General features: G+C 28.8%; 44 protein-coding genes. 14 read left to right on the plus strand and 30 right to left on the minus strand.

Annotated features, from left to right (window positions below; genetic code table 11):
* The first annotated feature begins 251 nt into the window (after window positions 1-251).
* The 8 genes from spoIVB (at window position 252) to EK368_RS08900 (ending at window position 11,249) form a co-directional block, all read left to right on the plus strand.
* Window positions 252-1,571, plus strand: coding sequence for a SpoIVB peptidase (gene spoIVB, locus EK368_RS08870; protein WP_129598578.1), 1,320 nt, complete (start codon window positions 252-254; stop codon window positions 1,569-1,571).
* Window positions 1,572-1,778: 207 nt separating this feature from the next.
* A complete protein-coding gene (spo0A, locus tag EK368_RS08875; protein ID WP_129598579.1) occupies window positions 1,779-2,579 on the plus strand; it encodes a sporulation transcription factor Spo0A in 801 nt (266 codons plus the stop codon).
* A gap of 225 nt (window positions 2,580-2,804) precedes the next feature.
* Entirely contained in the window at window positions 2,805-6,068 is a 3,264-nt protein-coding gene (gene hsdR, locus EK368_RS08880) for a type I restriction-modification system endonuclease (RefSeq protein ID WP_129598580.1), read from the plus strand.
* Between the two features lie 2 nt (window positions 6,069-6,070).
* Window positions 6,071-7,483: a class I SAM-dependent DNA methyltransferase gene (locus EK368_RS08885; RefSeq protein WP_129598582.1), complete on the plus strand. Its 1,413-nt coding sequence runs from the start codon at window positions 6,071-6,073 to the stop codon at window positions 7,481-7,483.
* Between the two features lie 15 nt (window positions 7,484-7,498).
* Window positions 7,499-8,935: a restriction endonuclease subunit S gene (locus tag EK368_RS08890; RefSeq protein ID WP_129598584.1), complete on the plus strand. Its 1,437-nt coding sequence runs from the start codon at window positions 7,499-7,501 to the stop codon at window positions 8,933-8,935.
* A 234-nt stretch (window positions 8,936-9,169) separates the two neighbouring features.
* On the plus strand, window positions 9,170-9,340 hold the full coding sequence (locus EK368_RS14895; RefSeq protein ID WP_165000394.1) for a hypothetical protein: 171 nt from the start codon (window positions 9,170-9,172) through the stop codon (window positions 9,338-9,340).
* A gap of 128 nt (window positions 9,341-9,468) precedes the next feature.
* Window positions 9,469-10,353, plus strand: coding sequence for a tyrosine-type recombinase/integrase (locus EK368_RS08895; RefSeq protein WP_129598586.1), 885 nt, complete (start codon window positions 9,469-9,471; stop codon window positions 10,351-10,353).
* A 350-nt stretch (window positions 10,354-10,703) separates the two neighbouring features.
* Window positions 10,704-11,249, plus strand: a complete 546-nt coding sequence (locus EK368_RS08900) for a site-specific integrase (RefSeq protein WP_129598588.1) — start codon at window positions 10,704-10,706, stop codon at window positions 11,247-11,249.
* 253 nt (window positions 11,250-11,502) lie between these two features.
* Here EK368_RS08900 and EK368_RS08905 read toward each other — a convergent pair whose 3' ends face one another.
* The 6 genes from EK368_RS08905 to EK368_RS08925 all read right to left on the minus strand — a co-directional run bounded on the left by EK368_RS08905 (window position 11,503) and on the right by EK368_RS08925 (window position 18,185).
* The gene (locus EK368_RS08905; protein WP_165000395.1) at window positions 11,503-12,810 is read right to left on the minus strand and encodes an FtsW/RodA/SpoVE family cell cycle protein; all 1,308 of its coding nucleotides are present in this window, start codon (window positions 12,808-12,810) and stop codon (window positions 11,503-11,505) included.
* Window positions 12,798-13,142 (minus strand): PadR family transcriptional regulator, encoded by a 345-nt coding sequence (locus EK368_RS08910; RefSeq protein WP_129598594.1) that lies wholly within the window; start codon window positions 13,140-13,142, stop codon window positions 12,798-12,800. Before EK368_RS08910 ends, EK368_RS08905 begins: the two co-directional genes overlap by 13 nt.
* A gap of 889 nt (window positions 13,143-14,031) precedes the next feature.
* Window positions 14,032-15,939 carry an endonuclease MutS2 gene (locus EK368_RS08915; protein WP_129598597.1) on the minus strand — a complete coding sequence of 636 codons (1,908 nt, stop codon included), beginning with the start codon at window positions 15,937-15,939 and terminating at the stop codon, window positions 14,032-14,034.
* Window positions 15,932-16,252, minus strand: a complete 321-nt coding sequence (locus EK368_RS08920) for a CD3324 family protein (RefSeq protein WP_129598600.1) — start codon at window positions 16,250-16,252, stop codon at window positions 15,932-15,934. Before EK368_RS08920 ends, EK368_RS08915 begins: the two co-directional genes overlap by 8 nt.
* A 400-nt stretch (window positions 16,253-16,652) precedes the next feature.
* Window positions 16,653-16,829: a hypothetical protein gene (locus EK368_RS14900; RefSeq protein ID WP_165000396.1), complete on the minus strand. Its 177-nt coding sequence runs from the start codon at window positions 16,827-16,829 to the stop codon at window positions 16,653-16,655.
* 201 nt (window positions 16,830-17,030) lie between these two features.
* Window positions 17,031-18,185 (minus strand): DUF362 domain-containing protein, encoded by a 1,155-nt coding sequence (locus EK368_RS08925; protein WP_129598603.1) that lies wholly within the window; start codon window positions 18,183-18,185, stop codon window positions 17,031-17,033.
* Window positions 18,186-18,857: 672 nt separating this feature from the next.
* Between EK368_RS08925 and EK368_RS08930 the strand changes: the two genes are divergently transcribed.
* Window positions 18,858-19,535 (plus strand): class I SAM-dependent methyltransferase, encoded by a 678-nt coding sequence (locus tag EK368_RS08930; protein ID WP_243109393.1) that lies wholly within the window; start codon window positions 18,858-18,860, stop codon window positions 19,533-19,535.
* 47 nt (window positions 19,536-19,582) lie between these two features.
* Entirely contained in the window at window positions 19,583-20,902 is a 1,320-nt protein-coding gene (locus tag EK368_RS08935) for a YjiH family protein (protein WP_129598606.1), read from the plus strand.
* A 145-nt stretch (window positions 20,903-21,047) separates the two neighbouring features.
* Here the strand turns inward: EK368_RS08935 and EK368_RS08940 are convergent, their stop codons facing one another.
* The 7 genes from EK368_RS08940 to EK368_RS08970 all read right to left on the minus strand — a co-directional run bounded on the left by EK368_RS08940 (window position 21,048) and on the right by EK368_RS08970 (window position 27,631).
* Window positions 21,048-21,575, minus strand: coding sequence for a hypothetical protein (locus EK368_RS08940; RefSeq protein ID WP_129598609.1), 528 nt, complete (start codon window positions 21,573-21,575; stop codon window positions 21,048-21,050).
* A gap of 125 nt (window positions 21,576-21,700) precedes the next feature.
* Entirely contained in the window at window positions 21,701-22,018 is a 318-nt protein-coding gene (locus tag EK368_RS08945) for a DUF5713 family protein (RefSeq protein WP_129598612.1), read from the minus strand.
* Between the two features lie 23 nt (window positions 22,019-22,041).
* Complete coding sequence (locus tag EK368_RS08950) at window positions 22,042-23,577, minus strand: STM4011 family radical SAM protein (RefSeq protein WP_129598615.1); 1,536 nt, start codon at window positions 23,575-23,577, stop codon at window positions 22,042-22,044.
* A complete protein-coding gene (locus EK368_RS08955) occupies window positions 23,546-24,850 on the minus strand; it encodes an STM4012 family radical SAM protein (protein ID WP_129598618.1) in 1,305 nt (434 codons plus the stop codon). The genes EK368_RS08950 and EK368_RS08955 overlap by 32 nt, the downstream gene beginning before the upstream one ends.
* Entirely contained in the window at window positions 24,843-25,718 is an 876-nt protein-coding gene (locus tag EK368_RS08960) for an STM4013/SEN3800 family hydrolase (RefSeq protein ID WP_129598620.1), read from the minus strand. Before EK368_RS08960 ends, EK368_RS08955 begins: the two co-directional genes overlap by 8 nt.
* A gap of 27 nt (window positions 25,719-25,745) precedes the next feature.
* Window positions 25,746-26,762 carry an STM4014 family protein gene (locus EK368_RS08965; RefSeq protein WP_129598623.1) on the minus strand — a complete coding sequence of 339 codons (1,017 nt, stop codon included), beginning with the start codon at window positions 26,760-26,762 and terminating at the stop codon, window positions 25,746-25,748.
* Window positions 26,763-26,770: 8 nt separating this feature from the next.
* A complete protein-coding gene (locus tag EK368_RS08970) occupies window positions 26,771-27,631 on the minus strand; it encodes an STM4015 family protein (protein WP_129598626.1) in 861 nt (286 codons plus the stop codon).
* A 185-nt stretch (window positions 27,632-27,816) separates the two neighbouring features.
* On the opposite strand from EK368_RS08970, the gene EK368_RS08975 reads away from it, so the two are divergent.
* Entirely contained in the window at window positions 27,817-28,029 is a 213-nt protein-coding gene (locus EK368_RS08975; RefSeq protein WP_129598629.1) for a transcriptional regulator, read from the plus strand.
* A 69-nt stretch (window positions 28,030-28,098) separates the two neighbouring features.
* Here the strand turns inward: EK368_RS08975 and EK368_RS08980 are convergent, their stop codons facing one another.
* The 10 genes from EK368_RS08980 to EK368_RS09025 all read right to left on the minus strand — a co-directional run bounded on the left by EK368_RS08980 (window position 28,099) and on the right by EK368_RS09025 (window position 38,591).
* Window positions 28,099-29,856 carry a choline/carnitine O-acyltransferase gene (locus EK368_RS08980; RefSeq protein WP_165000397.1) on the minus strand — a complete coding sequence of 586 codons (1,758 nt, stop codon included), beginning with the start codon at window positions 29,854-29,856 and terminating at the stop codon, window positions 28,099-28,101.
* Between the two features lie 29 nt (window positions 29,857-29,885).
* Window positions 29,886-30,380 (minus strand): shikimate kinase, encoded by a 495-nt coding sequence (locus tag EK368_RS08985; protein ID WP_129598634.1) that lies wholly within the window; start codon window positions 30,378-30,380, stop codon window positions 29,886-29,888.
* On the minus strand, window positions 30,377-31,183 hold the full coding sequence (gene aroE / locus EK368_RS08990; RefSeq protein WP_129598636.1) for a shikimate dehydrogenase: 807 nt from the start codon (window positions 31,181-31,183) through the stop codon (window positions 30,377-30,379). Before aroE ends, EK368_RS08985 begins: the two co-directional genes overlap by 4 nt.
* 10 nt (window positions 31,184-31,193) lie before the next feature.
* On the minus strand, window positions 31,194-32,054 hold the full coding sequence (gene pheA / locus EK368_RS08995) for a prephenate dehydratase (protein ID WP_129598639.1): 861 nt from the start codon (window positions 32,052-32,054) through the stop codon (window positions 31,194-31,196).
* Window positions 32,042-33,142, minus strand: coding sequence for a chorismate synthase (gene aroC / locus EK368_RS09000; protein WP_129598641.1), 1,101 nt, complete (start codon window positions 33,140-33,142; stop codon window positions 32,042-32,044). Before aroC ends, pheA begins: the two co-directional genes overlap by 13 nt.
* A complete protein-coding gene (gene aroA, locus EK368_RS09005) occupies window positions 33,120-34,421 on the minus strand; it encodes a 3-phosphoshikimate 1-carboxyvinyltransferase (RefSeq protein ID WP_129598644.1) in 1,302 nt (433 codons plus the stop codon). The genes aroC and aroA overlap by 23 nt, the downstream gene beginning before the upstream one ends.
* A gap of 28 nt (window positions 34,422-34,449) precedes the next feature.
* Entirely contained in the window at window positions 34,450-35,511 is a 1,062-nt protein-coding gene (gene aroB, locus EK368_RS09010; RefSeq protein ID WP_129598647.1) for a 3-dehydroquinate synthase, read from the minus strand.
* Between the two features lie 2 nt (window positions 35,512-35,513).
* A complete protein-coding gene (locus EK368_RS09015; protein WP_341472786.1) occupies window positions 35,514-36,368 on the minus strand; it encodes a prephenate dehydrogenase in 855 nt (284 codons plus the stop codon).
* 4 nt (window positions 36,369-36,372) lie between these two features.
* On the minus strand, window positions 36,373-37,386 hold the full coding sequence (gene aroF, locus EK368_RS09020; RefSeq protein ID WP_129598650.1) for a 3-deoxy-7-phosphoheptulonate synthase: 1,014 nt from the start codon (window positions 37,384-37,386) through the stop codon (window positions 36,373-36,375).
* Between the two features lie 395 nt (window positions 37,387-37,781).
* On the minus strand, window positions 37,782-38,591 hold the full coding sequence (locus tag EK368_RS09025; RefSeq protein ID WP_129598652.1) for a MerR family transcriptional regulator: 810 nt from the start codon (window positions 38,589-38,591) through the stop codon (window positions 37,782-37,784).
* 88 nt (window positions 38,592-38,679) lie between these two features.
* Here EK368_RS09025 and EK368_RS09030 point away from each other — a divergent pair, with 88 nt between their 5' ends.
* Window positions 38,680-40,038, plus strand: a complete 1,359-nt coding sequence (locus EK368_RS09030; protein WP_129598655.1) for an MATE family efflux transporter — start codon at window positions 38,680-38,682, stop codon at window positions 40,036-40,038.
* A 105-nt stretch (window positions 40,039-40,143) separates the two neighbouring features.
* Here the strand turns inward: EK368_RS09030 and EK368_RS09035 are convergent, their stop codons facing one another.
* Together EK368_RS09035 and EK368_RS09040 are read right to left on the minus strand one after the other, a co-directional pair.
* Window positions 40,144-41,565, minus strand: a complete 1,422-nt coding sequence (locus EK368_RS09035; protein WP_129598657.1) for an MATE family efflux transporter — start codon at window positions 41,563-41,565, stop codon at window positions 40,144-40,146.
* Window positions 41,566-41,773: 208 nt separating this feature from the next.
* Window positions 41,774-43,378 carry a peptide chain release factor 3 gene (locus EK368_RS09040; RefSeq protein WP_129598660.1) on the minus strand — a complete coding sequence of 535 codons (1,605 nt, stop codon included), beginning with the start codon at window positions 43,376-43,378 and terminating at the stop codon, window positions 41,774-41,776.
* 184 nt (window positions 43,379-43,562) lie between these two features.
* Here EK368_RS09040 and EK368_RS09045 point away from each other — a divergent pair, with 184 nt between their 5' ends.
* Window positions 43,563-44,696, plus strand: coding sequence for a tyrosine-type recombinase/integrase (locus tag EK368_RS09045; protein WP_129598662.1), 1,134 nt, complete (start codon window positions 43,563-43,565; stop codon window positions 44,694-44,696).
* Between the two features lie 93 nt (window positions 44,697-44,789).
* Here EK368_RS09045 and EK368_RS09050 read toward each other — a convergent pair whose 3' ends face one another.
* Window positions 44,790-45,089 carry a LysM peptidoglycan-binding domain-containing protein gene (locus EK368_RS09050; RefSeq protein WP_165000398.1) on the minus strand — a complete coding sequence of 100 codons (300 nt, stop codon included), beginning with the start codon at window positions 45,087-45,089 and terminating at the stop codon, window positions 44,790-44,792.
* Between the two features lie 253 nt (window positions 45,090-45,342).
* Between EK368_RS09050 and lexA the strand changes: the two genes are divergently transcribed.
* Window positions 45,343-45,951, plus strand: a complete 609-nt coding sequence (lexA, locus tag EK368_RS09055) for a transcriptional repressor LexA (protein ID WP_129598667.1) — start codon at window positions 45,343-45,345, stop codon at window positions 45,949-45,951.
* Between the two features lie 178 nt (window positions 45,952-46,129).
* Here the strand turns inward: lexA and EK368_RS09060 are convergent, their stop codons facing one another.
* The 4 genes from EK368_RS09060 to EK368_RS09075 form a co-directional block, all read right to left on the minus strand.
* Window positions 46,130-48,142, minus strand: a complete 2,013-nt coding sequence (locus EK368_RS09060; protein ID WP_129598669.1) for a methyl-accepting chemotaxis protein — start codon at window positions 48,140-48,142, stop codon at window positions 46,130-46,132.
* Between the two features lie 774 nt (window positions 48,143-48,916).
* Complete coding sequence (locus tag EK368_RS09065; protein WP_129598672.1) at window positions 48,917-49,207, minus strand: hypothetical protein; 291 nt, start codon at window positions 49,205-49,207, stop codon at window positions 48,917-48,919.
* Between the two features lie 47 nt (window positions 49,208-49,254).
* The gene (locus EK368_RS09070) at window positions 49,255-49,776 is read right to left on the minus strand and encodes a hypothetical protein (protein WP_129598674.1); all 522 of its coding nucleotides are present in this window, start codon (window positions 49,774-49,776) and stop codon (window positions 49,255-49,257) included.
* Window positions 49,763-50,048 (minus strand): RHS repeat-associated core domain-containing protein (locus EK368_RS09075; protein WP_165000399.1); only part of this gene is annotated, 286 nt, incomplete at its 5' end. The genes EK368_RS09075 and EK368_RS09070, both read right to left, overlap by 14 nt.

A 50,048-nucleotide genomic window follows, 5' to 3' on the forward strand; every position in this document is an offset into this window, starting at 1 on the left:
CTTTATTTTTTTGCAAAAAATTAAATGTTGGAGTTATTCACCCCAACATTTATTATAGAACCTAAATTAAAAAGGTAGATTTTATTGTTTTTGAAATATTATCCAAGCTATTGATTTAAACGTATATGAGTAGATTACAATTTTTATGAAGAATAAACCTTTTAAAATTAGGCTAAATTAATTATATATCATAAACACTCTTTTTGAAGGAAAAAAGCAGCTCACTGGGGAAAATAGGAGTGTGATAATGATTGTTTAGAAATAAGTCTAATCGTATTTTTTTAATATTTTTTGTAGTAATAGTATTGGTTAGTTTCTATTCCTTAAGCTTTGAAAAAATGATCAACGTTCCAGAGGAGATTAAAATTTTTGAGGATGAAAAACAATCTTTTAATGTTAGATTTCCTTTTAAAGTTGATCATACTAAAATAGATACAAATATTTTAAAATTATCTCCTAAAACTGACAATGACGAAAAAATGTTGTACTTGAATCCTGTAAATATAGGGAAAACAAATATTCAAGTAAAGCTATTGGGAATTATACCTTTTGGAAGTGTAAAGGTAGACGTAGTACCAAAAACAAAAATGATTCCTGGTGGTCAATCAGTAGGAGTAAGATTAAACACAAAAGGCGTTTTGGTCGTTGGATTAGAAAAAATTAAAGGAATAGATAGTAAGTATCATAATCCTGCACAAGAAGCTGGAATTACTGTAGGAGATAGTATTCTTCAAATCAATCATATACAAATAAAAGATGCTGATCATGTAACTAAAATAATCAATGAAAATAAAAATAATCAATTGAATTTAAAAGTAAAACGCAGAAATGAAGTATTTCATGTAGATATTATGCCCATTCAATCTGTAGAGGATGAAGAATATAAAATAGGTGTGTGGGTAAGAGACAAAACTGCTGGAATTGGAACTTTAACTTTCTATCATCCTGCCACAAATAAATTTGGTGCTTTAGGACATGCTATTACAGATGTAGATACGGGTTTATTATTAACAGTAGACAATGGACAAATTGTTAAATCTAAAGTTGCTTCTATAGAACAAGGTAAAAAAGGTAAACCTGGAGAGATAAAAGGAATTTTTTATGAAACCAGTAATCCTATTGGAAACTTAAAGAAAAATACCAATTTTGGTATCTATGGAGAAGCATATGATCCTTTGATCCATGAACTTTATCAAGAACCTATAGATATTGGATATCAATATCAAGTTAAAGAAGGAAAAGCAACTATTTTAACTACTATTGATAATAATCAAGTAGAGGCTTTTGAAATTTATATTGAAAAAGTGAATAGACAACGTACTCCAAATACTAAAAGTATGGTAATAAAAGTAACAGATCCTAGGTTACTCAAAAAAAGCGGAGGAATTGTACAAGGCATGAGTGGTAGTCCTATTATACAAAATAATAAACTTATAGGAGCGGTAACTCATGTATTTGTGAATGATCCATCTAAAGGCTATGGTTTATTTATTGAATGGATGATGCAAGAAGGAGGAATAGATTTACTTGAGAATAATCAAATTGCAAATGATTATAGTTTAGCAAAATAAAAGATGCTCGTTAGAGCATCTTCTATTTTTAATAAGATAATAATTTATTTAAAAAATGGGCAATTCCAATAATAATATGGTAATTATTAGAAAAAAATAAAAAAATATAGTAATCTTTTCCAAAATAGAAGGAAATATATTCCCGTTGTCGAATAAGTTTTAATAGAATAAATTTTAAAGTGTAAAAATGTTTAGGGGGGTAACTCAGTGAAGAATATTAGTGTTTTAATTGCAGATGATAATAAGGATTTTTGTGATATTCTAAGTGAATATCTAGAAAAACAAAATGATTTGGAAGTAGTAGGTATTGCTAAAGATGGATTAGAAGCAGTTGATCTTGTATCTAAAGAATTACCTGATGTATTAGTATTAGACATTATTATGCCACATCTTGATGGATTAGGGGTATTAGAAAGATTATATTCTATGAATTTGGAAAAAACACCTAAAATTATTGTCTTATCAGCTGTAGGACAAGATAAAATTACACAAAGAGCTATTAATTTAGGAGCAGATTACTATGTAGTAAAACCTTTTGATTTTGAAATTTTCATCAAAAGAATTCGTCAATTATCTGGAAATGTACAATTTGTTCCAGAAAAGAAAAATGAGTTTAAGAACTTATTAATTAACACATCAAATACTAATATATCCCAAAGCTTAGAAGCAAAAATTACAAATATTATTCATGAAATAGGTGTTCCTGCACATATCAAAGGATACTTATACTTAAGAGAAGCTATTTCTATGGTAGTAGAAAATATAGAAATGTTAAGTGCAGTAACTAAAGAATTATATCCATCTATTGCGAAAAAATTTAATACAACTCCTAGCAGAGTAGAAAGAGCTATAAGACATGCAATAGAAGTTGCTTGGAGTAGAGGAAAAGTAGATACGATTAATAATTTATTTGGCTATACTGTACATAATGATAAAGGAAAACCAACTAATAGCGAATTTATAGCGATGGTTGCTGATAAATTAAGAATTGAAAGAACTGCTGTGTAAATAATAATATTAAAGATGTGTAGATTTTATTAAATGATTATAAAAAATCTATTAAACACCTCCTATGTATTGGATGATTTCCAATATTTATGAAGGTGTTTATTTTTATGAAAAAAACTCTAAAAGAAATTACTTTTAAACTTTATAATCACCAAAATATATCAATATAGAGTATAATAAAAATATGTTATATTATAGGAATATTTGTAAATAGGGGGATACATTATGAGTAATTTTGTTTTTTTAAAAGAAAGGTGGCCTATACTTGAAAATTTAGGGAGATTGGCAGAAAGAAATCTTTATATAGATTCAAATACTACATTTATCAAGTGTGGTATATTTGGTGAAATTATAGTTCAGTTTATGTTTTCTATGGAAGATATTGATGCTAGTTTAGTAGGGCAGGATAATAATCATAACAATAGAATTAAGTTACTAAAAAAGGAAGAGTTCATTCCAGAGGATATTGACAATATACTTCATATATTGAGAATAAAGAGAAATAGTGCAGCTCATAATGGTTATGAAGATGTTGAAAAGGCAAAAATCCAATTAGAGCTAACATTTAAATTGGTCGTTTGGTTTATGCAAACTTATGGAGATTGGAGTTTTGAGCCTAATGATTTTAAAATACCACAAGAAAATGAATATACTGAAAATATTCATGATATAGCAAAAGAATATGAAGAAAAATACAAAGCTTTAGAATCAGAACTAAATGCTTTAAAAGCTCAGGAAAAGAATCGAGAGGAAATACAAAAACGTAAAGAACAAGGAAAAAAAGCCAGCAGAAATATTGAATTAAGTGAAGCTGAAACAAGAAGAATCATAGATGCTCAACTTCAAGGAGCTGGATGGGAAGCAGATACTATTCACCTTAGACATTCAAAGGGGACAAGACCACAAAAGGGAAGAAATTTAGCGATTGCTGAATGGCCAACATATTCAAAGGAAAAAGGCAATGGAGCAGTAGATTATGCTTTATTTATTGGTGAAAAGCTAGTAGGATTTATAGAAGCTAAAAAATATTCAAAAGATGTAGCAGGAACTATGATTGAATCTAAAGTTTATGTCAAAGGAGTAAAAGAAGACCATGAGGAGTATGTAGTTTCTAATTGGAATGAATATAAAGTACCATTTTTATTTGCTGCTAATGGTAGAAAATATATAAAAGAAATTGAAGATAAAAGTGGCGTACATTTTTTAGATTGTAGAAATCCCAAAAATAATACAAAGGTACTTCAAGGATGGTATTCACCAGAGAAGCTAGATGCTATGCTACATGAAAATGTAGAAGATGCAAACAAAACTTTAGATGAATTAAGCTTTGAATTTTTACAATCTGAAAATAGTATAGGACTTAGATATTATCAAGTAGATGCTATAAAAGCAATAGAAAAGGCCATTATAGAAGGAAAACAAAAAGCATTAATAACAATGGCTACAGGAACAGGAAAAACAAGAACGGTTTTAGGTTTAATTTACAGACTACTAAAAACAAAAAGGTATAGAAGAATTCTTTTCTTAGTAGATAGAACTTCCCTAGGTAATCAAGCTTTAGACACATTTAAAGAGGTTAAAATAGAAGATTTGAAAACTTTAAATCAAATTTATAACATCAATAGCCTTGATGAAAAGCTTATTGATAAAGAAACTAAAATTCATATAGCCACAGTACAAGCTATGGTAAAAAGAATTATGTACAATGAAGATGAAATCAATGTACCTTCTGTTGGAAATTATGACTGTATTATAGTTGATGAAGCTCATAGGGGTTATACTTTAGATAAAGAAATGAGTGATACAGAAGTTGAATGGAGAGATAGTAAAGATTTTTTAAGCAAGTATAAGAAGGTCATAGAATATTTTGATGCTTTCAAGGTTGCACTCACAGCTACTCCAGCACTTCATACTACAATGATATTTGGAAACCCTGTATATAATTATAGCTATAGAGATGCTGTTATTGATGGATATCTTGTAGATCATGAACCTCCTCATCTTATAGAAACAGAATTGACTCGAGATGGAGTTCATTATCATAAGGGAGATAAAGTAGCAAAATATAATAAATTTACAGGTGAGCTTATTAATGGAGCAGAATTAGAGGATGATGTAGATTTTGAAATAGATCAATTTAATAAAAAAATAATTATTGAATCTCATACAAAAGCTGCATTAGAAGAGGTTGCAAAATATATAGATCCTGAAAATGATGAAGGAAAAACTTTAATATTTGCAGCAAGTGATACTCATGCTGATATGATCGTTAGGTTGTTAAAAGATATTTTTAGAGAAACTATAGGTGGAGTAGATGATGATTCCATTCTTAAAATAACAGGAGCAATAAAAGATACAGATCTTGCTATTAAAAAGTTTAAGAATGAAAAATATCCCAATGTTGCAGTTACAGTTGATTTATTATCTACAGGAATTGATGTCCCTAAAATTGATAAAATAGTATTTTTAAGAAGAGTAAAATCAAGAATACTTTATGAGCAAATGTTAGGTAGAGCAACAAGACTATGTGATAGTATTGATAAAACCCATTTTGAAATATTTGACTGTGTAACACTTTATGAAGCTCTTAAAGATATGACAAATATGAAACCTGTTGCAGCTAATGCCAACACATCCTTTAAAATATTAAAAGAAACACTAGAAAGAACAGATAATACCGAAGAAAAAGAAGTAGTTGTAAAAAAGATAATCGCAAAGCTTCAAAGAAAAAAGAAACTCATAGATGAAAAAGAAAAATTAATATTTAAAAGTCTTTGTAACAATAAAACTCCTGAAGAATTTATAACTAAACTTAAAGAATCTGATACAAATATTGCTACTAAAGAGATTATTATGAATAATGCATTAATAGAATACTTAGATGAAAAATACAGAAATGAAGAAATTATAATCGTTTCAGATAAAGTAGACAAAGTAGTATCCCATACAAGAGGATATGGTAAAGGGAAAAAGCTAGAGGATTATATTAATGAGTTTAAAAAATATATTGAGAAAAATAAAAATACCATTCAAGCTTTAGAAGTTGTTTGTACAAGACCACAAGATTTAACAAAGGAAACATTAAAACAGCTTAAAGCTATATTAGATAATAATGGATTTAATGAAGAATATTTAAAAACTGCTTGGAAAGACTTAAAAAATGAAGAAATCGTAGCTGATATTATTGCCTTTATAAGACAACAAGCTTTAGGAAGCCCTCTAGAATCTAATGAGGAAAGAGTAAAAAGAGCAATTACAAGAATAAAAAGAGAATACTATTTAACCAAGCCTCAACAAAATTGGATCAATAGAATAGAAAAAGTAATGCTAAAAGAAGTCGTGATAGATCAAGACACATTAAACACTGGAAGCTTTAAGTCTCAAGGTGGTGGATTTGAAAGACTTAATGACAAGTTGTTTCAAGGTAATCTAGGAGAAATCATAACAAAATTAAAAACATATATGTTTGAAGAGAAGGAGATTAGCTAGGAATGAATACACAAGAAATAGTAAATAAACTTTGGAACCTTTGTAATGTACTAAGAGATGATGGAATCACTTATCATCAATATGTAACAGAATTAACTTATATTCTTTTCTTAAAAATGGCAAAAGAAACAACAGCAGAAGATAAATTGCCACAAGGATATAAATGGGATGATTTAAAGTCCAAGAGTGGAATAGAGCTTAAAAATTTCTATAAAGATTTGTTAAATCATTTAGGAGAAGAAACTACAGGAATCGTACAACAAATCTATCAAGGTTCAGCTACCAATATAGAAGAACCGAAAAATTTAGAAAAAATAATCACAACTATAGATGGACTAGATTGGTATTCAGCTAAAGAAGAAGGTCTTGGAAACCTCTACGAAGGATTGTTAGAAAAAAATGCATCAGAGAAAAAATCAGGAGCAGGACAATACTTTACTCCAAGGGTATTAATTGATGTTATGGTTAAATTAATAGATCCAAAGCCAGGTGAAAAATGTAATGACCCAGCAGCAGGAACCTTTGGATTTATGATCGGAGCAGATCTTTATTTAAAAGAAAAAACAGATAATTATTTTGAGTTAGATACAGACATACAAGAATTTCAAAGAACAAAAGCTTTTTCAGGATGTGAGCTAGTTCATGAAACTCATAGATTGGCACTTATGAATGCTATGCTTCATGATATAGAAGGAAATATTATATTAGGAGATACATTGACTAATGTAGGAAAACAAATGAAAGATTTAGATGTAGTACTTTCTAATCCTCCTTTTGGAACGAAAAAAGGTGGAGAAAGAGCTACACGAGATGACTTAACTTTCATAACATCAAACAAGCAATTAAATTTTCTACAACATATATACAGAAGCTTAAAATCAGATGGAAAAGCAAGAGCAGCAGTAGTATTACCTGATAATGTTTTGTTTCAAGAAGGTGATGGAACAAAAATAAGAGCAGACTTAATGGATAAATGTAACCTACACACTATTTTAAGACTTCCAACAGGTATATTTTATGCTCAAGGAGTAAAAACAAATGTATTATTCTTTACAAGAGGAAAAACTGATAAAGATAATACAAAAGAAGTATGGTTTTATGATTTAAGAACAAATATGCGTAACTTTGGGAAAACAAATCCATTAAAGGAATCCCATTTCGAAGATTTCATAAAAGCATATACTTCTGAAAATAGGGAAACAGTAGAAGATGAAAGATGGAATAAGTTTACTAGAGAACAAATAAAAGAAAAGAATGACAATTTAGATTTAGGACTTATAAAAGATGATTCTATATTAGACTATGAAGACCTACCAGACCCAATAGAAAGTGCAGAGGAAGCAGTAGCAAAACTAGAAGAAGCAACTGACTTACTTATGAGCGTTATCAAAGAATTAAGAAGCTTAGAGAAGTAAGGAGGGAGCAGGAATATGGCTAAAAAAAAGATTATGACATTAGAGGAAAAGTTAGAAGAGGCTATTGTTAAAGATGCTCCTTATGAGGTACCAAAGAATTGGGTGTGGTGTAAACTTGGTTATATTTCCATATTAGTAACAGGTAATACACCATCAAAAAAAAATTCAGATTATTATGGACAAGATGTACCTTTTATCAAACCAAACGATTTAGATCAAGGAAGAAGGTTAATACATTCAAATGAAATGTTAAGTAATTTAGGAGCGGAAAAAGCAAGAGTCTTGCCAAAAGGAGCTACAGCGGTTTGTTGTATAGGTTCAATTGGAAAATCTGCGTATCTAGAAGTTGAAGGAGCTACTAATCAACAAATCAATTCAATAATACCAATTAATATCAATACTTTATATGTTTACTATTATGTTTTAAGTGAATATTTTCAAAAAGAGTTAAAAAACAATTCATCTGCAACAACAATATCCATTATTAATAAATCTAAAATGGCAAATTTAAATATACCTATTCCATCACTTAAAGAACAACAAAGAATTGTTGATAGAATAGAAAGTCTTTTTGAAAAGTTAGATAAGGCTAAAGAATTGATAGAAGAGGCTGGAGAGGGATTTGACAAAAGAAAGGCTGCTATATTGGAAAAAGCTTTTAGAGGAGAGTTAACTGAAAAGTGGAGAAAAAATTATAATATAAGTGATAATAAATTACTTGATAACATTATAAATGAAAATAAAAAAATAAAGAAAAATTTCAATTTGACTGATTTAAGTGAGGTATATGGAATACCTACTAATTGGACTTGGATAAAATTAAAAGATATATGTGAAAAATTTAAATATGGTACTTCTGCTAAATCACAAATTGAGGGGAAAGTTCCAGTTTTAAGAATGGGAAATTTACAACAGGGAAAATTAATATGGAATAATTTGGTATATACGAGCAATGAAGAAGAAATAAATAAATACGATCTTGTGGAAGGAGATCTATTATTTAACAGAACTAATAGTCCTGAATTAGTTGGAAAGACATCTATATATAATGGAGAAATGGATGCAATTTTTGCAGGATATCTTATTAGAGTTAGGGTGCTAAATGGCATTGATTCAAAATATATCAACTATTTCATGAATTCTGTATATGCAAAAACTAGATGTATGGAGGTAAAGAGTGATGGGGTATCTCAATCAAATATAAATGCTGAAAAGTTAGGAAATTTCGATATTCCTTTACCATCTAGTGAAGAACAACAAGAAATCGTAAGAATCCTAGATAAGCTTTTAGGAGAAGCATCAAAAATAGAAGAACTTACCCAATTAGAAGATCAAATTGAACTTATAAAGAAATCAATTTTAGCAAAAGCCTTTAGAGGTGAACTAGGAACTAACTGCGAGGAAGATGAAAGTGCTTTAGAGTTATTGACAGAAATTTTAAGTAAACAGTAAAATTCACTATACTTCAACAAATATCCTTAAATGTATTAAATTTATCCCTAAGGATATTTGTTTTTAAAATTGATATATAAAATCTCATTATAACAATATTTATTAATGAGATTTTTCTTTTATATAATTGAATATATAGTTGTAATCATTACATTATAAGTATAGACATAAAGGTATGAACGAGATAAAATATTTTTAAATAAAAAATAATAATAAGTTCTATAGGAGGATACTATGTTTTTTAAAAAAAGAGAAAAGAAAGCATCTACACCAACTAATGATTCTAATACAAATCAAAAGATTCCTGAAATTGTCGAAAAGAAAAATTTAAAGCAAGATAAAATATCTAATTTATCTGATGAGATGATTGCAAATGCCTTGAAAAATTTGTTTTCAAAAAAATAATTTTAAATTTTAAAAAGTAATAATTTATGATAAAGTCTCCAAGAGGTTACATAATATTATTATGAGAAATAATGTGTAAAGAGATGAAATATTAACATGAGGAAATAATACGAGAAGGAGGTTTAATAATGAATGTAAGTGAAACGATTTTGAATAGTTTCTTATCATATTTAGAAAAAGAAAAAACAAAGAGAGATTATAAAAGGGATATCTATACTTTTTTAAATTTTATAGAGAAAGACTTTTTAGATGCAAATTTAGAAGATTGTAAAAATTACATAGAGGAACTCAATCATTTAATAGAAATTAAAAAAATGGCACTATCTACAGCTGAAAAATTTTATAGTGAAATTTATAGCTTTTTTAATTACTTAGAGGAAAATAGTTATATAGATTATAATCATTTTAAGAATATCCATAAACCCACCGCATCTAGAAAAATATCCTCTGATAGAATCATAAAATGGGATGAGCTAGATCAGTTGATTTCTGTTTTAAAAACTTATTCTTTAAGAGACTTTTCTATTTGCATGCTTATCTTTACATCAGGACTTACTTTACAAGAAGCAGTACATCTTAAATGGAATCAATTCATTGAAGATAATAAAGGGCATATTGGAATTATATTTGCCACTAAAAAAGGAGATCGTTATGTTAAAGTTCATCCAGATACATGGAAACTTTTAAATGATTATAAGTCCAAACAAGAAGGAATTGTTTCTAAAGATGATTATGTGTTTTTAAATAATAGAGGAAAAAGAATTACTGGAAGATGGGTAAGAATGATTTTACAAAAAGCATGTGAAGAAGCAAACTTAAATCATTCCTATACCCCTAGAGATTTACGACATGCATTAGCTGCTTATACATTAAAAAGAGGTGCCACCCCTCATCAAGTCAAAGAACAATTAGGATGGAGTCATGAAAATTTAGCAGATCGTTATTTATATACAATTCAACAATTAGAAGACAATGCTATTGATTATTTGAATTTTAGTTTGAAAGGAAAATAAAACATTTACTAAAAATAAATAGTTTTTCTTTAAAAAGTAAGCTGGTTAAAAATTTGACTAGCTTACTTTTTTTGACCTCCATATTTCGATTCTAAGCGATTTTTTAAGTCAAAAGGTATCAATACATCATGTGATAAATTACTACAGCTATTTTTGCGATACCCATTAAGAGAAATATTTGTATGTAACAAAAGTATAATTGTGTTACATTAAGGTTTTCTATGTATATATTGGTAAATCAACGTTTTTTAAAAAGTGAAAAATAGTAATGTAACATATTTTATTGCATAGTAACATTAAATGTAATATAATTATTCTTGTAGAATATAGGTAGAAAAAGGGGGAGTAACATGAATATCGTTCAACCTATAAGAGATAAAAATAAAATAGAAGATATGAAACATGAGCTTTTAAAATCAGGATATAAAAATTATCTTCTATTTGTTACAGGAATTAATACGGGACTTCGAGTTGGTGACTTATTGCATCTGAAGGTATATGATATAAAAAATAGAACACACATTATGATCGAAGAACAAAAGACGGGAAAAGAAAAAAGGTTTTTAATTAACAATCAGTTAAGGAAAGATTTTGAAAGGTACATACAAAACATGAAAGAGGAGGAGTATCTTTTTCAAAGTAGAAAAGGAAAAAATAAACCAATCACCAGAGTTCAAGCTTATAGAATTTTAAATGAAACAGGCCGTAGGGTAGGCCTTAGTGAAATAGGAACACATACTCTTCGTAAAACCTTTGGCTATTGGCATTATCAGATTTATAAAGACGTTGCCATATTACAAGATATTTTTAATCACTCATCACCAAGTGTTACACTAAGATACATAGGAATCAATCAAGATATTAAAGATAAGACCATAGAGGATTTTTATTTATGATAGTAAACCATAATCTGATTATGTTAACATAATAATCTGTAAATCTAATTATACGAATATTTTTTAATATTTAAAATTATAAACCCCGGTATTTTTATCATAATTACCAACTTTTTCTTAAAATTTTTATATATTGTACGAATTTTTTAGAATTTCATTTCTCTATGATAAGTCCTAATAATACAAATGAAACCTTTTCATAACATACAAAAAGTATTTCCTATGAAATTTATAAGAAATACTTTTTATTTGTTTATTCATTTATTTTATTAGAAACTGGAAAAGATAAGCTTCTTCTTCTATATACACTTAAAATAAGACCTATAGAAATTGCATGAAATAAAGAAGATAATCCTCCATAACTCATAAAAGGAAGGGGTATTCCCGCAAGCCCTATGCAATTTACATTCATTAAAATATTCCATACACATTCTACCGTAAATACACTGATCAATCCACTAATTAACAATTTTCCATATGGATCATGAATTCTTTTTATCATAAAAATCATTCTAATTAAATAAGTACACACAAGAGATACTATAAAAATCATTCCCATCCAACCAAAAGCATAAAGAATATAATTGAGTATAAATTCATTTATAGGATCATAAGGAAACGTTCCCTTTGGAACTGAAAAACCTCTTCCAAATAATTTTGCCATGTGCATATTTTTATGAATTTGCATATTTAAAAATCCTACTCCTAATGGATCAGATGCAAAGTTTAAGAAAGCTAACAGTCTTTGCATTCTATACGGCTTAGTCCATATTAGAATAATTCCTATGATAACTATACCCATTATCGTAAATAAAGCATATTTCCTTTTAAGTCCTGATTGTAAAGCAATCATCATAAAACCTATAAAATAGATCATACAAGATGATAAAGAAGGAGTAATCATTAGAATATATAGAGGAATAACCAAAAGGATCATACTAATAAATAAATTTCTTTTATCATTCCAGTCCCAATTACTAAAGATTCCAGCCAAAGCAATCAAAAATAAAAAAGGAGTTATTTCCATAAAATTAAATGAAAATCCAAAAATTTCAAGGACAGATCCTCCCAAAATAGTATCACCCTTTGAAATAATAAAAAAAGATAAAAGGGTAGTAGCTACAAAAATATGTACTGAATATTTCTTTATTTTTCTATAGTCAAAGTAATATAAAAATACAATAGAGGCTGTACCTAAGATAGAGTAGTATATACTTTTATGAAAAAAGCTTGAACTATAAGGCATATGTTTTTGTATCAAATACATTAAGATAATGCCCACATTGATAAAACATATAGTTAAGAGAAGAGTAACCCAATCAGGTGTTCCTTTGTGTGCTACGTTTAATCTTTTTCCTACTTCTTCAGCTTCTCCCATATGATTAATGGATATTTGTATCGCTTCCTCTTCAGATAAACCATCTTCTACATATCCATCTGACATTTCATAGATATGAGAACTAAGCTCTTCTTTGATTTCTTCATGACATTCTTTATATTTTATATAAGAACATACATCAGAGAGGTATTTATTGACTTGAGAATTTTCTATTGTTGACATAAATTTCCCTCCCATAAAATTTTTTCTACAGCAGAACGAAATACAGTCCATTCCTTTTGTTTTTCCTTAAGTGATAATTTTCCATCCTTTGTAAGTTTATAATATTTTCTTTTTCTCTTTCCATTTCCATCAGACCAATAGCTTTCCACTAAACCTTTTTGCTCTAAGGTATGTAAAATAGGGTAGAGGGTACCTTCTTTAAATGAAAAAATTCCATCAGATTTTTGTTCAATGGCTTTAATCATTTCATAACCATACATAGGACTTTGATCCAAAAGCTTTAAAATCAAAGTAGCTGTACTTCCTTTAAGTAATTCTTTATTAATATCCATAAAAAACCTCCTAAATAAAAATTTATAATGCCTAGAGTACATATGCATAGATATCATAGGTAATATAGTAACATAGTATTTGTAAATTTACAAGTATAGGTAATAAAATCTTAGTATATATAATAGAGGATGTATACAAATTTATAATGCAAATGATATGTATTATCATTTAATGAAATTATTAAAATCTATATAGTATAAGCATCTAAATGATTAAATTACAGCATTATCTATAAATTCTACAAAATTGCTATATCTAAGTGTTATATATATAATTTAGTTTTATATAGTTTTTATGTACAATTAGTAGTCATTTAAGTAAGTTATATATATTGTAGGATGCATATATATAAATAAAGATTTGAAAGAAGAAGAGGTTTAATAAGATATTCTTCTAAAATTCAACTATTCTTTAAATGTATATTTAGGGAATAGTTGATAAGAATAAAAAAACAAATAGCTACTTCTTCTATTTTTATTGCCTATTGACACCAATCTATGTTCACTTTTGATACGAATCTATATGCTGCGTTAAATGCATCTTTCGAATGTTCAATTAAAGGCTCAAACAGTAGTTGCTAAAATATAGCTCTAAGCAGACAAACACTATTTAAGAATATAAATTTATAAGTAAATAGAAAAGAAATGATTAGCTATGCTATCAAGTTAATCATTTCTTTTTAATAAATCGATTTATTTAAATTCCAAACTCTTTCGAATACTCTATTGTTCCGCTGATAGGCGCTGCATTTTCCAGTAATTTGATGGCCATAAAGTTTTTTGGTGAAATACCAGTAGGTGTTTCGATTCCTAACTGTTCAGCTGTAATATAACCAAAACATAGATAATATTTTTCACTTCCCAAAAGATTAGAATACTTATAACCTAATCAATTAGTATTTTGTTTCATTTCCTTTTGAATTTTTTTCAAAGCTTTCTTAGATCCTCGTTCAATATCTCTATCTAATTTTCTTTCTTTATAGCTTATAAATAAACTATCTAAGTCATAATCCTTTGGATATAGCTCTGTAGCCTTTAAATACAACTCTATTCTCTTTACATTTACTTCTATAAATTCACCATTATATAAAACTTGTAAATTATTAAATTTATTCACTTGCTTATATACTATTCCAAAATCATCTTTGTCTAATAATTTTACTTTATCTCCTATCTGATATATGGGTATTTCTGTTATTATTTTCTCTTCATATACTTTCTTAGATGACTGTATTTTACTTCTTTTCACTAAATCAAAATTATAGTTTTTTTCATCAATATATTCTTTTGCTCTTTTTAATATCTTGTCTTTTATTCCCATTTTCTTAGAAATGAATAGCGCATTACTGTTTTCCGATACTCCTATAGTTAGCTTATATAATGGTTGTAATGTCTCTTTATTAAACATCATCCCTGCATTTTCAAACTCAGGATGAAGTTTTGCATATTTTTTGAGTTCTCCATAATGAGTAGATGCTATGGTAATACATCCTTTTTGATAAAATTCTTCAAGAATAGCTATAGCAAGCCCGGCACCTTCATTTGGTTCCGTACCACTACCGATCTCATCCAACAAAACGAGTGTAGCATGATTAGATCTATTTATGATCTGTGCAATATTTTGTATATGTGAAGAAAAGGTACTAAGGGCATTTTCTATACTTTGATTGTCACCTATATCGACAAATATATTTTCAAATACATTGATTATGGTATCTTCACTTGCACATATATCCAATCCACACTGAACCACCAAGCTCAAAAGGCCTACGGTTTTTAGGGCAACAGTTTTCCCTCCTGCATTTGGGCCTGTAATTAGCAAACTTCTATAATTCTTCCCTATTTCTAAATTTAGTGGTACAACGTGGCCTTTTAAGAGGGGATGTTTTCCATCAACTATTTTTATATATCCGCTGTCATTTATTTTAGGTGTAATGCCATTTATATTTTGGCTATATTTAGCCTTTGCAAATACCATATCATACTCCGCTATGATTTCTATATTCAATTTAATATCTATTATTTTTTCAAATATCAGTTCTGTTAAATAAGATAATATCTTATATTCTTCCATGATTTCTTCACTTTTTAAACGAATAAGCTCCAAGCTAAACTTTGATACATTCTTTGGTTCTATAAATACTGTATTTCCTTTTGATGATGTATCTAATAAAACTCCATCTACTTCATTTTTATAGGAGGCTTTTATTGGAATAACATATCGATCATCTCTTTTGCTTACTATAAATTCTTGGATATACTTTTTATTTCCACTAGCTGTTAAGAATTTATTTAATCTCTCTTTTATTGTACTTTCCGTTACTTCGATATGTCTTCTTATTTTTTTTAGTTCTTTACTAGCTTGAGCATCTACCTTATTTCCTTTGATGCAGTATGATATTTCATTTTCAATGTTTTCACATTCTGTTATATTTAATGCATAAGCACTTAAGGTAGGAGCATAAACTTCATTTTGAAGCATAAAAGACTTAATCTTTCTACTACCTCTTAGAAAGTCTTCTATTTTTATAAGTTCATATGGATCTAGAATCATACCCTTTTCAATTTTATCTATCATTGTATTTACATTAAATAATCCTTCTAAAGGTATATGATTACTATTTTTTATTATATTTTTAGCTTCTTTGTTTTCATTTAATTTTCGTTTCACAATGTTTATATTTCCACTGGGATTTAGCTTATCTATCAGATCTTTTCCAAGTGAACTTACACAATGTACTTTTACCAATTCCTTTATTTCATTTAGCTGAAGTTTTTCAAATGTGTACTTATTCATTGGATTGTCCTCCTAGATTTACGCTTATATTCCCTATCTGATCTTCTTTGTTCATTTTTGATACTATTTTTCTTATACTAGACTCGGATAAGTTATAGTCATTTACTAGATAGTCTATAGAATATCCATTTTTATACAAATCAAATATTTCTTTATTTCTATAATATATTGTTTCTTTAGTGCCATTCTTTTGTCCCCAGCCTACTTTGTTTTTTCCAGTAATAGGGATATATATAAACTCACCTTGAATATATTTTTGAATTTCTTTTAATAAATTTGTAGGTAATATACCTTTTGCATTTTTATATTTCAATTTTATATCTCCTTTTATTTATAAGTCTTTTTTATGGGACTTAATAAATAAGGAGTTATTGTTTGTAATTAAACTCCTTATTTATTAAGAAGTTCAACCCCCAGCTCTTTATAATTGTTTTTTTTCATAAATCAACTCTCCCTTTTATTTTTATGTCGTATTTATTATTTCATAGATTATAGACTTTCTCAATACAGAAAATTATTATATTTAAGTTTTCCAATTTTGCTAGAATACTAATTTTAAGATTTGATCAATCATTGTTCCTATGTCTAGATTCAGTAAATTCATTATGATTTTTATAACAAAGTATGTACAAACTCCAAGAAAAAAACCAATCCATGAATTTTTATCTGCTTTAAATATTTTACTGATTTTTATCATCTCCAGTCTAGTCAGTTTAATAATCACCAAATTCCAGATTTTCATCTGTAACACATTCACTTTCATTAAATATATCTAACTTAAACTCCTTTGGCATTATCTCTCGAATAAATTCTATGTCTTCATTACTAATCCATCCTGTAGAAAATTCATTGCCATAATACTCACTAGATAGAATATATTCTGTTTCCAAAAATCATAACTTATTGGGATCATTACTCCACTTGAAGTTTCACAAACTTTTATTGATTCAAAATGTGAAGATACTCTTTCCAATATTAAATCCCTCCTACAACGTATAATATAATTAATTCCTCTAATAATTATATTATGTAAACACAATAAGATTATTAGAGGAGTATTTATGCGTATCAATTCTCTAAGCTGTATTTTTCTATAATTTTGATAATAATTTCATGAGTATTGGTCTATGAATATTTACCGCCTTTACTGGACATAATTCCTGACAACAAAAACACCTGATACATTCATCCAACCTTACAATTGGCTTATTGTTAACCATTTTAATAACTTGTGGGGGACAGTTCTTCGCACAATCACCACATCCAACACATATGTTATGTTGAAATACTGGTTTTGGTTGCAACAATTCATTTAATATATCTCTTAAGAATTTTGGTAATTTACCTTCCAATAAATCCAAGCTTCTTATCTCTGGAACAACAAAGTCATCTATTACAAATTTATCTAGTTGATCCCCTTTCAGCTCTATATCATCAAAATTTCCTCTACATAATTTTCTTTCTATACACCTTTGAATGGTAGGTACCTTTGTAGGAGCCAATCCTATAATAGAAGTTGCTACTACATCCAAATGATATGGACTTGTTGAAGCAATTACCACTCCTATTTTTCTAGGATCTCCTCCACTCGGGCCCTCTCCTTCCATTCCTACAATTCCATCCATAAAAGACAGTATAGGATTTGCTACTAAACATATATCTACTAAAGCATTTGAAAAATCTTTATTATTAGGCATTCGCACATGATACTCAGCTTTTTCAAGACCTGCTACTATTCCAAACATATTTTTAACTGCACCTGTAAACATCATCATTCCATGAGTTTTTAGTTTTGATACAGATATTACTTTATCTACTTGTTTTAGTACTTCTATTGTAGTTATATTTTTCAAAATAAATCCATCTTCATTTTTTACGTCTACTGTATTTGTATTGTAGTTTAACTGAGCCCCTACTTCATTGGATATTTGTTCTATTCCACAGGCTCTATACACACCCTTTAATACTCTATTATTAAAGGGACCTCCTGGACTATCCCCAATAATAACTTCTGCTCCATAATCAATTAATATTTTCGCTAATGCTTTCGCAAATACGGGATGAGTTGTTGTAGCATTCTCAGGTTTCTTTTTCATTAAAAGATTAAGCTTTAATAAAATCCTATCCCCTTTATCTATATATTTTTCTATTCCTCCAAGATTATGAAAGCTTTCTTCAATTGATTTTTTAACAAGATTATAATCATATTCTCTACATTCTACTAAAGATACTTTTTCTCTTTTCATTTTTCTCTCCTACTATAATATTTTATTTCTTGAAAAATTAAAGGCTTGTATTTCTATTATAATGAAATAAGGATAGTCTTGTAAGACTATCCCATAAAAAATTTTAAAAGTATGTGGTTTTATTATTTTTTATGGAATTATCATTAACTATATTACTTGTGAGGTAGTAAAAGTTAATAAAAAATATATTTATTTGTTGTGAAAATTATAGTAAAATATAGGTACTAAAATCGTTTATATACAATATCTTAGAAACAAAAAATTATTTAATTATTCTAATATCCCTTTTTATCTGACTGATACTACTTATTACAACTACTAATAATCCTGTTCCTATAACTCCTAAAATAATCAAGTAATTCATAACTTTTCTCGTTTCAAGTCTACCTATACTTAAATAAAAAAGTCTTCCATTTTTTAATTTATAAAATGAATTGTTTTTTATAACACTTTACTATTATACGAAATTTTCCATTTTAAAATCAAAAAAATTATACAAATCCACTCAAAGCTATAGTTCTAATCTAAAACTAAATCAAATAACATTTTAATAAATATAAAAAAGGGAATTATTGTTTGGTTATACTGTATTAAAAAATATAAGGAGAAATTCTAAGAATGAGTGAGTATTTTAAAAAAAAATTTAAGTTATAGAGGAAGGAAGGGTTATTAATGATGGATAATAATTATTACGCACAAAACCTAAATTCACAAAAGTTATTTAAAGTTTATGACACCAAAATTCCTAGAGTAAAACAGTATTTAGATGTAGAAATCTCTTTTGTTAGAAACAATCTTACTGGCAGTGAAAGAGTTTTGGAGTTAGGGGCAGGTTATGGACGTGTTATAAAGGAATTGGCAGGCAATTGTAAATCTATTGTTGGTATTGATATTTCAGATGAAAGTGTTTCATTAGGCAAAGAATATTTAAATGATATTTCCAATGCAGAAATTATGACCATGGACGTACATAATCTTACATTCAAAGAAAAATTCGATGTAGTCCTTTGTTTGCAAAATGGTTTGTCTTCAATGAAAGTTACATCCTCAGATCTGATTGATAAGATTTTAGGAATGGTTGTAAGTGGAGGAAAAGTTTATTTTAGTACTTACAGTGAAAAGTTTTGGGAATACAGACTAATGTGGTTTAAAGAACAAGCTGACAAAAAATTACTAGGTGAAATTGATTTAGATAAAACAAAAGATGGAGTTATAATTTGTAAAGACGGTTTTAAAGCAATTACTCATACTCTAAAAGATTTAAAAATGATTGGATTTTTATCAGGGTATGAATACCAAATTCAAGAGGTAGATGACTCAAGTGTCTTTCTTATTATTCATAAAAAATAGACTAAAAAATGAACATAAGTTATAAATTTATTTGAGGAGGATCAAATATGACAGAGAAAATAAAGGAATCTAAAAAATCTCAAACTATGACTAGATTTATTTTCTTAAACCTTTTGGGAATTTTTATGTTTTTTATACCAATAACTATTGGTAACACCACTTCTATACCCATTGACCACATTGTAACCTTTATTCGCCAAATTCCTTACTTTGGAATAGTTTATGCTGGAATAGTAATTATTGTGGGAGCAATATTACCTTTTACTAAAAAAACCTGGAACAAAGATACTGTTACTATGGTCTTTTCAATTTTTAAAGTGTTGGGAATCTTTGTCTATTTTACAGCAATATTTCATCTAGGATCAGAAAGAATACACACTCCTGGAATGCTGCCATTTGTTTTTAATAAGGTAGTTATTCCAGTAACAATGCTAGTTCCTGTGGGAGCAGTATTTTTAGCATTTTTAATGAATTATGGTTTTATGGAATTTGTTGGAGTTTTTATGCGACCTATTATGCGTCCTGTATGGAAAACTCCAGGTCGTTCAGCAGTTGATGCAGTAGCATCTTTTGTAGGCAGTTATTCTGTAGGACTTCTTATTACCAATAGAGTACACAAAGAAGGCTATTATTCTACCAAAGAAGCATGTATTATAGCAACTGGTTTTTCCACAGTTTCTGCAACCTTCATGGTTGTTGTAGCTAAAACATTAGGATTAATGAGCAAATGGAATGCATATTTTTGGGGTACTCTTATTATAACCTTTATTGTAACAACAATAACTACTAGAATGTATCCTTTGTCAAAAAAATCAGATAAAGGGTATAATGATCAGGAGGTTATCCCTGAGCCTACAGCTGAAAAAGGAAAATTGTTTTCTACTGCTTTAAAAGAAGGCGTTAAAGCTTGTGAATTAGCTCCTGGTATAGCAGAAGGAATTGTAAGAAATTTCAAAGATGGAATAGGTCTTGCTCTTTCTATAGGGCCTACACTGATGTCCATTGGATTTTTTGGTCTTGTATTAGCTGAATTTACCCCTATATTTGATATCATAGGATATATCTTTCTTCCATTTACAATGCTTTTAGGGTTCGGAGCTGAAGCTACCTTGGTGGCTAAAGGTTGTGCAATAAGCCTTGCTGAAATGTTCCTTCCTGCTAGCATAGTTGCTTCTGCTTCTTTAGGGGTTCAAGCCGTTATAGCTATAGTTTGTGTTTCAGAAATACTTTTCTTCTCAGCTTCTATTCCTTGTATTTTGTCAACAGAAATTAAAATTGATATAAAAGATATCATTATTATATGGGTAGAAAGAATTATTTTGTCATTACTTTTGGCAACACCCTTTGTTCACTTGTTTATCTTATAGTAAACAAAACTAATTTAAATATAATTAACTCCTCTAATAAGTATATTATGCAAACACGATAAGATTATTAGAGGAGTAATTATACCTACATATTTTCTATATTCTAATAAATCCTATAAACGATAAAATCATTTTAATCGTTTTTCTAGAAATTCAATAATTTTCTTTTTTTTATTACAAAATCTTGTGCTAATATTTTTATACTTCCACCAAACAACTCAATCTGAAATAAAAAGTATTGGCTTTTATTATTTAATTTATACTCTACAGGCGTGTTACTAATATCTCCTTCCTCTTGATCATTATAAGTAACATTCCAATCTTTATAACCGTCAATCACAACATCATTGTTTAAATCTTTAAAGTGAAATATTTTAGCATTCCATATTTGATGAGGAGCATTATCTGAAAATATATCAAAATCCACTGACATATTTAAGTTTGCCACATTAACAAATTCCAAAACTATATTGTACGGTTCCCAAGGTTCATCAAAATTAGGTTCATGTAATATTAGATCAAAAAGAATTGAATATTGAGAACAAAGTGTATTTTCATACCTTTTTTTATTCATGTATTGAGGGGGATTGATTTGCATTTTTTTCATAAAACCATCATGAAAATTTAAAGTTTTAAAATCTGCTAGAATCTGTTCTGTATCTCTACTTATCACCAAAATTCCTCCCTTTACAATATGCTTCTTTGTAAATTATATAAGTTACTTTCTAGATTGTTTATTTTTACTATAATTCTTGATCTTTTTTCAATGATACATATTATAGAATTAATATTTTTTGATTACCACGATCTTTCTTGAATTGCAGTTTCTATATCAATATCTATGTTGTAATGTTTTAGCATATTGTACACTGTGTCTGCAATAGCTTCTCTAGCACAAGTTTCTAGCTCACTATTGCTTTCTTCAAATTCTTCTTCTAATGCATTAATACTTAAAGTCATATTATCTAGTTTGTTTTGAATTTCTTCCAACGATTTATTTCCTTCTTCTATAAATTGTTCTACTTCTTGAATTAGTACTTTAATTTTATCGACTAAAAATGTTGGAAAATAAGGGTCTTTATACATATCCACTAAATATTTATAATTTTTCTCCATGTTTTCTCTCCTTCTTTAATTTTTCAATCCATAATATAAGGCAAATGCTTTATGTTTAGCTGATAATAAGCCTCTTTTCTCACACCCGCTGATGCATTTAGAACTGCCACTGAGTAGGGATAGTCTCTAAAAAGTGGAATATCGTTATGGCTATTGCCTACCACTAACAATTGCTCTTTTTCAAAGAAATTCCATTGTCTAATCATATCTACTCCATTGGTTTTACTAGCCTCTATACTCTGTCTATAAGCTTTACTTCCATCAAATACCCAATGGGTTGACCACTCAGTAGCCCATTTTTTGGGTAGTATCAGTCTAAGAGTTTCCCCTAAAGGACTTTGGTCAAAGGAGAGTTTATTACATTTTAGTATTTCTTCTGGTATTTTCTCTAAGGTTTCCTTTGGAAGTATCTTAAATTCCTCTTTTCCTAATTGAAAATCTACCATATGGGTACCATTAGAAAAAATTCCCCCTTGAAAAAGAGGCCAAATACTTTTACATTTTTTTCTAGCATTATCTATAGGTAGAGCTGTAACGAAATAAAGTTTAACTTTATCATGAAGGTACTCTAATGCTTTTTCTGTACTAGAGGATATCTTTCCATTAGAGTCTGTCAGTGTTCCATCTACATCTAAAAAAATAGCTTCATATTTTCTTTTTTGTGGTATACGAACAGGTAATGTATTTCCAAAGAATCTACTCATGCTTATATCTTTAAGATTTGAATAAGCCAAATAACAATCGCATAATTTTCTATGACATTCAAAGGACTTTAAATTTTTCTCTGAATCATAAAAATTACCTATAGGGCGTTTATTCATATGACAAGGTAAAATATCTCCATTAGCTTCTACAAAAAAGCTTTGCTTTCCTGATCGGCATAATTCACCAAAAATGATACCCTCTTGCTTCCCTTCCTCTGTGCATCCTCTTCTAAGGGTATTCAGTTCAAAGGGAAAAAAAGGGTCAATCTCTTTAAACTGAGACAGATCCTCTAAGCTATAGCGAGTTTTACGTTTTGCCTCTCCATTGAGCCACAGGTAGATATCAGGAGATAGATATTTTTTTAGTTCCCTAATTTCTTGTGCTTTTCCTGATAGTGCTACCATACCAACACAGATATCTACTTGTGAGGATAATTCATTAGCCTTTTTAGTAAATTGTTCAGGACTAACCATTGTGGGATGATAACTTCCCCAAAGTTTGATTTTTTCTTTATTCACCCCTGACCTTTCAATATTCTCTAAAAATTCATCAGCATCAAAGCTTAAATTTGTTTGGATACTAATGAATCTAACTTTTTCAAGCTTAGCCAGTTGAATTATAGCTTTTGTATAGTATGGGTGAATCATAGCCTCTCCATAAGGAGTAAAAAATATAGAAATTCGCTCCTTAAATAATATATTTTCTATAGTATTACAAAAACGAATGAGTGCCTTTTTATCTCTTTCAATTTCCATCGCCGAAGTTTTTTTCTTGGCAAATGGACAATAATAACAGGTATAATTACAAGAGGATAAAACTCCTCTATAATAAATATGTTTTGCATTTTCTATCATGATAGTATGTCTCCATTTTTTCTATAACTTCACTAGACATAAACATAGGCCCTATGTAATCAGATAGCCCCATGCCCTCTTGAGTAAGATGAATAAGGTTGTCTTCTTGTACTGCCCATCCCTTTTTACAAAATTCTAAAATTATAGGGTAATCTTTAATGAGATGTGTACCAAATAACTCTTCATATTCACTTTCATCAATTCCACTATAGTGTAATAAATTTTTAATTACATAGCGTCTTTTCATCTCATCTTTAGATAACTCATATTTAGATAAGTCTTTTAAAAAATCCTCTTTCTTTATATAGCTATCTAAAGACTTTAAGCAAAGATTTGGATTCGCTGTATATGGCTCACAATAATGCAAATGATCTAAATAAGTCCTTCCTCCACAACCTAATGCAATCATATTTTCAAAGCCACAACTCTTTTTATAATCTGGCTTTTGCTTTACAAAACGCCTCATAGAAATTTGGTGATAGCCATTAGTCTTTAAATATGATGTGATCTCTTTATATAGCTTATATTGAAGTTTTCTATCTATATGAAATTTTCCATAAATTCTAGTATTAGGTTGCTGATATAGTGGATAGACAAATATTTCTTGTGGCTCATATTGTAAAGCCTTTTCAGCTGAGTAAAGTAAAGTCTTAATCGTTTGTCCTGGTATTCCATAAATCAAATCTATATTCAAAATAGGAAAATCTTCATTTTTAATAAAATATAATGATTTTTCTGCCACCAAAGCACTATGATAACGCTCAAGAATATTTAATTCCTTTTGCACAAAAGACTGAACACCAATACTGATGCGATTAACCTCTCTCTGTTTTAAATAAGCTAATTTTTCAGCAGTAGTCTGATTAGGCGAGGTTTCTATACCAATAAAATCTTCTTTTAATCGAATTCCATAGTTCTTTACTCCTAATTCAAAAAGCTTATCTAGCTGTTTTATACTTAAAATCAATGGGGTACCACCACCAAAAATCAGAGAATCAAAATGAATCTCTGATAAATCCAAAGTTTGTTTTAATTGTTGACTATGTCTTAAGATAGCTTGTATATATTGTTCTATTTTATCCTCATTTTTTGAAGGTACTGAAAATAGATTGCAGTATCCACATTTGCTGTCACAAAATGGAATATGATAATATAATCCCATTCTTTGTTTTTTTAGATTTAAATTATATTCTGATAGATCTAGTCTCTTTGTATACTCATAAGCAGTTTTATGAGGATAACTATACATATATTGATTGTAAATATTATTCATATTCTTCCTCTAAGAAAAAATGTTTATATGGCACTGTGTACACAATTTCATGGGATAGACAATGAAAATTGTATCCATCTTCACCATAGCAACTGCCATGGTCTGAACAAGCTATAACAAATGTTTTTCCTCTTTTTTTAAACATTTCAAACAATCTATCCAAATGGCTATCTACATAACGTAGAGCTGCTGCATGAGTTTCTATATTATCTTCTTTTGATCCCTCTAGATAAAAACTATTTGGATAATGTATGCTATCAATATTCACATACATAAAAATCCTCTGATCAGAACTGTATTTCATTAATTTTTTTTCTATAAAATCTAATTGATTTTCAAAGCTTTTTGGAATGTGACAGCTAAAAGAAGGATGCCAATAGCTTTTTTGAAATAAATTTGGTAATACAGAGTTTATTGGAGTTCTTTTGTTGAAAAAACCTACTCCACCAATACATATGGTTTCATATCCTACATTGGCTAACCCCTCTACAAAACTACCTCCTTCAAACAAGAAAGCATTTGGGTTCGTTTTAAGACTAGCTGAAAAATCTTTAGGCATAAAAAGCTTTTCTCTTTCAAATAGAGGGATTGGTTCTGCACGAGTAGGTAATGCTCCTATAAACATAGCCGTATGAGATGGAAAAGTATAGTTACCTGGTGCATGGCATTTAATCCACTTTCCATATTTATTAAGCACAGGTGTATTTTCTTTTTCCTGCTGATCATATGCCACATCATATCTTAATGTATCTAGACAGATAAATAAGATATCATGACTTCCTACGATTTCATTCATATTTACTGTATATTGAGCTTTTTTGGGATCACCAATTACTTCTTTAGGTACTTCATGGCTTATTTTGGTCATTTTAATCATCCTTTATTTTATGTGTTTTTATAATATATTCCTTAAAATATTTTGTAAATACTTTACTTGGTTTTTATAGATGATATTGTCTTTATAAATGTCTTTGTAAAGTAAATCTCCTTGTCCATTCATTTCAATAATCATAGGCTTTTTATTTTTTATTCCTAGAATTAAATCAATACCTACACTGTTAAGCCCTGGTATTTTAGAGATTGCGTTATCACAAATTGCTTCAATATCTGATAAGTTTTCATCCTTTAAGTGTAATTCCTTTAATTCTACTGCATGATTGTTAAGATGTAAATTTGTAATAGCTCCTTCTTTAGCACCTCTAGCCAAGAGATAATCAAGCTTTCCGAACTGATATACAGCTCTTAAATCATAGACTATATCTCCTATTTTAGGTTTTGGTATCCATCTCTCTACAATAGCATCTTGTGAAAGAATAAAATCAATCAGTTCCTTAATAATCATTTTATCTTTAAACTTTTGAATTCTCTTGGTATTAGTATAGTTTCCTTCTACTTTTGTAAGACACGTTTGAAGGATCTCCGCTTCTACTCTAGGCTGTATACGATAAGCCATAACACCTGCCGCTCCTGAGCCAAATCTTGGTTTAATAAATACATTATATATACGATGATTTAACATATATTGTTTCAATTCTTCTAAGCTTAAAAATTCTTTAGGTAATCTAGGAGTAGTAGGAATTTTTTCTTTTTCTAAAATCTCTTTACATATTTTTTTATCCAATGTATTCCAAATAGCTTGTGGTGTATTGAGAAACTTCAAATTGTCAATAGATGCTAATAAATTAAGTTGATTTTTATAGTTTTGAACCAAACTATTTAATTCTTTTACGTTGCTGGTTTTATAATGTGGAGGATCAATTTTTATCACATCTCCAAAATTATAGGCTTTTATAAAAGGAGCTAAGTTAGAATGGATATCCCAAAATTCTAACTTAGCTTTCATATCCTTACAAGCTTTTAAAAAATAAGTATATCTCTTTGTATCTTGTTGTCCTATAAGATGTATATTCATACTAGCTCCTACTCAGTCAGCATTGGATACATATAGATCTCATCATCATAATACTCGCATTCATTGTGCTCGTTTAAATCCATATTAATTGGCAATTTTTTTAATTTTTTTATGTATTCATCACCAATATAGTGATAATGTAAATCTAAAAGTTCCAAATGACTTAATTCATCTGCATGATCTACTATAATTTGTGCTCCTTTATCTGATAGTGTTCCATTTGAAAAATCTAAAATTTTTAAATTTTTGATAATAGAGCTTTTTAAAACCATTTCTACAACTTGATCTTGTATTTCACTATTTCCAAGTCCTAAATATTCTAGCTTTTGAAAATATGAATTGTTTATAATTCCTTGAATATCTTTTATATCTCCATCAAAGCCATAATCCTCTACCCCTAGATACAAGTTTAATTTTTTTATGTTGGGTAAATGACTTGTAGCTATTTCTTTTAATACATTTTGAGGTAATCCCCCACAAATAATTTCTAAAGCTTCTAAGTTTTCGTGTTTAAGCTCTCCCAATTGTAATTCACTACTTCCTTTTATAGTCAATTTTTTAAGATTAGGAAGAGCTTTTAGTAAATTGTTATAATTACCTTGAATGATCCATGATACTTCGCATTCTTCATAACTCATATCCCCTACAAAGAGGGATTCTATATGTTGAAATTTTTCTTTGTTTTCTACTATTCCATCTAATATTTGTTGTGCTGAGGTATCATAAGCCTCTCCCCAGCATCCAATAATCAACTCTTTAATATCTTTTAAATCCTTATCTTCTAAAATTTCTTTTACTAAAGTACTAGCATCTTTATCTCCATCTTCATAATCCTCATAATCATAGAAAAATTTTTTTGAAATCGTCATAGATCTACCTCCATATTTTAAAAATCAATTTTCTTCATTATATATTTATTTACTATGTACTTCAATACTTTTACAAAAGCATAGTATTTTTTGATAAAATAGACCTATGTAAAAAATATTTTAAAATATATAAGCTTAAAATTATAGTAAAATTAGGTATTATATCTTTTTAAAGGAGTGTATATATGTTTTTTCAATTTAAAAATCGAAATAAAACTATTAAAGAATTACGAAAAAATCAAGGTTATACTGCTAAAGAACTTGCTTTTAAACTTAAAATAGATACTTTAGATATTTTAAAAATAGACAATTTTAAATTAAAGGAAATACCTGAGGACATGAAATCTAAAGTCCTTCCTATTTTACGTGGTGATTATATGGATAATATTCCTTGGTAGTTTTGATTAAAGAATTTACATTCAAAGACTCTTTAAAAATTCAAGAGTCTTTATTTCAATGTAGCAATATTAAATTTTACAAGAAGCCATATCCTTTAGGAGTAGTAATGCATATTTTAAATTATTTAGGAGCTCTGTTCCTTTATCTTTATTCTTAGTTTTTGTCGAAAGAAACACATTAATTCTTTCTTCATGGATAACATATCCAATTCCGTAACCTTCCTCTACAACAGGCCCAAATCCAAACAGGCTAATATTCTCAAACCCTACACCACTCGTACTCATAAAATTGTATGTAAGGAGCTTATATCCAGATGAATCGTATAGTTTTGGTTTGTTATGAATTCCTAACTTTTTTCCGTATTTTTCATATATCTTATAAAGAACAAACAGATGTCTTTCAATTCCAAAACCTTTTTGGCATTTTCTAATTCTATCCACATGTGCATTTTGAGCATTCATAAGAAACTCTTTAAGTCTCTCTTTAGAATAATTTTGAGACAAGACTTCTATTGCAAACTTAGACACATGTTCATTTACTGGTCTTGCACATTCTGTTCTTCCATTTTTAAAATGCCTCATTGAAACAGATTCGTAGGTACTTCTTAATTTCCCAAAAGTTTTATATTGAGCTATTTGAAGCGCTATATGAAAAAAAGCATCTGGACTCATTTTTAAATTTTTAATATAATTTTTACCAAAATCATCAAACTTTACATGATCTACAAATATGTTATCAACAAACTTCTGATGTTGATTGCATTGATCTTTTAGTCTAGATTTTATATCACTAGACAGATTCCACTTTAGTTCCTCTGGTAAAGATGTCTCGACTACATGTATAGTTTTGTCTTGCTCTTTAAGGATTTTATTAAATACTTCATTGATAACATTAAACCATGGTATAGCATCAGCTCCAGTGTGTTCATTATTAAAAGCTATATTAAGATCTTTGGATATAATAATTTGACAGTTCTTATCAAAATATCTGTTTTTACCATCGGATAAAAGTATCATTTTTTGTAAATCTTTTAAATCCTTTGTGGCTGGATCGATACAAAGGACAAATACAGCAGTATTGATAATATCTAAGCTATTTTGGTTTGTCTTATCCTTTTCAATTGCTCTGTATAACTTTGAAGCATTATCTCTATTTGCAGTAGTCAGGATACCTATATCGTTTCCTCTATCTTGAATATTTTCATCCATGATACTTTGAATTTTAGAAGCTAATAGATCAATAGATATCAATTTTCCATCTAAATCAGATGTTTCTAATTTAAAAATGTTATTGTTATAAAAAACAACAATATGGTTCTGTTTGGTAAAGGGATAAGTTTTATAGCTATCTTTTTTTAATAGAGGTAAGCGTACTGATTTGAAAATATGATTATATGGATCCATACATTGTGGCTGATCTTTCACGTATTCTGGACTGAGGCTTTTAGAACTAACTTTAAGATATGCATGCATCATTTCATATATGATTTTGGCCCCTAAAGTTGACACAGTATGCTGAGATGTTAACTTAGTATTATCCAAAATTGCACAATAATTCATATTGCATACCAATTGTTCTCGATAAGATAAATACATATCGTTCCAAAAAGGTTCTAACCAGCTCGTGTTTTGTTTTTCTGATATTTCTATGAGTTTTTTCTGAAGTTTTTGCCCATCTCCATTCGGCATTAAAAATTGATTTAAAGCTTCTTGACTTGTTTGAAACTCTTGATTGTCTGTAATAGGTTTTATCCAATTTATAAATTCAAATAGATTATTTAAAGGAGGAATAGGTAAGCGAGGTAATATTTCTTGATTTCTTAACAAGAGCATCACACCTTTCAAATTTATTTATTTCATAACAGTCTAATAATCTTATCCACTACTATTTGTAAATCCTCATCATTAATCATTTCCTCATCACAATATTTTTTATATAATAGATATCTTTCCTCATAAAGCTTATAAATTTTTTCTTTTCCATTTTGCAACAAAGGTCTAGTATAAATATCAATATCTGAAACTATATTTTCTATAGGTCTATTAATAAATAAAATAATGCCATTTGTTTTAAGATTTTCTATATTTTCTGGATTTTTGACCACTCCTCCACCTGTAGATATTATCATATCCGAATTTTGGCTTAACTCTTTTACTACAGATGCTTCTATTTTTCTAAAAGTATCTTCTCCTTCTTCAAAAATTTCTGGAATACTTTTTTCTTCCCGCTTCTCTATATATTCATCTAAATCACAAAAGTCCATATCTAATTTCTCAGCTAACAATTTTCCTATAGTAGTTTTTCCACACCCAGGCATACCAATTAGTACAATATTTTTATCCTTGATCATAAAGAAAGTCCTCCTAAGACTTTATTATAAATTAAATCACATATATTAGGATCAATGTTTATACCATTCCAAATTTCTTGTGATGCTACAGCTTGTCCTACAAGCATATAAAGTCCATTGATTGTCTTTAAATTTCCTTCTTTTGCATTATTTAGAAAAAGAGTTTCCAGTGGATTATAAATCAAATCAATAGCTGTCTCAAATTTTAAAATAGTTTCTTTTTTTAAAGGGGAAGCTTCTATATGAGGATACATACCACAAGGAGTACAATTAATCACGATTTCGTATTCTTTTAATGTATCTACTTCATCATAAGAGATACAATTGATATCTAGTTTTTCTTTCCTCACTCCTCTACTTACAAATACTATTTCTTTTATACCATGATCTAAAAGATAAGTATTTACTGCTTTGGATGCACCTCCTGTTCCTAAAATAACAGCTTTTTTATTTTTAATCTCTACATGATTTCTATCAAGCATTCTACCAAAACCGTAATAATCTGTATTGTATCCTATGATCTTACTATCTTTAAAATCTAATGTATTGACTGCTCCTATTCTCATTGCTTCGTCTGATATATGATCTAAATAAGGCATTATATCTGTTTTATAAGGAATTGTTACATTAACTCCTTTGATATTTGCTATTTTAAACTTTTCTATTTCATCTTTTAAATGTCTTTTTTGTATTTCAAATAAATTATAAGGACCTTCTTTATTTAATTCTTTTAAAATAATTTTATGTATTAAAGGTGAAAAACTATGAGTAAGTTTCTCACCGATCAATCCATATTGATCCATATTATACCACCTATCCCTTATGACCTTTATAATTTCCAAGCAATTGAAATGATGCACTATTTTTTTCAATTAATTCCAAAGCCTTTTTTACAGTTTTTTCTCTTAAGTTACCTTCAAAATCTATATAAAAGAAATATTCCCAAGGATGATCGATTTTAGGTCTTGATTCTATTTTTAGCATATTCAAATCTTTTTCTGCGAAATATCTTAAAATACCATACAAAGCACCAGCTTGATGAGGAGTTGTAAAAACTACACTTATTTTTTCTCCATCTTCAGGAATTTCTAATTTATTTCCTATTATAATAAATCTCGTATGATTTTTTTTATTATCATGAATAGAAGAAGCAATTACTTCTAAATCATATAAATCAGCTGCTTTTTTATTTCCTACTGCAGCTTTAGATTTTATATTTGTATCCTTTATAAGCTTAGCACTAACAGCTGTATTATGATAAGGAATGAGCTTCCAATCATTATGTTTTTTAAAAAATTCACTACTTTGATGAAAAGCTTGAGGATGAGAATATACTTCCTTTATATCCTCTATTGTAGTACCTTGAATTCCTAAAAGGTGATGTTCTACTTTTATACATCTTTCTCCTATAATATAAGCTTTATATCTTCTTAAAAGATCATACACCTCGGTAATTCCTCCAGTAGAAGAGTTTTCTATTGGCAAAACTCCATAATCTACCTCATTATTTTTAAGTAGTTTAAATACATCTTCAAAATCACGTACATTTTTCATTTGTACATCTTCTTTAAAATATTTTATCAAAGCTTGTTGACTAAAAGATCCTTCTACTCCTTGAAAACCTACCTTTAGTTTTCTTCGCTCTTTCATTCTCAAATATTTTACATCATCCATGTAATCCCATCCTTTTCTATTATAGCATCCAATAAAGCTAAAGCTGTCACAGCTTCTACTACGGGTACTGCTCTAGGTACAATACATGGATCATGACGACCTATCACTTTCATATCTATATTTTCCATTTTCTTTATATCAATAGTTTTTTGAGCCTTTTCAATAGAAGGAGTAGGCTTAAATGCTGTTCTAAATAAAATAGGCATTCCACTGCTAATTCCTCCTAATATTCCTCCGTTGTGATTTGTATACGTTTTTATTTCATCTTCTTCTATATAATATTCATCATTCGCTTGAGAACCTTTCATATTTGCTATATCAAACCCTGCTCCAAATTCCACTCCCTTTACAGCAGGAATAGAAAATAACAAATGAGCAAGCTTACTTTCTATAGAATCAAAAAATGGCGAACCTAACCCAATGGGAACATTTACTATGGCTGTTTCTACAATACCTCCTATAGAATCCATTTCTTCTTTTGTTTTTAAAATAAGCTCTTTCATATTTATTTCTTTTAATTCTTCTATCACTGGAAAATCTTTTTGGATCAACTCTTTTAATAGTTTTTCATTGATATTAACAGGATCAAAAGAAATATCTTGTATATTCCCAATACTTTTTATATGACTTCCTATAAATATATGCTTTTTTTGTAGTATTTGTTTGGCTATTGCTCCTGCAAATACCAAAGGAGCTGTAAGTCTTCCTGAAAAATGCCCTCCACCTCTATAATCATTAAATCCATTATATTTTATATACCCTGTATAATCTGCATGACCTGGACGCATCTTAGATTTTATTTCATCATAATCTTTAGAATGTAGGTTTGTGTTATAAATCATAGCACAAAGAGGTGTTCCAGTTGTATATCCATTAAAATATCCACTTAAAATTTCAAATTTATCCCCCTCTTTTCTTGGGGTAGATAGAGGATTATTTCCTGGTGCTCTTCTCTTCATTTCTTTTTTTATAAAATCCAAATCCAATAAAATACCACTTGATAAACCATCTATAAGTACACCAATCCCTTTTCCATGAGATTCACCAAAAATAGAAATTTTTATATTACTCCCCCATAGACTGCTCATGAATATTCCCTCCTAAAAGACTAAAATCCTGCCAAAATGTTGGATAAGATTTTTTTACTGCATCACTATTATGAATAATTACAGGATGTGTACATTTTATAGAGGCAATACTTAAAGCCATTGCAATTCGATGATCATTCCAGCTATCTACTATTCCACCATGTAAACTTTCTTTTCCATGAATCTCAAGTCCATCTTCTAATTCTTTTATATCTGCTCCTAATTTATTTAATTCTGTAGCCATAGCCTTTAATCGATCAGATTCTTTAATTCGAAGTCTTGCTGCATTGATAATTCTTGTAGTCCCTGTACTCAACGCTCCTAACGTAGCCAATATAGGAACAAGGTCTGGACACTGAGATGCATCAATAGTAATTCCATTTGTATAAGATTTTTGTATATGGATATGGTCCTTATCAATGAACAAAGATGCTCCCATTTTTTGTACAATATCTAAAATCACTTTATCTCCTTGAAGAGAATCTATATTTAAATCTATACAATCTATAATTCCCCCTAATATACCTGCTACAATCCAAAATGCTGCTTGAGAAAAATCTCCTTCTACTCTATAATTTGTTCCTTTATATTTTTGATTTCCTTTTATAATAAATCTTTCATAATTTTTATTGTCCACTTTTATATGGAATTTATCTAGTATATCTAAAGTTAAATCTACATATCCCTTAGACTCTAATGGTGTAGTGATTACAATTTCTGAATCTCCACAAAGTAGAGGAAGTACAAATAACAATCCCGTAATAAATTGAGAACTTACATCTCCTCTAATCTTAAAAATCCCTGGTTTTAATGAACCATCTATAGTTAAAGGTAATTTCCCATCTTGATTTTCATAATAGATTCCTTGTTCTCTAAATATTTCATAATAAGGATCAAGAGGTCGATCTATAAGCTTTCCCTTTCCTGTAAAGATTACTTTTTCTTTAACAAGCCCTGCCATGGGAATTAAAAATCTTAATGTAGAGCCAGATTCTTTACAGTCAATTTTTTCTTTTAATAATTTTATTCTTTCATTTGCCCTTATAATCAAAGCTTTTGTTGTGTCTTCTAAATCTTCATCTTTTTCATCTACTTTTATACCAAAGCTTTTCATTCCTTCTAAGGTAGCTATAATATCTTGAGAAAATGCAATATTTTGAATATGACTTTCTTGAGCTGAAAGTCCTGCTGAAATAATTGCTCTATGACTCATACTTTTAGATGGAGGTATACTAATTTTACCACTTAATAAAGATGGGATAATCTTTACACTTTTCATATCCAAGCTCCTCCTTTTACATATATTTTTATAGATACTGTGTAATCTCTTCTCTTTGAATTTTTTTGATAAAACTTTTTCCAATTTCTTCTAGTAACACAATGTTCATATGAGTACCTTTATTTTTTTTATCCAAACCAATCGCTTCTATGTTTTCACTTTTATTCATCTCTGGAAATGAATAGGACAAGCCATATTGGATTAATATTTCTTTTATTAAATTACTGCTTCCTTGCTTTGTGATTCCTATAGCCTCACTTTTTTGTGTTATATGATACATTCCTATAGCTACGGCTTCTCCATGAGTATACTTTTTATACTGATAATATTGTTCTATAGCATGACCTAAGGTATGTCCAAAATTTAATAACATCCTTTCTCCTAGATCTTTTTCATCCTTTTCAACTGCTTCTTTTTTGATAGAACAACACTTATAAATAATTTGTTCAATCTCTTTCATAAGGGCTTCTTTACTAGGATATTTCTTTAATTGTTCAAACAATCCGCTATCCTTGATACAGCCATATTTAATAACTTCTGCCATTCCATCTTTAAAAAATCTTGGATGAAGAGTTTTTAAAAGATCTGGATCTATAAATACGGCTTTAGGATGATAAAAATTTCCTACTAAATTTTTTCCTTGATCTAAATTTATGGCTACCTTCCCACCTACACTACTATCAATTTGTGCAAGCAGGGAAGTTGGAATTTGAATAAAAGGAATACCTCTTAGTAAGGTAGCTGCTGCAAATCCTCCTAAATCTCCAACAACACCTCCACCAAAAGCAATGATTAAATCTCCTCTTGTGATTTCAAAAGCTAAAAGCTCTTCATAAACTTTTTTCAAAGTATCTATAGACTTACTTTGCTCTCCTGGCTCTACCACAATCAATTTCACATCAAAATCTTTTTCTTTCAATGAATCTATAATATTTTTTCCATATAAATTTTCAACATTTTTATCTGTAATAATAGCAATTTTTTCATTAGAATAAATTTTTTTAATTTCATCTCCTATATGATTCAATAATCCTTTTTTGATAAATATAGAATAAGGATTTTCTAAAAGATGAATGTCTATTTCATACATTTTTAGATCAATTCCTCTCTTTTTTGTTTAGCACTTTCAAATAAGCCTTCTAAAGAATTTTGATTTTTCTCTATTAATGCTTCTTTTATTTTTTTTATTTCTTTTTCAAATACAATAATTTTGTCTAAAATATGATTTTTATTTTCTATTAAAAGCTCTGTCCATAAAGAAGTATTCATATGAGCTACTCTTGTAGCATCTTTAAAGCTACCTCCTATGAAGTTTATTGTATCCTCTTTTTTTGCTCCATTTACAAGAGATGTGGCAATAATATGAGGTAATTGACTTGTATAAGAGACAATCTCATCATGCTTTTTGGGAGTAATCTTCATAATATTTTTACACCCTATTTTTTTTATTAATTCTTCTATACAAACAATATTTTCTGCTTTATTCCTTTGAGTAGGAGTAAGAATATAACTAGCACCCTTAAATATATCCTCTGAAGCAAAGCCTATTCCTTTATATTCTCTTCCTGCCATAGGGTGTCCTCCAATAAAGTCAATATCCTCAGGAAGAACAGCTTCAATTTCTTTAATGACCTTCTCCTTAATTCCTGCTGTATCTGTAAGTATAGCCCCTTTTTTAAAATAATTCTTATTTTCTTTTATAAACTGAATCATTTTATTTGGATATACACATAAAATAATTATATCAGAATTTTTTAATGGTATTTTAGGATCTATATATCCTTTATCAATAATACCTAATTGCTGAGCAGTATCGATAGCTTCTTGATCTATATCCACTGCCCATATATTTTTAGGTCTTAGATTTTTTAATGCCATGGCATAAGATCCACCAATAAGCCCTAATCCTACAATAGTTATATTAAAGTCAAAGTCCAACAAACTCACCTCACTATAGTTCTTTATTTTCAATATGTGCGATCCCTTTTAACAATTTCATTAGTGAATCGAATCTTTCTGGTGTAATAGATTGTTGTCCATCACATTTAGCATTTGCAGGATCATTATGAACCTCAATGATCAACCCATCTGCTCCAACAGCTAAAGATGCTTTAGCTAGAGGTTCTACTAACCACCATAAACCTGCTGCATGACTTGGATCTACAATTACAGGGAGATGACTCAATTTTTTGATAATAGGAATTGCACTTAAATCTAGTGTATTTCTTGTGTACTGTTCAAATGTTCTTATACCTCTTTCACAAAGAATAATATTTTCATTTCCCTCTGACATAATATATTCTGCTGCCATTAAAAGCTCTTCTATGGTAGCTGACATTCCTCTTTTTAATAAAATAGGCTTTTTAGTTTTTCCTACCTCTTTTAATAAATCAAAATTTTGCATATTTCTTGCTCCTATTTGAATAACATCTACATCATCTACAAATTTTTGTAGGTAATCTGCTGACATAAGCTCTGTCACAATAGGAAGTCCTGTTTTTTCTCTTGCTATTTTTAATAATTCAAGTCCATCTTCTTTTAATCCTTGGAAACTATAAGGAGAAGTTCTTGGCTTGAATGCCCCTCCTCTTAAAAATCTTGCTCCTGATGCTTTTACCTGCTTTGCTATAGTTACAATCTGTTCTTCACTTTCTACAGAACACGGTCCTGCTATAATAGCTAAATTTTTTCCACCTATAGAATTTCCCTTAACATTTATAACAGAATCCAATGGATGAAAAAGTCTGTTCACTTGTTTATAAGGCTCTTGTATAAAAATAAGTTTTTCTACATTTCTATTTGCTTTAATTTGATCTGGATCAATTTTACTTGTATCTCCTACTAAACCTATCAGATTTCTATTTTCTCCTTGAACTTCATGAACTTGGCATCCTAAACTTTCCATTTTTCTTTTGATTTTTTCTATTTCTGTTCTTGTTGTTTTAGGTTTCATCACAATAACCATTTTCATTCCTCCTCAATTTTTGTAATAAAAAAAGAAGACCCATCTAATGAGTCTTCCTTGTATACATTGATCCTATACTTTTAAAGTATAGTCCTATCCTATACAGAAATACATAAATTGTTGATATCCTCATTAGAAAAGAAATAATCTGTTTTTTTGTAGAACAAATAGCTAGCGCTAAAGAAAAAATAGCCCCAGATAAAATAGCTGTTAAAATAATTAAATTGTTCTACATTTCCCTTTCTAATAAGTTTTTCCATTTTAAAGCCCTCCAAAATTTATTTTTAGAAATTTTAATATTTTTAATAATTATACTAGAAAAATTTAATATGTCAACTAAATATTACATTTTTTAAAAATATTTTTAAAATTTTATTGCAATCAAACTTATAATTCTATTTTGTAATAGGTATTTGTATTTCTGTAATAAACTCTTCTTCTACAGCTGTTGCGTGTATATCTAATCTATAAATTTCCATAGCATAACCATTTATCCTATAGCCATTTTCATTTATAAAAGTTATGACTTTTTCAAATAATTTTTGACTTTTTTTATAAGATCCTCTATAAGTTAAAGTTGCAAACTCACCTTGTGAAATTACCATGTTGTAATCTTTATCTTTTTCATCTACAAAAAAGAAAGCCTTTTGATATAAACCATAATTACCTTTTTTTAATCCTTCTTCTGAAATTAAGACACCCATATCTTTATTGGCAAATAAAAATAATTTTTCATCATCTGTACCTTCTAGCTTTCTAAAAGCCAAATCGACTTCTTCATCCTTTGACATAGGACCTTCTGTAAAAAGGATCTTTCTACAATCTATTTTTTTTACTACTACTTCTTCAAATTTATCAATTGTAGCAAATTTATTTAACACAATTAATTTTTTTTCTATATTTTCTTTTAATTCTCTAAGAGGCATGATTTCTTTTTCAATGAGTTCAATTTCCTTTTTCATCAATTCAATAGTAGTATCAATCGTTCTTTTTTCTAAATACTCTTTAATTTGATAAGTTGAAAAATCAAGTTTTCTCAAATCTTTAATGACATTGAGTCTCCAAATGTCATCAAGTGTATAGACTCTATATCCATTTTCTTTTCTTTTGGGTGAAATGAGTCCTTTTTTCTCATAATATCTTAATGAATCTGGACCTAAATTATAAAGTTTACATATTTGACCTATACTATATTCTTTTTTCATTTTTAAAACCTCCTCTTGACATTAGTATTGTACTAAGGTTTATACTAATAATCAAGAACATCATTAAAATATGAAAAGGAGAGTTTTTATGCAAGACATTACAACTGATCAGATTAGTCTGACGAAAAAATTTTTTAAATATCTTATTCCATCTGTTAGTGCCATGTGGTTCTTTTCTATTTATACCATGATTGATGGTATGTTTGTAGGTAAAGGGGTAGGACCTATTGCACTAGCTGCAGTAAACTTATCTATGCCTTTTATCAACAGTATATTTGCACTATCTCTTTTGGTATCAGTAGGATCATCTACTCTTATTACTTTTTATTTTGGGAAAAATCAAAAACAAATTAGTAATGAAATTTTTACTTTAAATGTTATTTTTTTAAGTGTTATAGGAATACTTATAAGCATTTTTTCTATAATATTTCTTGATCAAATTGCTATATTTTTAGGTGCTACACCTGAAACTTTACCATTTATAAAAGATTATCTTTCAATTATTATTATCTTTAGTTCTTTCTTTATGGTAGCTTATTCATTAGAGGTATTAGTAAAAGCAGATGGTTTTCCTATCTATGCTATTATCTTTGTTGTCTTAGCAGCTTTTATTAATATTTTACTAGATTATGTATTTGTCATCTTATTTGACTATGGAATAAAAGGTGCAGCAGTTGCGACAGGAATTTCTCAATTTATTTCTTGTATTGCATTTGTAGTACATTTTATAAGAGGAAAATCTAACTTGAAATTTGTTAAAATTGGTATGAACTTAAACTATATTAAGCAAATTATTATTATCGGTTTTCCTGAATCTCTAACAGAATTATCAGCAGGATTTACTACTTTTATTTTTAACTTTATTATATTAAAACATATTGGTCCCTCAGGCATTGCAGGATTTGGAGTCATTATGTATATCAATAATCTTGTACTTATGACTATGATTGGAATTAATCAAGGGATACAACCATTAATTAGTTATTACAATGGAACAGGAGAATATAAAAATATTAAAAAATTATTAGATTTAGCTTTAAAAACAGCTACTGTTTTTGCACTAATATTCTTTATATCTTCTCAATTTTTTACAGAACAATTGGTTTCTTTCTTTATTGATCCTTCTAATGGTACTGAATTTAAAATTTCTACTTATGGACTTAAAATTTTTAGTATCGGATTTTTGATTTGTGGTTTTAATATTATTTTGTCAGGATATTTTACAGCCTTAAAATTAATACAAAAGGCTACTATCATTTCTACGTTAAGAGGTTACCTTTTTATCACATTAACACTTTTTTTATTACCAATAATGCTTCAAGACTTAGGTATATGGATCGCTCCATTTGTAAATGAGATTTTAACATTAGGTATTGCCATTTACTTGTATTTAGATTATAAAGTGACGATACAAAAATCTAGATTTACCACATTAGCAGAAAACTAAAATAATTTTTTATGTAAATAAAAAAATCCCAATAGTATCATAAAAAAATACTATTGGGATTTTTCTTCTTTGATACAGTAATTAGTTTGTTTATTATGAAAAAATTTAGCTTCCTACAGAATATTTTGGTTCCTTTAAGGAGGAAACTTTCTTCTTAGAATCTAATTTAGCTTCTTTAAATACTTCCTGTTTTAAGCTCTTATTTAACCAAATAGCCATTACAAAAGTTTCTATAAAGGATAATCCATCTGCTGCAGTTTGACAGAATATGACTCCTTCTAACCCCATAAATTTGGGTAATATATACATTAAAGGGATATAAAAGATTCCTTGTCTAGAAATAGACAATATAAATGCTCCCAAAGCCTTTCCTAAAGCTTGATATAACACTGCATAAGTATTGATATATCCAAAAAGCGGAAACAATAAACTTGCTGCTCGAAAAGCCTTTATTCCTATATCTATAACTTCTTGATCTTTTGTAAATAAAATCATACATTCTCGTGCAAACGCTATAAATAAAATAGATACAACAATAGCTGCTATAGTACTCCACCAAATAGATATTTTTATAGCTTCTTTTAATCTAGTAAAGTTTTTAGCTCCATAACTATATCCAGCAACAGGCTGAAATCCTTGCCCAATTCCAAACACTATATAAAATCCTATAGACATAACTCTAAAGACAATACCCATAGCAGCTACTGCTGCATCTCCATAAGGTTTTGCTCCTAGATTCATAAAACCTAAAGCAAAGCTTGCCAATACTTGAGTTACAAAAATAGGAACACCTATCTTAAGTATTTCAAAAAACATATTTAGCGTGGGTTTGAAAAACCTAAATCCTAACTGTATGTAACTTTTGTTAGAATAATAATATCTTAAAAGAAAAATACATGATATACACTGTGATATAACTGTAGCAACTGCAGCACCTTTTATACCCATACCAAATTGAAACATAAATATAGGATCTAGTATGATATTTATAATCCCACCTATACAAGTAGCAACCATACTATACTTTGAATTTCCTTCTGCTCTAATCGTATTGCTCATAATTGCTGTTCCAATGGTAAAAATCGCTCCCATTACTATTGTATATCCATATGCCTTCGCATAAGGCATTATAGTTTTGGTTGCTCCATACATGAGTAAAAATTCGTCTAAAAATATGATAGAAATCACAGTAAAAGCCAAGCTGAATATACATCCAATTATTATAGTAGATGTAAGAGTTTTGTCAGCTTCTTCTTTTTTCTTTTCTCCCAACAATCTTGATAGATAAGAAGCACCTCCTGCACCAAACATAACCCCTATAGCTCCAATAAACATAAATAGCGGATATACTATAGATACGGCAGCAATAGCACTCGTATTATTTAGCATACCAACAAACATAGTATCCACTATGTTATAAACAGCATTGATCAACATAGCGATGATTGCAGGTACAGATAACTTTAAAAGCACCTTTGACATACTCTCTTTCTCCATCATTTCTGCTGTAGATATTTTGTTTTTCATATTCTTTTTTGCCTAATGAAAGCCTAGAAAAGCTTAGACATTCCTCCCTCCATATTTTAAAGATTTTTTTATTTTTGTGCTAGGCTTTGATTTTAGTTTTACAAGCTCTAAAAGTTAGAACCACTTGATAATATATCACTTTCCTTTGTTCTTGACAAATCAAAATAAAACCTATCCACAAATATTTCTATTGGATAGGTCTTTCTAATTATTTTCTAATGGTTATCATACTAGATTCTAATTGAACACCTTTATTTCTATCTTCAAAAGTTTGAATGACCCATTCATTATTAAATAAAACAACTGGATTTTCATCTTCGTCAAATACTAAAAGCGTATCCATTGGAAGGGAAAATTTTTTATCTTTTATGTTGTCCCCTTTAATCCACCTTGCATAACGATAAGACAAGTTTTCTCTTATAAGATCTACCCCATACTCATTTTTTAAACGGTATTCTAAAACTTCAAATTGTAATACTCCTACAACACCAATAATCAATTCTTCCATTCCTATATCTGCTCTTTTGAATACTTGTATAGTACCTTCTTCTGCCAATTGTGTAATTCCTTTTGTAAATTGTTTTCTTTTTAGAGCATTTTTTATATAGACTTTTGCAAAATGTTCTGGAGAAAACATTGGTATTCCTTCATATTCTATATCTGATTTACCTTCACACACAGTATCTCCTATTTTAAAAATTCCTGGATCATGAATTCCTATAATATCTCCTGGAAAGGCTGTTTCTACAATAACTCTATCTTGTGCTAGGAACTGTTGTGGTTGTGCTAATTTGATTTTTTTATTTCCTTGAACATGATTTACAGTCATTCCCTTTTCAAACTTTCCTGAGCAAATTCTCAAAAACGCAATACGATCACGATGTGTAGGATTCATATTGGCTTGAATTTTAAAAATAAATCCTGAAAAGTTTTGTTCTTCTGGTGAAATAAATCCTTGATTGCTATTTCTTGGACTAGGAGGTCTTGTCATATCCAAAAAAGCTTTTAAAAATGGTTCTACTCCAAAATTAGTGATTGCACTTCCAAAAAATACAGGAGTTAAATCTCCTTTTAATATCTCATCTAGATTAAACTCGTCTCCTGCGATATCAATGAGTTCTAATTCCTCCAACAATTTTTCATATAAATCATCTCCCAAAATTGTTGGCAATTTGGGATCATCTAAAGATATAGTTTGTAGCTGTGACATAGATTGTCCACGATCTCCATCTTTAAAAACTTCTACTTGTTTTTTAAATCTATTATAAACCCCTTTAAAATCTTTTCCTGATCCTATAGGCCAATTGGCAGGATATGATTTTATTCCTAGATTTGTTTCAATATCTTCTAATAATTCAAATGGGTCTTGTCCTTGTCTATCCAGCTTGTTAATAAAAGTAAAAATTGGAATTCCTCTCATTTTACAAACTTTAAATAATTTTTTCGTTTGATCCTCAATCCCTTTTGCAGAGTCTACTACCATTACAGAACTATCTGCTGCCATGAGTGTTCTGTATGTATCTTCACTAAAATCTTGATGTCCTGGAGTATCTAATATATTGATACAATATCCATTATAATCAAATTGAAGAACACTTGATGTTACAGAAATTCCTCTTTGTTTCTCAATTTCCATCCAATCAGAAACTGCATGCTTTTGAGATTTTCTTGATTTTACTGTTCCTGCTGTTCTTATAGCTCCACCATATAATAAGAATTTTTCAGTTAAAGTAGTTTTCCCAGCATCGGGATGGGATATGATTGCAAAAGTTCTTCTTCTTTTTACTTCATCTATGAATTGTTTATTGTCCATGTTTTCATTCCTCTTTAAGTAAATTTTTAACTCTTAAATTTTATCTTTTTATTTGTTTTCTGTCAATTTTTATTATTTTTCAGTAATCCTCTATCATTGTATTTCTACCTTATTAATAATTGCCTTATTTTTTATATTTATGCTAAAATAATCATAGAGATACTATATTCTAGGAGTGTTTACTATGACAAAACAAATACTAAAAATTCATAATAAATCTGATATACCTGATAATATTGTTCAAAAAGAAAATCAACTTATTGAAAAATGTATTGAAATAGAAAAGCAACTACCTACATTTATGAAAGATTTCTTTATCTATCTTAAAAATGGTGTTGCACTATCTACTAGACACGCTTATTTACAAGATATTCTTTTTTTCTGTAAATACCTTTTATTAGAAACCAATCTTACAAAAGCTTCTCAAACAGAAGAAATCTCTCAAGATGATTTTAATGGTATTAAAGCTAGAGATATCAATAGATTTATAGGAGATTATTGTACAAGATATATAGTTGAAGAAAATGGAACTCCTACGATTATGGAAAATCACAACAGGGCTCTAGCAAGAAAAAAATCTTCTTTAACTGTATTATTCAAATATTTGTTTAGAGATGAAATTGTAAAAGAAAATATTACAGATGGAATTAACCCCATTCGTCTTCCCAAACCTCAACCTGATGCTATTAAAAAGCTTGAAATTGATGAAGTAGCAAAAATGTTAGATACAGTAGAGTCAGGATTAGGTCTTACAGAAAAAGAACTTATTTATTGGGAAAAAACAAAGCATCGAGACAAGGCTATATTGGTTTTATTTGTTACATACGGTCTACGACTTAAAGAATTACAACAATTAAATATTTCTTCTTTTAATTTTAATCGAGGAGATTTTAAAATATATAGAAAACGTGGAAAAGAAGTCAACATGCCTCTGAATTACTCTGTTGAAAAGGTAATCAAAGACTATATTTCTATAGAGAGAGCTTCTGATGATCAAATCTCAGAAAAGCATAAAGATGCACTTTTTTTATCTCTTCAAAAAACCAGAATGACTGAAAAAGCTATTCGCCAATTGGTAAAAAAATATACTTCTATTGCTTTAGGTACTACTCCTTCTAATGGATATAGTCCTCATAAATTAAGAGCTACGGCTGCTACTTCTTTGATTCAAAATGGATTTTCTATTTATGATGTACAAAATCTATTAGATCATGATAATGTGACGACGACGCAATTGTATGCTGCCCATAAAAAGAATGTAAAACGTGAAATTGTAGATCAATTTGAATGGTTAGAAGAATATGATCATAAAAAATAGTCCTTTTGCATAGGACTATTTTTTTTAAAATAAAATTTAAAATTTAAAAATAGATAAATGTATTCTTCGTTATTAATCTACTCGGAATATATTCTACTCTATTGGTATTTTTATAATTTGACCAGGATAAATTTCAAGTGAATTCATTTCATTAATGACACTAATTTCATAGAGAGTTTTTCTAACATCTTTATTTTTAGGTGTAAATTGTTTTGCTAAATTCCATAGAGTATCTCCATATTTTATATGTACCTCTACGTATCTTATCTCCTCCATATCTCCTATATTTGCTTTTACTGTGACCATAAAAACTAAAGATACTAATAAAATTACTATTATGATCATCATCATACTATGGAATGGATTTTGTACATAAAAATTTTTTGTTCTCATATCTGCCACCTCGAACACTAGTTCTTTTTCATTATTGTAACAGAACAAATGTTCTTTGTAAATAGTATTTACAAAATTTCCGAACAGACGTTTGATATTCATTTCTTTGTATGCTATAATAAAAAAGTATTCATTTAAAAGATCTATACGTTTAATTTTTTTGAACTACATAATGGAAATTATAAAATTATCCACAATTTTATTAGGTATATAATTTCTTAGTTACTATAAAAAATATTGTGAGGTGCTTATTATGGCGCAAAATTTAACAAAACAACAAGAAAAAATACTAAACTATATAAAAACTATTGTAAATACAAAAGGATATCCTCCATCAGTGCGAGAGATATGTGCAGCTGTAGGTTTAAAATCTACCTCTACTGTTCATAGTCATTTATCTAATCTTGAAAAAAATGGATATATTAGACGAGATCCTACAAAACCTAGAACTATTGAAATTCTTGAAGAAGATAGAGTCCATAGAAAAGAAACTGTAGATATTCCTATCGTAGGAAAGGTTACTGCTGGAGAACCTATTTTAGCTGTACAAAATATTGAAGATTCTTTTCCTGTTCCTGCAGATTTTTTGGATAACAATAATCACTTTATGTTAACCGTAAGAGGGACCAGTATGATTGATGCTGGCATATTAGATGGAGATTATGTTTTAGTTAAACAAAAAAACACAGCAGACAATGGAGAAATTGTAGTAGCTCTCTTAGAAGATGAATCTACTGTAAAAAGATTTTTCAAAGAAAAAGACTGCATAAGATTGCAGCCCGAAAATTCTTCTATGTCTCCTATTTTTACAAAGGACGTAACTATATTAGGAATCGTAAAAGGAGTATTTAGAAAATTATAGTATAAAAAAAAATAAATTGAACATACTTTGAATATGAGAATAAGATGAACAAATATTTTAGTCCCCCTTTAATATTTGATTCTTTCATCTTATTCTCTTTTTCTAAAAATGGAATACTGGAATAAAATAAAGATTTTATAAGTTTAAAATCATTTATCATAAGCTGTAGATCAAATAATTAGATCTTAAACTGCTTGATAATCTCTTCTAGTTCTTCTGAAATTTTTGCTAATCCTTCACTAGAATTTGCAATCTCTTCTATAGATGCTGCCTGCTCTTCCATAGAAGCTGAAGCTTCTTGTGTTCCTGCTGCGTTTTCTTCTGCTATAGCAGATAAATTTTGCATAAGCTCTACTAATTTATTTTTATTCTCTATCATATTTTTTGATGAACTATTAAGCTTATTAATTACTTCTTTAACAGATTCAATAGCCTGTGCAATAGAGTCAAACTTTACTTTTGTTTCACCTACACTTTGCTTTTGTTGATCTGCGATTCCTTTTACTTTATTCATTCCTTCTACTGCATTTTTTGATTGTTCTTTTAATCCTTCTATTACATCTTTAATGTCTTCCGTAAAACGATTAGAATCTTCAGCTAGTTTTCGAATTTCCTCAGCTACTACCGCAAAGCCTCTTCCTGCTTCTCCTGCACGAGCTGCTTCAATAGCTGCATTTAAAGCTAATAGATTCGTTTGATCTGCTATACTTTGAATCATTTCACTAGCTGTTTCAATTTTTTCAGCACTTTCATTATTTTTTAAAATAATATCATATATATTTTGTGTTGCTTGATTGTTTTGATCTGTATGATTCATAAGAATATTCAAAATTAAAAATCCTTCCTCTTTTTCTTTTTCAATGACTTGAGTTGCTTGATTCAGTTCTTTTAAATACTTTATATCTTTTTCTATTAGATTGCTTACTTCATCTACATGATGAGCAGAATTTTCTGTATCCCTTGCTTGATCATTAGCTCCTTTTGCTATTTCTTCTATCGTCTTTGCCACTTCTTCTGAAGCTAGAGCAGACTGTTCTGTAATCGTTGTTAACTCTTCTGAGGATGATGCTATATAATTAGAAGAATCCTTCGTTTTTATAATAAAATTTCTAATAGCATCTTCCATTTTTTTAAGTGAATGAACCATACTGCCGATTTCATCTTTTCGATGTGCATATTTAAAAGTTTTAAAGTTTTCATCCATATGAAAATCCAAATTAGCCTGCTTATTAATTACTTTTGTAATATCTACAATTGGTTTTGAAATGGTTCCACTTACAAAACAGGTAATGAGTGCTCCAATAACAATTGCAATCATCGTCAATATAATTAAAATATTTCTAAGATGATTTACCTCGTTTAAAATTTCACTAGCCTCTATACTAACCATTATAATCCAAGGAGTTCCTTCTACTGGAGCAAATCCTACGATCCTATCTACTCCTTCATAAAAGTAATCTCCACTGCCTATTTCTCTTGTTAATATTTTATTTTTAATAAGTTCTCCAAATTGACGAAGCTCTGGATTTTCTTTAGCCTTTTCTACAATATTATCTTGCTTAATAACTAATTCTATATTTTTATCACCTACCACAATTCCTTCATTATTAATAATAGTTGCATATCCTGTTTTTCCATAGGTTACTTTACTTGCAATTTCACTTAATGTAGTTCCTTCTCTTGTTCCATACAATACCCCTTTTTCATTATCATTAAAAGTAACAGGAGCCGCATAAGTCATGATAGGTTTTCCTGTTGATTTACTAATAATTATATCTGATGCATTAGACTCTCCTTTTAAGGCTTTTTGAATATATTCTCGACTACTTACATCTACTGTGCTTGGGGTACTTTCTAAAAGAGTACTATATCCGTTTTTATCAGACAAACAAAAACGAAGATATCCTGTTCTTTTAGCTTCTGCTTCACAAAGAGCGATCTTTTGTTCTAAAGAAATATCTTTATTTTGTATAACTGCATTTTGAGCTACAGATTCCACATATCTTAATTCCACTTCAATTTTTGTTTGTATGTACTTTGCATTAACCTGTGCTATATTCTTTAACTCCTTATGAGCATCTTCTAGTAACTGTTTACTCACTAGATTTATAGATACAAATGATAATCCTACACTTAAAATAAATATAACTACAGTAAATATAGCTATTAATCTGATTTTTAATGATTTCATAATATACCCTCCATTTTTCATACAATAGTGCTGAATTTCCCACTAATTTTAAATCTCAAAATTTCATCTAAAGTTATATAGTTTTTTAAACAAATAATCAATCCCCCCATCATATAATGTAGTTTAAGCTAATTGAATCATAGTACCACTCTTACAGTTACTAAATTTAAATACATTAAAAGAGCTACCCTTAGTTAAATTATATATTTTTCTACAATATTTTACAAATAATTATCAAAGTAAAGTGATAAATTGATCAAATTGATAAATTGATCAAATCTATCCATAGCTTTAAAATTGATTTTTATTAATAATATTTTACCTTATAAAGTTAATAATAGTAGTTATTTAATCTAATTAAACATTTCTGTAATTTTTTAATATAAAAAGTTTCATTCGTCTGATGTATCCCTATTTTCCTTTAAAATGTATTTTTCATTTACTTAACTATTTTTAAAATTGTAAAAAATACTTAAGTATGCTACTACTATAATAGCCATTACTATAAAAGTAAGGTGATCATCAAAAGACAACCACCTTAACAAACGTCGAATCTTACCCCAACTATTGACATAGAGCCAGAAAATCCCTAGCACCACGGTGGTAAATAGGGATTTTCATAGAAATTAAATATTCATTTTTTGTTGATTTATAGTACCTTTTTCACCCCTTATTTTGTACGTACATGAGAAATTTGAGAATTTTTCGTACATAGCTAACGGGATTTGTATAGTGATTGTTGTTCATTTGGCGCTAGGTATCCCCACCAAAACCCTAATTATTCTTATTTTTTTTATTGCCTAACCATAAGAACATATACCTATCTTCAATTACTTTACGTTCGAACACAGCTTGAAACACCCTGATACAAATATATATTAATGCAAGACCTGCAAAAGCTATCCTTGCTTCTAAACTATCAAAAGTCCCTTTAATAAATGTCTCAACTAGTCCAACTAATAACATTAATGCTAAGATAGTAAATCCAAGTGTATGCATCCACATAAATTTTTTAAATCCTAATGCTTTTAAAAACTTTTCAAAGTATAAAATTAAATGATTCATTATATTACTCCTTTCTCATTAATCCCCCAATAACTTCAAGGAGTCTCCTAATCCGAATCTTGTCCGTGCCCTTGATTTGTAATATCAATTTTTGCTATTACTCCAATTCCGAATGCCCCTCCAACTTCCACATTTACATAATGATATACATTATTTTCATCAATATAATTTACTCCAGCTTTAAGATGTCCCCCTATAGAGCCTCCGCTTGGAGCAAGTCCAATTGTTGTCTGAGTGTTTTTACCTTTCAAATCAATATTCGCTTGCCCTTCGACAATTGCTGCATATCCAGATAACGAAAGTTCCCCACTGACACCTTCTTGTTTATCAAATACAGCACCACCATAAGCTCTTCCATATGAACCACTTAAATCAATATTCGCATTTTCCCTTCCGATATTATTGATTTGCCCATTAACAATATGCCCATCGACTGAGAGACCTACATCACCTTTCGTAATTTTTGTTTTGGCGACTTTAATATAGTAGTTCTCTCCTTCCGGGCTACCCAATCCATTTATATCCGCTCTTAAATTGACTCCATTGTCATTATTTTTATTCCCCCTCATTAGCAAATGCTCTCTCTTTGTTTACACTAGCAAATCCACTTGGATCATAATAATTTACTGGATTGTTCCTACAGTATGCATATAAATTCAGTCCATCCCCACGATATACATCTTCTTGTGTAAATCTACCTATGATAGGGTTATAACATCTTGCTCTTAGGTAATACTGCTGGGTTACATTATCATATTGCTGTCCTGTATAAGTAATTCGATTTGAAATTTTTTCTTCTTTTTTTAGTATAGCACCAAAGGCATCATAGTGGTATTCATTT

Source organism: Anaerophilus nitritigenes (assembly GCF_004138215.1).
In the GTDB taxonomy this organism is placed as follows: Bacteria; Bacillota; Clostridia; order Peptostreptococcales; family Thermotaleaceae; genus Anaerophilus; species Anaerophilus nitritogenes.

What these genes read in the sequence shown, in the direction of transcription:
- hsdR (WP_129598580.1), top strand. Translation starts at nt 2,805, where the DNA reads ATGAGTAATTTTGTTTTTTTAAAAGAAAGGTGGCCTATACTTGAAAAT.
- EK368_RS08885 (WP_129598582.1), top strand. Translation starts at nt 6,071, where the DNA reads ATGAATACACAAGAAATAGTAAATAAACTTTGGAACCTTTGTAATGTA.
- EK368_RS08890 (WP_129598584.1), top strand. Translation starts at nt 7,499, where the DNA reads ATGGCTAAAAAAAAGATTATGACATTAGAGGAAAAGTTAGAAGAGGCT.
- EK368_RS14895 (WP_165000394.1), top strand. Translation starts at nt 9,170, where the DNA reads ATGTTTTTTAAAAAAAGAGAAAAGAAAGCATCTACACCAACTAATGAT.
- EK368_RS08895 (WP_129598586.1), top strand. Translation starts at nt 9,469, where the DNA reads ATGAATGTAAGTGAAACGATTTTGAATAGTTTCTTATCATATTTAGAA.
- EK368_RS08900 (WP_129598588.1), top strand. Translation starts at nt 10,704, where the DNA reads ATGAATATCGTTCAACCTATAAGAGATAAAAATAAAATAGAAGATATG.
- EK368_RS08905 (WP_165000395.1), bottom strand. Translation starts at nt 12,810, where the DNA reads ATGTCAACAATAGAAAATTCTCAAGTCAATAAATACCTCTCTGATGTA.
- EK368_RS08910 (WP_129598594.1), bottom strand. Translation starts at nt 13,142, where the DNA reads ATGGATATTAATAAAGAATTACTTAAAGGAAGTACAGCTACTTTGATT.
- EK368_RS08915 (WP_129598597.1), bottom strand. Translation starts at nt 15,939, where the DNA reads ATGAATAAGTACACATTTGAAAAACTTCAGCTAAATGAAATAAAGGAA.
- EK368_RS08925 (WP_129598603.1), bottom strand. Translation starts at nt 18,185, where the DNA reads ATGAAAAGAGAAAAAGTATCTTTAGTAGAATGTAGAGAATATGATTAT.
- EK368_RS08930 (WP_243109393.1), top strand. Translation starts at nt 18,858, where the DNA reads ATGATGGATAATAATTATTACGCACAAAACCTAAATTCACAAAAGTTA.
- EK368_RS08935 (WP_129598606.1), top strand. Translation starts at nt 19,583, where the DNA reads ATGACAGAGAAAATAAAGGAATCTAAAAAATCTCAAACTATGACTAGA.
- EK368_RS08945 (WP_129598612.1), bottom strand. Translation starts at nt 22,018, where the DNA reads ATGGAGAAAAATTATAAATATTTAGTGGATATGTATAAAGACCCTTAT.
- EK368_RS08950 (WP_129598615.1), bottom strand. Translation starts at nt 23,577, where the DNA reads ATGATAGAAAATGCAAAACATATTTATTATAGAGGAGTTTTATCCTCT.
- EK368_RS08955 (WP_129598618.1), bottom strand. Translation starts at nt 24,850, where the DNA reads ATGAATAATATTTACAATCAATATATGTATAGTTATCCTCATAAAACT.
- EK368_RS08960 (WP_129598620.1), bottom strand. Translation starts at nt 25,718, where the DNA reads ATGACCAAAATAAGCCATGAAGTACCTAAAGAAGTAATTGGTGATCCC.
- EK368_RS08965 (WP_129598623.1), bottom strand. Translation starts at nt 26,762, where the DNA reads ATGAATATACATCTTATAGGACAACAAGATACAAAGAGATATACTTAT.
- EK368_RS08970 (WP_129598626.1), bottom strand. Translation starts at nt 27,631, where the DNA reads ATGACGATTTCAAAAAAATTTTTCTATGATTATGAGGATTATGAAGAT.
- EK368_RS08975 (WP_129598629.1), top strand. Translation starts at nt 27,817, where the DNA reads ATGTTTTTTCAATTTAAAAATCGAAATAAAACTATTAAAGAATTACGA.
- EK368_RS08985 (WP_129598634.1), bottom strand. Translation starts at nt 30,380, where the DNA reads ATGATCAAGGATAAAAATATTGTACTAATTGGTATGCCTGGGTGTGGA.
- aroE (WP_129598636.1), bottom strand. Translation starts at nt 31,183, where the DNA reads ATGGATCAATATGGATTGATCGGTGAGAAACTTACTCATAGTTTTTCA.
- pheA (WP_129598639.1), bottom strand. Translation starts at nt 32,054, where the DNA reads ATGGATGATGTAAAATATTTGAGAATGAAAGAGCGAAGAAAACTAAAG.
- aroC (WP_129598641.1), bottom strand. Translation starts at nt 33,142, where the DNA reads ATGAGCAGTCTATGGGGGAGTAATATAAAAATTTCTATTTTTGGTGAA.
- aroA (WP_129598644.1), bottom strand. Translation starts at nt 34,421, where the DNA reads ATGAAAAGTGTAAAGATTATCCCATCTTTATTAAGTGGTAAAATTAGT.
- aroB (WP_129598647.1), bottom strand. Translation starts at nt 35,511, where the DNA reads ATGTATGAAATAGACATTCATCTTTTAGAAAATCCTTATTCTATATTT.
- aroF (WP_129598650.1), bottom strand. Translation starts at nt 37,386, where the DNA reads ATGGTTATTGTGATGAAACCTAAAACAACAAGAACAGAAATAGAAAAA.
- EK368_RS09025 (WP_129598652.1), bottom strand. Translation starts at nt 38,591, where the DNA reads ATGAAAAAAGAATATAGTATAGGTCAAATATGTAAACTTTATAATTTA.
- EK368_RS09030 (WP_129598655.1), top strand. Translation starts at nt 38,680, where the DNA reads ATGCAAGACATTACAACTGATCAGATTAGTCTGACGAAAAAATTTTTT.
- EK368_RS09035 (WP_129598657.1), bottom strand. Translation starts at nt 41,565, where the DNA reads ATGAAAAACAAAATATCTACAGCAGAAATGATGGAGAAAGAGAGTATG.
- EK368_RS09040 (WP_129598660.1), bottom strand. Translation starts at nt 43,378, where the DNA reads ATGGACAATAAACAATTCATAGATGAAGTAAAAAGAAGAAGAACTTTT.
- EK368_RS09045 (WP_129598662.1), top strand. Translation starts at nt 43,563, where the DNA reads ATGACAAAACAAATACTAAAAATTCATAATAAATCTGATATACCTGAT.
- EK368_RS09050 (WP_165000398.1), bottom strand. Translation starts at nt 45,089, where the DNA reads ATGAGAACAAAAAATTTTTATGTACAAAATCCATTCCATAGTATGATG.
- lexA (WP_129598667.1), top strand. Translation starts at nt 45,343, where the DNA reads ATGGCGCAAAATTTAACAAAACAACAAGAAAAAATACTAAACTATATA.
- EK368_RS09060 (WP_129598669.1), bottom strand. Translation starts at nt 48,142, where the DNA reads ATGAAATCATTAAAAATCAGATTAATAGCTATATTTACTGTAGTTATA.
- EK368_RS09065 (WP_129598672.1), bottom strand. Translation starts at nt 49,207, where the DNA reads ATGAATCATTTAATTTTATACTTTGAAAAGTTTTTAAAAGCATTAGGA.
- EK368_RS09070 (WP_129598674.1), bottom strand. Translation starts at nt 49,776, where the DNA reads ATGAGGGGGAATAAAAATAATGACAATGGAGTCAATTTAAGAGCGGAT.